At 56.7% G+C, this 57,671-nt stretch carries 51 protein-coding genes and 1 tRNA gene (1 of these 52 running past the window's edge); 14 read left to right on the top strand and 38 right to left on the bottom strand.

Annotation, left to right across the window (positions count from 1 at the left end; all coding sequences use genetic code 11):
- Positions 1-328: the 3' portion of a peptide deformylase gene (def, locus tag B472_RS00265; RefSeq protein ID WP_019427811.1), read on the top strand. The gene continues 212 nt to the left of window position 1, outside the view; only the last 328 of its 540 coding nucleotides appear in the window; the start codon falls outside the window, past its left edge; the stop codon is at positions 326-328.
- A 4-nt stretch (positions 329-332) separates the two neighbouring features.
- On the opposite strand, the gene ligA is transcribed toward def, so the two are convergent.
- Genes ligA through smc form a run of 3 tightly spaced genes read right to left on the bottom strand, consistent with a single transcriptional unit; the run spans position 333 to position 7,090 of the window.
- Positions 333-2,474, bottom strand: a complete 2,142-nt coding sequence (gene ligA / locus B472_RS00260) for an NAD-dependent DNA ligase LigA (protein WP_019427810.1) — start codon at positions 2,472-2,474, stop codon at positions 333-335.
- Between the two features lie 13 nt (positions 2,475-2,487).
- Entirely contained in the window at positions 2,488-3,543 is a 1,056-nt protein-coding gene (locus B472_RS00255) for a cell division protein ZipA C-terminal FtsZ-binding domain-containing protein (protein ID WP_026039705.1), read from the bottom strand.
- A gap of 19 nt (positions 3,544-3,562) precedes the next feature.
- Positions 3,563-7,090 carry a chromosome segregation protein SMC gene (gene smc, locus B472_RS00250; RefSeq protein ID WP_019427808.1) on the bottom strand — a complete coding sequence of 1,176 codons (3,528 nt, stop codon included), beginning with the start codon at positions 7,088-7,090 and terminating at the stop codon, positions 3,563-3,565.
- A 178-nt stretch (positions 7,091-7,268) separates the two neighbouring features.
- Here smc and dapC point away from each other — a divergent pair, with 178 nt between their 5' ends.
- The 4 genes from dapC to B472_RS00230 all read left to right on the top strand — a co-directional run bounded on the left by dapC (position 7,269) and on the right by B472_RS00230 (position 12,738).
- Positions 7,269-8,489: a succinyldiaminopimelate transaminase gene (gene dapC / locus B472_RS00245; RefSeq protein ID WP_019427807.1), complete on the top strand. Its 1,221-nt coding sequence runs from the start codon at positions 7,269-7,271 to the stop codon at positions 8,487-8,489.
- On the top strand, positions 8,486-9,661 hold the full coding sequence (gene dapE, locus B472_RS00240) for a succinyl-diaminopimelate desuccinylase (protein WP_019427806.1): 1,176 nt from the start codon (positions 8,486-8,488) through the stop codon (positions 9,659-9,661). The genes dapC and dapE overlap by 4 nt, the downstream gene beginning before the upstream one ends.
- Positions 9,658-10,536 (top strand): 50S ribosomal protein L3 N(5)-glutamine methyltransferase, encoded by an 879-nt coding sequence (prmB, locus tag B472_RS00235; protein WP_019427805.1) that lies wholly within the window; start codon positions 9,658-9,660, stop codon positions 10,534-10,536. The genes dapE and prmB overlap by 4 nt, the downstream gene beginning before the upstream one ends.
- A gap of 111 nt (positions 10,537-10,647) precedes the next feature.
- Complete coding sequence (locus tag B472_RS00230) at positions 10,648-12,738, top strand: ABC-F family ATP-binding cassette domain-containing protein (protein WP_019427804.1); 2,091 nt, start codon at positions 10,648-10,650, stop codon at positions 12,736-12,738.
- An 83-nt stretch (positions 12,739-12,821) separates the two neighbouring features.
- Here B472_RS00230 and B472_RS00225 read toward each other — a convergent pair.
- The 6 genes from B472_RS00225 to tolB all read right to left on the bottom strand — a co-directional run bounded on the left by B472_RS00225 (position 12,822) and on the right by tolB (position 17,595).
- Positions 12,822-12,897: transfer RNA gene (locus tag B472_RS00225), tRNA-Lys, on the bottom strand.
- Between the two features lie 44 nt (positions 12,898-12,941).
- The gene (locus tag B472_RS00220; RefSeq protein ID WP_019427803.1) at positions 12,942-13,763 is read right to left on the bottom strand and encodes a ThiF family adenylyltransferase; all 822 of its coding nucleotides are present in this window, start codon (positions 13,761-13,763) and stop codon (positions 12,942-12,944) included.
- Positions 13,760-14,875: a YeeE/YedE family protein gene (locus B472_RS00215; RefSeq protein ID WP_019427802.1), complete on the bottom strand. Its 1,116-nt coding sequence runs from the start codon at positions 14,873-14,875 to the stop codon at positions 13,760-13,762. Before B472_RS00215 ends, B472_RS00220 begins: the two co-directional genes overlap by 4 nt.
- 6 nt (positions 14,876-14,881) lie before the next feature.
- Entirely contained in the window at positions 14,882-15,709 is an 828-nt protein-coding gene (gene ybgF / locus B472_RS00210) for a tol-pal system protein YbgF (RefSeq protein WP_019427801.1), read from the bottom strand.
- 8 nt (positions 15,710-15,717) lie between these two features.
- Entirely contained in the window at positions 15,718-16,272 is a 555-nt protein-coding gene (locus tag B472_RS00205) for an OmpA family protein (RefSeq protein ID WP_019427800.1), read from the bottom strand.
- Positions 16,273-16,308: 36 nt separating this feature from the next.
- Positions 16,309-17,595 carry a Tol-Pal system beta propeller repeat protein TolB gene (gene tolB / locus B472_RS00200; RefSeq protein ID WP_019427799.1) on the bottom strand — a complete coding sequence of 429 codons (1,287 nt, stop codon included), beginning with the start codon at positions 17,593-17,595 and terminating at the stop codon, positions 16,309-16,311.
- A gap of 155 nt (positions 17,596-17,750) precedes the next feature.
- Here tolB and msbA point away from each other — a divergent pair, with 155 nt between their 5' ends.
- Entirely contained in the window at positions 17,751-19,544 is a 1,794-nt protein-coding gene (gene msbA / locus B472_RS00195; protein WP_019427798.1) for a lipid A export permease/ATP-binding protein MsbA, read from the top strand.
- A gap of 9 nt (positions 19,545-19,553) precedes the next feature.
- Here the strand turns inward: msbA and rng are convergent, their stop codons facing one another.
- Genes rng through B472_RS00150 form a run of 9 tightly spaced genes read right to left on the bottom strand, consistent with a single transcriptional unit; the run spans position 19,554 to position 27,179 of the window.
- On the bottom strand, positions 19,554-21,026 hold the full coding sequence (gene rng, locus B472_RS00190) for a ribonuclease G (protein WP_019427797.1): 1,473 nt from the start codon (positions 21,024-21,026) through the stop codon (positions 19,554-19,556).
- 23 nt (positions 21,027-21,049) lie between these two features.
- A complete protein-coding gene (locus B472_RS00185; protein ID WP_019427796.1) occupies positions 21,050-21,652 on the bottom strand; it encodes a nucleoside triphosphate pyrophosphatase in 603 nt (200 codons plus the stop codon).
- Complete coding sequence (gene rlmH, locus B472_RS00180) at positions 21,649-22,116, bottom strand: 23S rRNA (pseudouridine(1915)-N(3))-methyltransferase RlmH (protein WP_019427795.1); 468 nt, start codon at positions 22,114-22,116, stop codon at positions 21,649-21,651. The genes B472_RS00185 and rlmH overlap by 4 nt, the downstream gene beginning before the upstream one ends.
- Positions 22,117-22,122: 6 nt before the next feature.
- Positions 22,123-22,872: a ribosome silencing factor gene (gene rsfS / locus B472_RS00175; RefSeq protein WP_019427794.1), complete on the bottom strand. Its 750-nt coding sequence runs from the start codon at positions 22,870-22,872 to the stop codon at positions 22,123-22,125.
- Positions 22,872-23,531: a nicotinate (nicotinamide) nucleotide adenylyltransferase gene (gene nadD, locus B472_RS00170; RefSeq protein WP_019427793.1), complete on the bottom strand. Its 660-nt coding sequence runs from the start codon at positions 23,529-23,531 to the stop codon at positions 22,872-22,874. The genes rsfS and nadD overlap by 1 nt, the downstream gene beginning before the upstream one ends.
- Positions 23,528-24,448, bottom strand: coding sequence for an oxygen-dependent coproporphyrinogen oxidase (hemF, locus tag B472_RS00165; RefSeq protein WP_019427792.1), 921 nt, complete (start codon positions 24,446-24,448; stop codon positions 23,528-23,530). Before hemF ends, nadD begins: the two co-directional genes overlap by 4 nt.
- 26 nt (positions 24,449-24,474) lie before the next feature.
- Positions 24,475-25,149: a 1-acyl-sn-glycerol-3-phosphate acyltransferase gene (locus B472_RS00160; protein WP_019427791.1), complete on the bottom strand. Its 675-nt coding sequence runs from the start codon at positions 25,147-25,149 to the stop codon at positions 24,475-24,477.
- A 14-nt stretch (positions 25,150-25,163) separates the two neighbouring features.
- Positions 25,164-26,444: a phosphoribosylamine--glycine ligase gene (gene purD / locus B472_RS00155; protein ID WP_019427790.1), complete on the bottom strand. Its 1,281-nt coding sequence runs from the start codon at positions 26,442-26,444 to the stop codon at positions 25,164-25,166.
- Positions 26,445-26,453: 9 nt separating this feature from the next.
- A complete protein-coding gene (locus tag B472_RS00150; protein ID WP_019427789.1) occupies positions 26,454-27,179 on the bottom strand; it encodes a YebC/PmpR family DNA-binding transcriptional regulator in 726 nt (241 codons plus the stop codon).
- A 70-nt stretch (positions 27,180-27,249) separates the two neighbouring features.
- Between B472_RS00150 and B472_RS00145 the strand changes: the two genes are divergently transcribed.
- Positions 27,250-28,752 (top strand): helicase HerA-like C-terminal domain-containing protein, encoded by a 1,503-nt coding sequence (locus B472_RS00145; protein ID WP_019427788.1) that lies wholly within the window; start codon positions 27,250-27,252, stop codon positions 28,750-28,752.
- An 88-nt stretch (positions 28,753-28,840) separates the two neighbouring features.
- Here B472_RS00145 and clpA read toward each other — a convergent pair whose 3' ends face one another.
- Both clpA and clpS read right to left on the bottom strand, forming a co-directional pair.
- Entirely contained in the window at positions 28,841-31,174 is a 2,334-nt protein-coding gene (gene clpA / locus B472_RS00140) for an ATP-dependent Clp protease ATP-binding subunit ClpA (RefSeq protein ID WP_019427787.1), read from the bottom strand.
- A 60-nt stretch (positions 31,175-31,234) separates the two neighbouring features.
- Positions 31,235-31,594, bottom strand: coding sequence for an ATP-dependent Clp protease adapter ClpS (clpS, locus tag B472_RS00135; protein ID WP_026039703.1), 360 nt, complete (start codon positions 31,592-31,594; stop codon positions 31,235-31,237).
- Positions 31,595-31,749: 155 nt separating this feature from the next.
- Between clpS and B472_RS00130 the strand changes: the two genes are divergently transcribed.
- Positions 31,750-32,022 (top strand): cold-shock protein, encoded by a 273-nt coding sequence (locus B472_RS00130; protein WP_019427785.1) that lies wholly within the window; start codon positions 31,750-31,752, stop codon positions 32,020-32,022.
- A gap of 86 nt (positions 32,023-32,108) precedes the next feature.
- On the top strand, positions 32,109-32,612 hold the full coding sequence (locus B472_RS00125; protein ID WP_040506050.1) for a DUF192 domain-containing protein: 504 nt from the start codon (positions 32,109-32,111) through the stop codon (positions 32,610-32,612).
- A 2-nt stretch (positions 32,613-32,614) separates the two neighbouring features.
- On the opposite strand, the gene B472_RS00120 is transcribed toward B472_RS00125, so the two are convergent.
- From B472_RS00120 to thrS, 8 genes are all read right to left on the bottom strand, one after another.
- Positions 32,615-32,953 carry a DUF1840 domain-containing protein gene (locus B472_RS00120; RefSeq protein ID WP_019427783.1) on the bottom strand — a complete coding sequence of 113 codons (339 nt, stop codon included), beginning with the start codon at positions 32,951-32,953 and terminating at the stop codon, positions 32,615-32,617.
- Between the two features lie 20 nt (positions 32,954-32,973).
- A complete protein-coding gene (locus tag B472_RS00115; RefSeq protein WP_019427782.1) occupies positions 32,974-33,324 on the bottom strand; it encodes an integration host factor subunit alpha in 351 nt (116 codons plus the stop codon).
- Between the two features lie 9 nt (positions 33,325-33,333).
- A complete protein-coding gene (gene pheT, locus B472_RS00110; RefSeq protein WP_019427781.1) occupies positions 33,334-35,763 on the bottom strand; it encodes a phenylalanine--tRNA ligase subunit beta in 2,430 nt (809 codons plus the stop codon).
- Between the two features lie 72 nt (positions 35,764-35,835).
- The gene (gene pheS, locus B472_RS00105; protein WP_019427780.1) at positions 35,836-36,873 is read right to left on the bottom strand and encodes a phenylalanine--tRNA ligase subunit alpha; all 1,038 of its coding nucleotides are present in this window, start codon (positions 36,871-36,873) and stop codon (positions 35,836-35,838) included.
- A 119-nt stretch (positions 36,874-36,992) separates the two neighbouring features.
- Positions 36,993-37,355, bottom strand: coding sequence for a 50S ribosomal protein L20 (gene rplT / locus B472_RS00100; RefSeq protein WP_026039702.1), 363 nt, complete (start codon positions 37,353-37,355; stop codon positions 36,993-36,995).
- Positions 37,356-37,380: 25 nt separating this feature from the next.
- Entirely contained in the window at positions 37,381-37,584 is a 204-nt protein-coding gene (gene rpmI, locus B472_RS00095) for a 50S ribosomal protein L35 (protein WP_026039701.1), read from the bottom strand.
- Between the two features lie 133 nt (positions 37,585-37,717).
- The gene (gene infC, locus B472_RS00090; protein ID WP_081504986.1) at positions 37,718-38,314 is read right to left on the bottom strand and encodes a translation initiation factor IF-3; all 597 of its coding nucleotides are present in this window, start codon (positions 38,312-38,314) and stop codon (positions 37,718-37,720) included.
- A gap of 86 nt (positions 38,315-38,400) precedes the next feature.
- Positions 38,401-40,320: a threonine--tRNA ligase gene (thrS, locus tag B472_RS00085; protein ID WP_026039700.1), complete on the bottom strand. Its 1,920-nt coding sequence runs from the start codon at positions 40,318-40,320 to the stop codon at positions 38,401-38,403.
- A gap of 226 nt (positions 40,321-40,546) precedes the next feature.
- On the opposite strand from thrS, the gene B472_RS00075 reads away from it, so the two are divergent.
- Entirely contained in the window at positions 40,547-42,784 is a 2,238-nt protein-coding gene (locus tag B472_RS00075; RefSeq protein WP_019427775.1) for an NADP-dependent isocitrate dehydrogenase, read from the top strand.
- Between the two features lie 103 nt (positions 42,785-42,887).
- On the opposite strand, the gene aceA is transcribed toward B472_RS00075, so the two are convergent.
- Together aceA and B472_RS17295 are read right to left on the bottom strand one after the other, a co-directional pair.
- Entirely contained in the window at positions 42,888-44,219 is a 1,332-nt protein-coding gene (gene aceA, locus B472_RS00070) for an isocitrate lyase (protein ID WP_026039698.1), read from the bottom strand.
- Positions 44,220-44,406: 187 nt separating this feature from the next.
- A complete protein-coding gene (locus tag B472_RS17295; RefSeq protein ID WP_157951950.1) occupies positions 44,407-44,550 on the bottom strand; it encodes a hypothetical protein in 144 nt (47 codons plus the stop codon).
- Between the two features lie 200 nt (positions 44,551-44,750).
- Between B472_RS17295 and B472_RS00060 the strand changes: the two genes are divergently transcribed.
- Complete coding sequence (locus B472_RS00060) at positions 44,751-45,155, top strand: SWIB/MDM2 domain-containing protein (protein ID WP_019427771.1); 405 nt, start codon at positions 44,751-44,753, stop codon at positions 45,153-45,155.
- A gap of 102 nt (positions 45,156-45,257) precedes the next feature.
- Here the strand turns inward: B472_RS00060 and B472_RS00055 are convergent, their stop codons facing one another.
- Both B472_RS00055 and clpB read right to left on the bottom strand, forming a co-directional pair.
- Positions 45,258-46,961, bottom strand: coding sequence for a thiamine pyrophosphate-binding protein (locus B472_RS00055; RefSeq protein ID WP_019427770.1), 1,704 nt, complete (start codon positions 46,959-46,961; stop codon positions 45,258-45,260).
- 72 nt (positions 46,962-47,033) lie between these two features.
- Positions 47,034-49,640, bottom strand: coding sequence for an ATP-dependent chaperone ClpB (clpB, locus tag B472_RS00050; RefSeq protein WP_019427769.1), 2,607 nt, complete (start codon positions 49,638-49,640; stop codon positions 47,034-47,036).
- Between the two features lie 85 nt (positions 49,641-49,725).
- On the opposite strand from clpB, the gene B472_RS00045 reads away from it, so the two are divergent.
- Positions 49,726-50,277, top strand: a complete 552-nt coding sequence (locus tag B472_RS00045; protein ID WP_019427768.1) for a hypothetical protein — start codon at positions 49,726-49,728, stop codon at positions 50,275-50,277.
- Positions 50,278-50,330: 53 nt separating this feature from the next.
- Here the strand turns inward: B472_RS00045 and B472_RS00040 are convergent, their stop codons facing one another.
- The 6 genes from B472_RS00040 to B472_RS00015 are packed head-to-tail and all read right to left on the bottom strand — an operon-like array spanning position 50,331 to position 56,397.
- The gene (locus tag B472_RS00040; protein WP_019427767.1) at positions 50,331-50,819 is read right to left on the bottom strand and encodes a molybdenum cofactor biosynthesis protein MoaE; all 489 of its coding nucleotides are present in this window, start codon (positions 50,817-50,819) and stop codon (positions 50,331-50,333) included.
- A gap of 4 nt (positions 50,820-50,823) precedes the next feature.
- Entirely contained in the window at positions 50,824-51,075 is a 252-nt protein-coding gene (locus tag B472_RS00035) for a MoaD/ThiS family protein (protein ID WP_019427766.1), read from the bottom strand.
- Complete coding sequence (gene glp / locus B472_RS00030; protein ID WP_026039696.1) at positions 51,072-52,331, bottom strand: gephyrin-like molybdotransferase Glp; 1,260 nt, start codon at positions 52,329-52,331, stop codon at positions 51,072-51,074. The genes B472_RS00035 and glp overlap by 4 nt, the downstream gene beginning before the upstream one ends.
- Positions 52,332-52,336: 5 nt before the next feature.
- Positions 52,337-53,782: a threonine synthase gene (thrC, locus tag B472_RS00025; protein WP_019427764.1), complete on the bottom strand. Its 1,446-nt coding sequence runs from the start codon at positions 53,780-53,782 to the stop codon at positions 52,337-52,339.
- Positions 53,782-55,104 (bottom strand): homoserine dehydrogenase, encoded by a 1,323-nt coding sequence (locus tag B472_RS00020; RefSeq protein ID WP_019427763.1) that lies wholly within the window; start codon positions 55,102-55,104, stop codon positions 53,782-53,784. Before B472_RS00020 ends, thrC begins: the two co-directional genes overlap by 1 nt.
- A gap of 51 nt (positions 55,105-55,155) precedes the next feature.
- A complete protein-coding gene (locus B472_RS00015) occupies positions 55,156-56,397 on the bottom strand; it encodes a pyridoxal phosphate-dependent aminotransferase (protein WP_019427762.1) in 1,242 nt (413 codons plus the stop codon).
- A gap of 123 nt (positions 56,398-56,520) precedes the next feature.
- Here B472_RS00015 and B472_RS00010 point away from each other — a divergent pair, with 123 nt between their 5' ends.
- Positions 56,521-56,898: an Mth938-like domain-containing protein gene (locus B472_RS00010; protein WP_019427761.1), complete on the top strand. Its 378-nt coding sequence runs from the start codon at positions 56,521-56,523 to the stop codon at positions 56,896-56,898.
- A 159-nt stretch (positions 56,899-57,057) separates the two neighbouring features.
- Positions 57,058-57,543 carry a peroxiredoxin gene (locus B472_RS00005; RefSeq protein ID WP_019427760.1) on the top strand — a complete coding sequence of 162 codons (486 nt, stop codon included), beginning with the start codon at positions 57,058-57,060 and terminating at the stop codon, positions 57,541-57,543.
- Positions 57,544-57,671: the final 128 nt, after the last annotated feature.

Raw genomic sequence — 57,671 nt, 5'->3', positions numbered from 1 at the left:
CCCCGGCAGGCCGCTGGTACCGCGCACCGTGCTGATCAACCCGGTCATCACGCCGCTGGGCCCGCAAGAGGAAGACGATTGGGAAGGCTGCCTCTCTGTGCCTGGATTGCGCGGGGTCGTTCAGCGCTGGGCACACATTCGGTACACCGGATTTGATGACAAGGGCAGTCCCATTGACCGCACAGTCGACGGATTTCATGCCCGCGTCGTGCAGCACGAATGTGACCATTTGATCGGCACGCTTTATCCGATGCGGGTGCGCGATTTCACGCGCTTTGGTTTTACCGACGTCCTGTTCCCGGACATCAGCGCTGCTGAAGACGATTGAGGCCTCAGGGTTTTTGACCTGTGATCAGCAGGGCCAGACCGGTATCGTCCAGCACCGGTACACCCAGTGCTTGGGCCTTATCGAGCTTGCTGCCTGCCTCAGCACCCGCCACCACATAATGGGTTTTCTTGCTGACCGAGCCAGCCACCTTGGCGCCCAAGGCTTCGAGTTTTTCTTTGGCCTCGTCGCGGCCCATGCTCTGCAAAGTGCCTGTCAGCACCACGGTGATGCCCGCCAGTGGCATTTCGGTCGGGGCCAAAGCATCGCCTTCAGGCCAGGTGACCCCTGCTTCGCGCAAGGCTTGCACCACTTCGCGGTTGTGCGGCTGGTCAAAAAAGGTACGGATGCTGTGCGCCACTACCGGGCCCACGTCGGCCACTTGCAAAAGCGCATCTTCGCTGGCCACCATGACGGCGTCGAGTTGCCCGAAATGGCGGGCCAGCTCTTTGGCCGTGGCCTCGCCGACATGGCGAATGCCCAGACTGAACAAAAAACGACTCAGGGTGGTGGTTTTGGATTTTTCCAGCGCTTCGAGCAGGTTGACGGCCGATTTTTCGGCCATGCGGTCCATCTTGGCCAGGGTGTCGAGCTTCAAGTGGTAAAGATCGGCCAGGGTTTTGACTTGATCTGAATCCACCAGTTGGTCCACCAATTTGTCGCCCAAGCCATCCACGTCCATGGCCCGGCGGTGGGCAAAGTGCCAGATGGCTTGTTTGCGCTGGGCGCTGCAAAACAGCCCACCCGTGCAGCGGTGGTCGGCTTCGCCCTCCTCCCGCTCGGCCAAACTGCCGCACACCGGGCAATGCGCCATCATGGTGAATTGCGGCGCTTCGGCTGGGCGGCAATCCAGCACCACCGACACCACCTCCGGGATCACATCGCCTGCACGGCGCACGATCACGGTGTCACCCACCCGCACGTCTTTGCGGCGGGCCTCTAATTCGTTGTGCAAAGTGGCATTGGTCACGGTCACGCCCCCCACAAACACCGGGGCCAGTTTGGCCACAGGCGTGAGTTTGCCGGTGCGCCCAACCTGCACGTCAATGGCCAACAAAGTGGTCATCTCTTCTTGCGCCGGGTATTTGTGGGCCACAGCCCAACGCGGCTCCCGGGTCACAAAACCGAGACGGGCTTGTTGTGCCAAGTCGTTCACTTTGTAGACCACGCCGTCGATGTCGTAGGGCAGCGCATCGCGTGCTGCCGCCATGCGCTGGTGAAAGGCCACCAAGCCAGAGGCGCCGGACACGCAGGACGTTTGCTCAGCCACCGGAAATCCCCAAGCCTTGAGCTGCATCAGCATGTCGTAGTGGCTTGGCCAAAACGGGCCACGGAGACTGGCTGGGGTGATGTCGCCCAAACCATACGCAAAAAAGCTCAAAGGGCGCTCTGCAGCGATTCCGGAATCCAGTTGGCGCACAGCACCCGCGGCGGCGTTTCGTGGGTTGACGAAGGTTTTCTCACCCTTCGCTCCCGCGGCAATCCGCTGACGTTGCCGCTCATTCAGTGCCTCGAAGTGGTCGCGGCGCATGTAGACCTCGCCGCGCACTTCCAGCACTGCAGGCGCATCCGGCGGCAAACGCAGCGGGATCTGCCCGATGGTTCGGATGTTGGCCGTGACCTCTTCGCCGGTTTCGCCGTCACCCCGGGTGGCCGCTTGCACCAGCACACCGTTTTCATAACGCAGGCTCATGGCCAGGCCGTCGAACTTGAGTTCGCCCACATAGGTCACCGCCGGATCGGCTTCAGTCAGTCCCAACTCTTTACGGATGCGCGTGTCGAAGGCCTCAGCACCGCTGGCTTCGGTGTCGGTTTCAGTGCGGATGCTGAGCATGGGCACGCGGTGCTTGACCGGTGCGAAGGCGTCAAGGATGGCCCCGCCCACACGCTGAGTGGGTGAGTCGGGGCTCAGCAGTTCGGGATGTGCCGATTCAAGCGCTTGCAGTTGGCGAAACAAGCGATCGTATTCAGCGTCTGGAATTTCCGGAGCATCCAGCGTGTAGTAAGCATGCGCGTGGCGATGCAGTTGCGTACGCAGTAAGTGGGCCTGCTCTGCAGGGCCCGAGATCTGGCCTTCGCCTGGGGGTGATTTTGGCGTTGAGGGCTCGGCAAACAAATCGCCAAACAGGTCTGGCGTGCTGGGGTTCAAGTTTGAAACCCGCTCAAGAGAACAAACGCCGGGCTTGAGGCGTTCCCGCAGACAATTCACGCGCATCGAGGGCGTCATAAAGTTGCTGCAAATCGCTGCCAATTTGATCCAGCGCATCGGCGTTCAACATCTGGCCTTCACCATCGGTGACCACACCATCCATGGCTTCAGCCAACAAGCGCGCGGCTTCACGAAGTCGGGTGAACGGTTCGTCTTCACGGGCCGTTTGAGGCACATCGAGGCTCAAGGTGAAAGAACGAATCGCCGACAAAGCAGGATCGTCGGCCAGCGCCGCGTGGCTGTCAAACGTCAATGCCAAGACCGGTGGCATGCCTTGTTCTGCGGCAGGTAAGACCATGCGACCGGGCATGACGCCCGGAACAAAACCCAAGCGACCGGCATGCTGCTGGATGTAGCCAGGACTCCAAGCCGCGCTGCTGGCACAAAGGGTGAAGCTCAACTGTGCATCGTGCACGCTCGCAAACTGATCCAGTTCACGGGCACGGGCCACCTCTTCGAGCATGTCGCTGAAACTGGGCGTACCGCCCACGGCATCGGCAAAAGCCTGGGTCTTGACCACAAACTCTGAAAATTCAATGTTGTTCAGGGCACCCATGCGGTTGGCCAACTGCACACCTGCCTGAAAAGCTGTGTACCGTCGAGAAGGAGCCAAGCTGTCCCACAAACCGGTTTCTTGTGACAGCCCCTCGACCGTGAACAATTTGCTGCCCACACGGCGTGTCAGTGGCAACGCCGCCAGTGCCGCATCACCCGACACCGCTTGGTCCACCTCGACCAAAGCGATCACATCAATCAGGGCGTCCAAAGCTGTCTTGCGCTCAGGCAAGGGCAGGCTTGCAAAACCATCGTCCAAAACGGGGTCTTGGCCCGCAGTGGGGTCCATGTTGATCTCGGGATCCAGAACCGGCTCCATGTCGCTGCCCACAGGTTCGCGCAAAGGGTCTGCCTGGCGAGGTTCGTTTTTGCGCGACGTCCAATGGTTGTAGACCACCACGGCACCCACGGTGAGCGCGCCGATCGCCGCCAAACTCATTTGCAAAGAACTCATCGATTCCAACATAAGGTCCTCAGGCCACGTCGGCCAATGAGACCGCAGACTCCATGTCAACGGCCACGATGCGTGAAACGCCCTGCTCCTGCATGGTCACACCGATCAACTGCTCGGCCATTTCCATGGCGATCTTGTTGTGGCTGATGAACAGGAACTGGGTCTCTTTGCCCATGCCCTTGACCAATTTGGCGTAGCGCTCGGTGTTGGCGTCGTCCAGCGGCGCGTCCACCTCATCGAGCAAGCAAAAAGGTGCCGGGTTGAGCTGAAAAATAGCGAACACCAGCGCGATGGCTGTGAGGGCTTTTTCGCCCCCAGAGAGCAAATGGATGGTCTGGTTTTTCTTGCCTGGTGGCTGGGCCAACACCTGAACGCCTGCGTCCAGAATTTCGTCGCCCGTCATGACCAGGCGCGCGTTGCCGCCCCCAAACAACTCTGGGAACATGCGGCTGAAGTGCTCGTTCACAATCTTGAATGTCCCGCCCAGCAGGTCGCGGGTTTCGGCGTCAATCTTCTTGATCGCATCTTCCAGCGTGGTCATGGCGTCGGTCAGGTCGGCACACTGCGAGTCCAAGAAGACCTTACGCTCTCGCGAAGTGTTCAGCTCTTCCAGTGCGGCCAAGTTCACGGGGCCAAGCGCCGTGATTTCGCGGAGGATACGGTCGATTTCGCCTTGCAAGCCCGTCACGCGCACTTGGCCTGCTTCAATCGAAGCGGCCACGGCCTCCAGATCGGCTTGCGCATCGGCCAGCAGTTGGGTGTATTGCTCAAGGCCCAAGCGCGCGGCTTGTTCCTTGAGTTGCAAATCGGTGATGCGCTGACGCAGCGGATCAAGTTCACGCTCGAAACTCACGCGGCGTTCGTCACTGGCGCGCAGTTTGGCGGTCAAGTCGTCGTAGGCGCTGCGGCAAGTACCCAGGGCTTGCTCGCGCTCGAGTTTCAGGGCCAAGACGTTTTGCAAACCGGCTTGGGCCGCAGCATCGGTCAGGCGGCTCAGTTCGTCACGGGCGCGCTGGGTTTCGGCTTCAATGCTGGCCACTTGTTGCAGAGCGGTCTCGATGGTGCGCTGGAGTTCAGCCCGGCGGGCGTCCAGGCTGCGCTGCGAGAATTGCGCTTCTTGAGCGCGGCGCTCCAGGCTGCGCTGTTGCTCGCGGCACTCGGCCAGCTTGCGCTCGGCTTCAATCACACGCTCGTCCAGCTGGGCGTGGCGCTCTTGCGTGTCGGCCAGCTGCATGTCCAGCTCTTCAAAGCGCGCCTCGGCAGTGACGCGACGCTCTTGCAGGTCGCCCAGCAAGGCCTCGACTTCAGCCAGGTCGCTGCTGATTTGTTCGCTGCGGGCGCGTGTTTGCGCCACCAGTTGCGACAGGCGAAGGGTCTCGACCTGAAGCTCGTGCGTGCGCGACTGGCTATCGCTGGCTTCACGGCGCACCGAGATCAAACGCTGTGAAGCGTCGGCATAGGCCGCTTCGGCCCGAACCAATGCGCTGCGGCTTTCTTCAGCGATCAACGTTTGGGCGCGCAGTTGCTTGTCCAGATTCTCGATCTCTTGGGCACGGCCCAACAAGCCAGCTTGCTCGGAGTCTTGCGCATAAAACACCACGCTGTTGAGTTGAACCGCATGACCGGCTTGCACAAACAGGGTTTCACCGGCATGCAGTTGGCTGCGGCAGGCCAGCGCGTCTTCCAGATTGGGGGCGGTGTAACAGCCTTGCAGCCAATCGGAAAGCAGTGCCAACAAACCGACATCTTGCACACGCAACAATTCGGCCAAAGGCTTGCAGTTGGCGGGAACACCACTTCGCGGCACGGCATGGGAGGCCAAGGGCACACTGAAAAAACTCAATTTGGCAGGGGGCGCGTCATTGGCCAAAGCGCGCACCATGTCCAGGCGGGAGACCTCCAGAGCCGACAATCGCTCGCGCAAAGCAGATTCCAGGGCATTTTCCCAGCCTGGCTCGATGTGGATTCGGCTCCACAGGCCTTCGAGCCCATCCATGCCGTGCTTGGACAACCACGGTTTGAGCTTGCCGTCGGTGCGCACTTTTTCTTGCAAGGCCTTGAGCGCCTCCATGCGGGCGCTCAAATCGGACAATTTCGAAGACTCTTGGTTCACGGCGGTTTGACGGCTGCGTCGGTCTTCGTCTAAAGCGGGGACCTGCGCTTGCAAATCTTGCAAGCGGGCTTCGGACTCGGCGGAAAGAGCCTCGGCTTCGGACAGCTGTTCTTGCAAGTTGTGCAGTCGCGCCTCGTCGGGCGCGGCCAGGGCATTGCGGTCGGTCAGCAGACGTTCGCGGCGGTTTTCGAGCTGGCGCGCTTGTTCTTCAACGTTGCGCTGGTCAGCGGCCAACACACCAATTTGCTGCTGCACTTGGACCACGGTGGCGCGTTGGGCGGTGGCGTCGTTTTGGGCCTTGCGCAAGGCCTCTTCCAGATCGGGCAAAGCCATCGCCTGGTCTTCCACCTGGGCGGCCAGCGTCATGCTCTGGTCTTCGGCCATGGCAGCCTGCTCTGAGAGGGTTTCCAACTCGGCCAAGGCGTCTTCGCGGCGGGCGCCCCAGTGGGCTGTTTGCGCCAACAATTGTTGCAAGCGCTGCTCGGCGCGTTGGCGACCTTCCACCACAAAGCGGATTTCGGCTTCCAGACGACCCACTTCGGCGCTGGCTTCGTACAAAGCGCCTTGCGCTTGGTTGACTTGGTCGCCTGCCGCGTAATGCGCCTGACGGATGGTCTCCAAATCAGCCTCAACATGGCGCAGATCGGCCATGCGTGACTCCAGGGCATTCACCGCTTGGTCCACATCCGTCTTCATGCGGCCTTGGTCAGCCTCAGCGTCACGGCGCTTCAAAAACCACAACTGGTGTTGCTTGAGGGTGCTGTCGGCTTGCAGGTCGTTGTAGCGACGGGCGACTTCGGCCTGTTTTTCGAGCTTTTCGAGGTTCGCGTTCAGCTCGCGCAGGATGTCGTCGACCCGGGTAAGGTTCTCGCGGGTGTCGGACAGGCGGTTTTCGGTTTCACGTCGGCGTTCTTTGTATTTGGAAACGCCTGCGGCTTCTTCCAGAAACAGTCGCAGCTCTTCAGGACGCGACTCAATGATGCGGCTGATCGTGCCTTGACCAATGATGGCGTAGGCGCGAGGGCCCAGACCTGTGCCCAAAAACACGTCTTGAACGTCACGCCGACGCACCGGTTGGTTGTTGATGTAATAACTGCTGTTGCCGTCTCGGGTCAGGACGCGCTTGACGGCAATTTCGGCAAACTGGCCCCATTGGCCGCCCGCACGGTGGTCAGCATTGTCAAACACCAACTCCACACTGGCGCGACTGGCCGGTTTGCGGGTGTTGGTGCCGTTGAAAATCACGTCCTGCATGGACTCGCCACGCAACTCAGACGCCTTGGACTCGCCGAGCACCCAGCGCACGGCGTCCATGATGTTGGACTTGCCACAACCGTTGGGGCCGACCACGCCCACCAGCTGCCCGGGCAGTAAGAAGTTGGTGGGTTCGGCAAACGATTTGAAGCCCGAGAGCTTGATGGAATTGAGACGCACGGTGTTTCGGTTCGTTGTCGGATCGTTGAAAGATCAGATAAATGGGTCTGCACAGACAGCCAGGCCCCAAAAGCATCAATATTAACTGACAGGAATGGCCAAGATACCTTGTGACAGTGCTTGGCGCCGCAAAAGCCTCTTACTGAAGTTCAGCCCGGGCATCCCGGATAATCGGGTCATGAACCCCCTTCTCGCCAAGCTGCAACCCTACCCCTTTGAACGGCTCAAGCAACTGTTCGCCAGCGTCATTCCCAACCCGGCCCTGCGGCACATCAGCCTGGGCATTGGTGAGCCCAAGCACGCCACGCCCGCTTTCATCCAAGAAGCGCTCAAAGCATCGGTCGCGACCGGCTTGTCGGCATATCCGGCCACTGCAGGGGAACCTGCGCTGCGCAAAGCCTGTGCCGCTTGGCTGCAAACCCGCTACCGTCTGACTCTGGACCCGGTCGCGCAGGTTCTGCCCGTGAACGGTTCACGCGAGGCCCTTTTTGCGCTGACGCAAACCGTGATCGACCCAAGCCGCCCAGAACCCACGGTGGTGAGCCCCAACCCCTTCTACCAAATTTACGAGGGCGCAGCCTTGTTGTCCGGCGCTCAAGTGCACTACGTACCCAGCGATCCGGCACGCAACTTTGCCAACGACTGGGACAGCGTGTCCGGCGAGGTGTGGGCCCGCACGCAGCTTTTGTTCGTTTGCTCGCCCGGCAATCCAACGGGTGCGGTCATGCCGCTGTCCGAATGGTCAAAGCTGTTTGCGTTGTCGGACCAATACGGCTTTGTGATCGCTTCTGACGAGTGCTACAGCGAGATTTACTTTCGCGAAGTAGCGCCTTTGGGCGGGCTCGAAGCCGCCCACCAACTCGGCCGCACGGACTTCAAACGCTTGATTGCTTTCACCAGCCTCTCCAAACGGAGCAACGTGCCCGGCCTGCGCAGCGGTTTTGTGGCCGGTGATGCCGCCGTGATCAAGCAGTTTTTGCTTTACCGGACTTACCACGGCAGCGCCATGAGTCCGATCGTGCAAGCCGCCAGCGTGGCCGCTTGGGGCGATGAGGCCCATGTGGTGGACAACCGCAACCAATACCGAACCAAGTTCGCGCAAGTCACGCCCGTCCTGGCCGAAGTGCTGGACGTGAAACTGCCCGACGCCAGCTTTTACCTTTGGGCAGGCGTGCCAGCGGGCTGGGAAGGCGACGACGCTGCATTTGCCCGAGGGCTTTATGAGGCTGAACACGTCACTGTGCTGCCCGGCAGCTTCCTGGCACGCGATTTCAAGGGTGGCAACCCTGGAAAAGGACGCATCCGCATGGCCTTGGTGGCCGAAACCGCTGAGTGCTTGGAAGCGGCCGAGCGCATCGCCCGTTTTGCGCGGGCACACCCTCAAAAGGACCCCCAATGAGCGACTCCACTGCTGTTTGCCACGACACCCTGCGCCTGGCGGAGCAACTGATTTCTCGCCCTTCTGTCACCCCCGATGACGCAGGCTGCCTCGACCTCATCACGCAGGCGCTCCAGCCCTTGGGCTTTGTGTGCGAGTTCATGGACTCGGGCCCGGAAACCTTTCGCGTGCGCAATCTTTGGGCCAAACGCGCAGGCTCATCGGGTCAAACGCTGGCTTTTGCGGGTCATACCGATGTCGTCCCCACGGGACCTCTTGCGCAGTGGGACAGCGACCCCTTCACACCCACCCACAAAGACGGGAAACTGTTTGGCCGCGGCGCGAGCGACATGAAAACTTCACTGGCGGCCATGGTGGTGGCCGTGCAGGAGTTTCTGGCCCAAAACCCTGATCCTGCTTTGGGCATCGCCTTTTTGCTGACCAGTGACGAAGAGGGCCCCGCGCTGGATGGCACCGTGGTGGTCTGCCAAGAACTGGTGGCCAGAGGTGAAACACCGCAGTTTTGCATCGTGGGTGAGCCCACCTCGGTGTTGCAAACCGGCGACATGATCAAAAATGGCCGGCGCGGCACGATGAGCGGCAAACTCACCCTCCAAGGTGTACAAGGTCACATCGCCTACCCCCACTTGGCCGACAACCCGATTCACAGCCTCGCCCCGGCGCTGGCCGAGTTGGTGGGTATACGTTGGGACGAGGGCAACGCGTTTTTTCCGCCCACCAGCTGGCAAGTCAGCAACATCCATGCGGGCACGGGCGCGAGCAATGTGATTCCCGGCGAGTGCGTGGTGGATTTCAACTTTCGCTTTTGCACCGAATCCACCACCGAGAGCTTGCAACAGCGGCTGACCGCGGTACTGGACAAGCATGGGCTGAAATACACGCTCCAATGGACCATCGGCGGATTGCCTTTCCTCACCACGCCCGGCACCCTGGTCAAAGCCATTCAACAAGCCATCACCGACGAAACCGGCCTCACGACCGAGCTCTCGACCACAGGGGGCACCAGCGATGGCCGCTTCATCGCGCAAATCTGCCCGCAAGTGATCGAGTTCGGCCCCCCCAATGCGACCATCCACAAGGTGAACGAGCATGTGGCCCTGAGCGATATGGCGCCCCTGAAAGCCATTTACCGGCGTACGCTGGAACAACTCAACGCGGGTCTGTCGGCATGAGCGGCTTGAAGCTGTCGGCACTTGTAGAACAATCTGCTGCCCGCTTAGACCACGCTCAAGTCGCCTATGGGCACGGCACACTCAACGCATTTGATGAAGCCGTTTGGCTCGTCCTATGGCGCTTGGGCCTGCCATTGGATACAGACTTGAACGAGGTCGCCGATCAGGCGGTGGCGGCTGAGCAGCAAGCCGCATGCGCTGCACTGATTGAAGAGCGCATCAGCACCCGGAAACCCGCCGCCTACCTGACCCAGGAGGCCTGGTTGCAAGGGGTGTCTTTTTACATCGACGAACGCGCCATCGTGCCGCGCAGCCTGATCGCAGAGGTGCTGGCCGACGGCACCATCGATGCTTGGCTGAACGCGCAAACCACCCAAGTGTTGGACCTGTGCACGGGCAACGGCAGCTTGGCTGTGTTGGCGGCGCTGGCCTGGCCTGAAGTGCTGGTGACCGGGGCCGATATTTCAGACGAGGCACTGGCCGTGGCGGCCATCAACGTCGAGCGACATGGCTTACAAGAGCGGGTGACGCTCGTGCACAGCGATGGTCTGTCTTCACTGCCTGGCCCGTTTGACCTGATTGTGTGTAACCCGCCTTATGTGTGCCAAGCCAGCATGGACGCCCTGCCCCCCGAGTACCGCGCCGAGCCTGCCTTGGCCCTGGCCGGTGGCACTGACGGCATGGACTTTGTGCGACAACTGTTCAAAGATGCCCCTGCTCGCATGAGCCAACACGCGGTGCTGGTGCTGGAGATCGGCAACGAGATAGAACACTTCTTGGCCGCCTTTCCAGAACTCGAAGTGGCCTGGCTGGACACCAGCGCAGGCGACGATCAGGTCTTGCTCCTCACCCGCGAAGCCCTGCTCACCCTTTGAAGGGCAAGCTTCAACCGAGATCGGCGAAAATAGCGGGTTATCCCGAAGCAGTTTCAGCTTCTGCGCTGACCTGGCCCCTTATCCCGGAACCTTTCCGGTCATTGCTTTTTCATGATCAACCTCAAAAACGTCACCCTGCGCCGAGGCACCAAGGTGCTGTTGGACAAAGCCTCTGTCACCCTTAACCCCGGAGAAAAAGTCGGCTTGGTTGGGCGCAACGGTGCGGGCAAATCCACTTTGTTTGCCTTGTTCAACGGCGGCCTCACCGAAGACGGTGGCGACTTTGACATGCCCCGCCAGTGGCGCATGGGCCAAGTGGCCCAGAACATGCCCGAAACCGACCAGCCGGCGTCGGACTTCGTGCTGGAGGGCGATACCCGCTTGGCCGAGCTGCGCCAACGTTTGTTGGCCGCAGAAGCCAGTGGCGACGGCATGGAAATGGCCCATGTGTACACGGACTTGGCCGACGCGGGCGACCACGATGCCCTGCCCCGCGCCGAGGCCTTGATTTTGGGTCTGGGCTTTCGGGTGGACGAACTCAACAATCCCGTCAACAGTTTTTCGGGCGGATGGCGCATGCGCTTGCAACTGGCCCGCGCGCTGATGTGTCCTTCCGACATTCTGCTGTTGGACGAACCCACCAACCACTTGGATTTGGACGCCCTGGTCTGGCTGGAAGCCTGGTTACAACGCTATGCAGGCACCATGATCGTGATCAGCCACGATCGTGAATTTTTGGATGCCGTGACCAACGTCACCCTGCACATCGATCACGCCAAGCTGACCCGCTATGGCGGCAACTACAGCGCCTTTGAAATTTTGCGCGCCCAACAAATGGAGCTGCAACAAGCCTCATTTGCCAAACAGCAAGACAAAATCGCCCACCTGCAGAAGTTCATCACCCGTTTCAAGGCACAGGCCAGCAAGGCGAAACAGGCACAAAGCCGCGTCAAGGCGCTGGAACGCATGGAAAAAGTGGTCCCGCTGCTGGCCGATGCCGAATTCACCTTTGGCTTCAAAGAGCCCAACAACCTGCCCAACCCGATGCTCGCCATCAGCGAAGCGAGCTTTGGCTATGTCGTGGACGACCAGCCCAAAGCCATTTTGCAAGGCGTGAGCAAATCGGTCCTTGCCGGGCAGCGCATCGGCATTTTGGGTGCCAACGGCCAGGGCAAGTCCACCTTGGTGAAAACCATTGCCCGCACCATGCCGCTGCTGGCGGGCACGCTGACCGAGGGCAAGGGCCTGAACATCGGCTACTTTGCCCAACAAGAACTCGATGTGTTGCACCCGCAGGACAACCCGCTGGAGCACATGATTCGTTTGGCCAAAGAACTGGGCCCGAACAGCGGTGAACCCAGCCGAGAGCAGGACTTGCGCAACTATTTGGGCACCTTCAACTTCACAGGTGACATGGTCAAACAGGCCGTGGGCACCATGAGCGGCGGCGAAAAAGCCCGATTGGTACTGGCCATGATCGTGTGGCAACGGCCTAATTTGCTGCTGCTGGACGAACCGACCAACCACTTGGATCTGGCTACGCGCGAAGCGCTGTCCATGGCGCTCAATGAGTTCGAGGGCACCGTCATGCTGGTCAGCCACGACCGGGCCTTGTTGCGCGCGGTGTGTGACGAGTTCTGGATGGTGGGCCGGGGCAAGGTCGAGCCCTTTGATGGCGATCTGGACGATTACCAAAAATATCTGCTGGACGAGTCCAAGCGCTTGCGCGAACTGGCCAAAAACACGGCCCGTGATGCCTCACCGGCAACCCACACGAATACCTCAGAAATCACGGCAAACGACAGCGCTGCGGCTATGCCTGCGTTGCACACCCACACGGCTGTCGCGGTGACCGGCTCAGCCGATGCTGCGCTGCCCATCAAAACACCAGCGCCTGCAATACCCAAGCTCAACACGCCCAGCCTCAGCAGTGCCGAACAGCGCAAGATCGATGCCCAAAAACGCCAACTTTTGGCCGCTCAGACACGCCCCCTCAAGCGTGAGCTAGAGCAAAACGAACAGCGCATGGCCAGCATCGAGGCCGAAAAAATGACATTGGAAACGCTGCTCACAACCCCTGTTTCACCGGCCGAGATGGCGGAGGCTGGCCGTCGCCTCAAAGCTTTGGCCGAAGAGGTCTCTGCGCTTGAAGAGCGCTGGCTCGAATTGACATCCAAGCTGGAAGAAACCTCGGCGGCTTGATGTCCAGCCGTGCGCCGTCAAAAGCGCAGGGGTTTGGGCAAGAAAAAAGCACTTTGAACATGCGTTCAAAGTGCTTTTAAATCTGGTGGGACCAGCGGGGGTCGAACCCACGACAAACGGATTAAAAGTCCGCTGCTCTACCAACTGAGCTATGGTCCCTCTGCTGAAGGGCAATGCACTGCAGCAAGACTCAAATTATAGCCTTAAATTTTCGGCTTCTTGGCGGAGCTGGCCAAAAAATTCAAAATTTCAGAGGCGGCACACATCCCAAAGGTGGCGGTCACGCTCACCACAGATCCGTACCCGTGACAGTTGAGAGACCCGTCACCGTCGATGGCACAAGACGCGTCCGGCGGGGCTACCGACTCGCGGCTGAAAACACCCTGCACGCCCATGCGGTGCTCCCCGCGCGGGGCTTGGTGGTGTTTGCGCAGTCGGTAACGCAATTGCGCCAACAAGGGGTCATGCGTGATGCGCGACAAATCGTCCACGTCGACCTTGTGGGCCATGCGCTTGCCGCCAGCAGCCCCAACGGTGATGAAGCCCAACCTTTTTTCGATGGCCCAATGGGCCAGAGCCACTTTGGCCTTGACCTGATCGCAGGCATCGATCAACGCGTCTGGCATCTCAGACAACAAGGATGGCCAATTTTCTGGCGTCACAAAATCGTCCACCACTTCCACCTTGCAAGCGGGATTGATTTGGGCAATGCGGGCCTGCATGGCCAACACCTTGGACTGTCCTGTGGTCGCTGTCAGCGCATGGATTTGCCGGTTGATGTTGGACTCGGAAATGTGGTCCATGTCGATCAAAGTCAGGCGCCCTACGCCCGACCGGGCCAAGGCCTCGGCAGACCATGAGCCCACGCCCCCCAAGCCGACTACAGCCACATGGGCTTGGCGAATGTTTTGTGCCCCCGCAACGCCATAAAGACGCGCCAGCCCACCAAAGCGCCGCTCATCATCGGTCTCACGCCAATTTGGCGGAGAAAAATCAGCGCTTTGCGCCGGTTCAATCGTGCTCATTGGCTTTTGCGCATTTGCCAATGCAACACAACATAGGCGCCCAAGAAAATGCCTGCGACGGACATGGCGCTGCCCAAACTCAGCGTGGACAAACCGGTCAGACCTTGCCCAAACGTACACCCCATGGCCAGCACACCTCCGGCCCCCATCAGGACACCCCCCACCAGGTGACGAACCAAATCTGAGCGCTGTGAAAAGCTTTCCCACCGGAAAGAACCCTGCAAGATTGAACTGATGCAAGCCCCTGACAAGACCCCCAGCACCGTGACCATGCCCAGCGTGAGTCTTTTACTGCCATCGCTGTAGTACAACAAGGCATCTAGCCAGTACCCCACGGGGGCTGTGAAGCTCAGGGCCTCCATGCGGCCACTGTGGGTGGTCAAGAAAAAGGGCTCCAAGGTTTCTGGATGCTCGGGGATAAAACCAAACACGCCGGTCAACCACCAGAAGGCCACCACCAACAGGCCTAAACCGGCGCCTGTGACCCAGTTGAACAGCGTATGAAAGCTGCGCTCTCGCATGACCCAAACCAGCAACATCAGCGCCACCAAGCCAGCCGACATGCCCCATGCATCGGACAGGGACAGACCTGTCGTGGCCGATAACCACTGCCCCAGAAAGGGACCATGGGGCAAGTTGACGCCGATGGGATCGATGAAGTTGACCCGCCAAACAGCGGTCAGGCCCTTCATGGTGGCCAAAGCAGCCACGGCCATGGCCAGCAAAACGACCAAGGACTTCAGATTGCCAGCACCCAAACGAACCAAGGACTTGCTGCTGCAGCCAGAGGCGAGCACCATGCCTACACCAAAGAAAGCACCGCCTAAGAGACCGGACAACCAACTCAGGTGCTTGGCGGCATAAATGGTGTTGACAGGATCTATCCAGCCCCAGTAAGCCATCGCGCCAAACCCCATCATCGCCACAGCCAGCGCCAATGCCCATTGGCGCAGACGGGTGGCATCCCGCATGACCACCCAGTCACTGATGGCACCCATGGTGCAAAAGTGGCCCCGGTGAATCAAGATGCCGGCGGCCAAGGACAGCGCAAAACCAATGACCCAGATCTGGACGGTCAAATGGTAGAGGTCAGCTGCCGATGTGGGGAGCATGCAAGATCAGCGCAAACGGCTCAAACGCTCACGGGCCGTGCCCGCTGTTTCGGATGCCGGAAAGGCCTTGACCAACTCCTCCAGAGTTTTGCGTGCGGCTTTGAGGTCTTTGAGTTCGACTTGAACATTCGCGATGGCGAGCATGGCTTCGGGTGCCCGAGGGTGAGTCGGCGACTCGCTCAACAAGCGTTGAAAGTTGGCCATCGCCTCACGGTAGGCCTTGTTGGCATACTGCGCGTTGCCCAGCCAAAAAAGGACCGAGTGTTTGTAAACACTGGTGGCGTAACGCGATAAAAATCCGCTGAAGGCCGCTTGTGCCCCCGGAAAATCGGATTGCCTGAACAAGGCCATAGACCGGTCAAAGTCAGCCTTTTCGGCGGGTTCAACCAAAACTTCGCGACCATCGACCGTGACTTTGATGGGTTCGAACCGGCGCAAGCGGTCGTCCACTGTGGTCAAGGTGTCTTTTTGGCGCAGCTGAACTTCCGTCAAGTCGCGCGCCAAACGCTCTTGTGCGCCCAAGCTTTGTGCCAGTTCAGCACGAAGCTTATCGATCTGGGTCTGCAAATCCAACAAGGCAGATCGCCATTGCGCCGAGGTTTGGTTGTGTTGCTGTGCGATCTGTTGAAGAAGCTGGTTTTGCTGTTGGGCACTTTGCTCGACAAGCGCTTTGTTGGCAACTTGTGCCTGCTCCAAGCGCTGACGCAGGTCCAAGATGGCTCGACGCGCTTCATCATCGCCAAACAAGGCGGCGTTGGCACTTCCGCTGCCCAAAACGACAACGAGCGCCCATGCCAGGCTGGATTTTTTCAACCCCAAAATGGCTTGCGTCATGTCAGACCTCAGTAGCGGATTTCAACGCGACGATTTTTGGCTTGGTCAATGTCAGAGCCCCCTTCTGACAGGAGTTTTTCTTTGCCAAAACTCACCGCCTCCAGTTGAGATTCGGGCACGCCCAAGAGGCTCAAAGCCTGGCGCACGGCATCTGCACGTTTTTGACCCAAGGCCAAGTTGTATTCACGACCACCGCGGTCATCGGTATGGCCTTCTAAACTGGCTTTGCGTTGTTTGTTGGCTTGCAAGAATTGGGCATGCGAGGCGATCACGGGTCGGGCCTCGGCGCGAATCACAAAACTGTCGTAATCGAAAAAGACCACATGGGCAACGCCTACCGGACCTTGGCCCGCCGCTTTGGCATCCACAAGCACCGTGGGCATCCCAGTTTGAGCGCCGCCCTGGCCTGAGCCAATACCCTGAACGGCCACGCCAGAACCCGAACCGGCGCCTTTGGATGTCGCGGCTCTGTCTTCCACCGGTACATCGTCCAACTTGACACCCGAGGCACAACCGCTGAGCACGGCACACACCACAACCACTGACCAAATTTGCTTTTTCATAATCAACCTCAAGGATAAAAAACTGTCTTCAACGCTTCAGGGCCGCACAGGCCCCCAATGGGGTTCGCGCAAATCACCACCCTGACCTGCCAAACGGGCCTTGACGCGACCATCCAGGGTGGTGGTCATCAGGGCTTCGCCGCCTTGTTGGGTGGCATAGACCAGCATACGGCTGTTGGGGGCAAAGCTGGGGCGTTCATCAAAAGCCGTGTCGGTCAAGGCGCTGACTTGTCCCGACACCAAATCCATCAAATGGAGTTTGAAGCCAGGCCCCATGCGCGAAACATAGGCCAACCAACGGCCATCAGGACTGACCGCCGGTGAAATGTTGTAAGTGCCCGAAAAAGTCACACGCTCTGCGGGTCCACCCTGAGCGGGCATTTTGTAAATCTGTGGATTCCCACCCCGGTCACTGACAAAAAACAAGGTCTGACCATCGGGCGAAAAGGCCGGCTCGGTGTTGATGCTGCCCGTGGTCAAACGCTGTGGCTCTCCACCGCTCAAACCGACACGCCACAACTGTGAGCCGCCATCTCGGCTCAAGGTGGCCACGATCGAGCGCCCATCTGGCGCCCAAGCCGGGGCACTGTTGGAGCCTTTGAAATTGGCCAGCTCTCGGCGCTGACCCGAGGCCAATTCATGGATGTACACCACAGGTTTGCGGTTTTCAAAGGAAACGTAGGCCAATTGAGCGCCGCTCGGAGACCAAGAAGGCGAGATGATGGGCTCCGGACTCGTGATGGCGGAACGGGCACCCTCACCATCCGAGTCGGCCACCCACAAGCTGTAACGTCCAGAAGATTTGGTGACGTAGGCAATGCGCGAAGTAAAGACACCGGGTGTGCCGGTCAGCTGCTGGTAAACCCAATCGGACAAACGGTGTGCTGACAAACGCAGATCAGCGGCGCCCACGGTGTCCCTGAAATCAGCCTTTTCTTGTCCTTTGACGGCATCCCACAAGCGCGCGCGCACATCAAACCGACCATCGGCCAATCGGGTGACAGAGCCCGCAAGCAAAGCTTCTGCGGACAAGCTGCGCAGGGCTGACCAATCCGGACGGCTCATCTCATCGAGGGACAAATTGCCGGTCGGCAAAGGTTTGAATTGGCCGGTGCGCGACAAATTGGCCTGGACGATGCTGGCTATTTTTTGCGGAGCCTGAGCCTCCCCTTTGAAGGGTGTCACTAACACGGGCAATTGGGTCATGCCAACACCGGTGACTTCGACCCTGAATTGAGCCCAAGCAGCACTGCTGAAGGCTGCTGCACAGCAAAGGCTCACAAGAAGTCCCAAACAACGTGCTGGAAAAGAGAACAAAGTCATGAACGTCTCAGCGGGGGTATCGATGTGAAAGCCGTAATCCTACACCCTGAACCGATGCCATTTCATGAAATTGCCCCAGATGAAGTGCTGCGACCACCTTGGCTGGACATGGAGAGGTTCAAAGCAGGTGGGGCCTGCTTACAATCATCAGACCCATGTCCTCATCCAAACCTTCTACCGTTTCGGCCACCGCTCAACCCAGCATTCGCCAAAGGTTGCTGCGACTGAAGCCCTATTTTGTCCGTCAAAAGTGGGTTTGGGCCTTGGCCATGGGCGCCACATTGGTGGCGGCGCTCACCGAACCCTTGATCCCAGCCTTGTTTCAGCCCTTGCTGGACAACGGATTTGCCGAGAACAAACTGCCTTTGTGGTCGATTCCTTTGGCGGTCATGGGTCTGTTCACTGTGCGTGGCTTGGCACACTTTGTGGCGCAATATGCCTTGGCCAGGGTCACCAACGATGGCATGGAAAAACTGCGTAGCGACCTCTTTGCCAAGTTGGTGCGTTCAGATCTGTCGCTGTTCAGCCGTCAATCGGCCAGTGCCTTGTCCAATACGGTGGTGTACGAGGTTCAGGTGGGTGCATCCCAATTGGTGTCGGCACTGATTGGCTTGACGCGCGATGGTTTCACCTTGTTGGCTTTGGTGGGCTATTTGATGTGGCTCAATTGGCAGCTGACCTTGGTGGTGTTCACCGTGGCGCCGGGGTTGAGCTGGATCATGAAGGTGCTGTCCCGCCGTCTTTACGGCTTGACCAAAGAAAGCCAGCAAGCGACCGACCACCTTGCTTATGTGGTGGAAGAAAACGTGCTGGCCCACCGCATGGTGCGTCTGCACGGTGCTCAAACACAACAAATCGGGCGCTTCAATGCGCTGGGACAACGCTTGCGTCAATTGGCGCTCAAATCCACGGTGGCCTCAGCGGCCATGACGCCACTGACCCAAATCATGGCCGCCATTGCACTGTCTTTGGTCTTGGTGATCGCTTTGGTGCAAAGCCGGGATGTGGGTTCTGGTGCAACGGTGGGTGGTTTTGTGGCCTTCATCACCGCCATGCTGATGCTGATTGCACCCATCAAACGACTGGCCGATGTGGCCAACCCCATCACCAGAGGCTTGGCAGCCCTTGAAAGAGGCTTGGGACTGATGCACGATGCCCCAGAAGAGTCTCAAGGCCCCCATTCGGCGCCAAGAGTCCAGGGGGCTATCGAGTGGCGCGACGTGTCTGTTCAGTTCACACCCGATGGCGAAGCGGCCTTGTCCCATGTCCAATTGGCCGTAAAACCCGGCGAAACCGTGGCCTTGGTCGGCACATCCGGTGCCGGCAAAACCACCTTGATTCAATTGTTGCCACGGTTTATGAACCCCACCAGTGGAGAGGTGTTGCTGGACGGTGTGCCCTTGCCCCAATGGCAATTGGAGAGCCTGCGCAGCCAATTGGCCATGGTCAGCCAGGATGTCGTGATGCTCAATGACAGTTTGGCGGCCAACGTGAGTTTGGGCCAAGCACCCGACAGGGTCAAAGTTGAGCATTGCCTGCAGGCGGCCAATTTGTGGGCCCATGTCCAAACACTGCCGCAAGGCATAGACACCGAGCTGGGGCACAACGCCAACCAATTCTCTGGTGGGCAGCGTCAGAGGCTGGCCATTGCCCGGGCCTTGTACAAAGATGCGCCTGTTTTGATCTTGGATGAGGCCACATCGGCGCTGGACAACGAATCCGAACGTTTGGTGCAAGATGCCTTGCAAAAGCTCATGCAGGGGCGCACCACTTTGATCGTGGCGCACAGGCTGTCCACCATCGAACACGCCGATCGGGTGATCGTGATGGAGCGCGGCCGCATTGTGGAGCAAGGCGCACCAGACCAATTGCTGGCCCTGGGTGGCGCCTATGCCCGCTTACACCACAGAGGTGAGTGGGCCGGCGAAGCTGAACCGTCCAGGACCTGACAGGGCCTTTTAAAGCAGCACGATGTCGTATTGCTCGGGGCCCATGCTGGCTTCGACTTGCAGCGAAATGGGCTTGGCAATGAAATCCGACAAGCCCGCGAGGTGCTGGCTTTCTTCGTCCAGCAACAAATCGACGACCGCAGAGGCCGCCACGATGCGGAACTCGCGGGGGTTGAACTGACGCGCTTCGCGCAAGATCTCACGCAAGATGTCGTACACAACCGAACGCGGTGTTTTGACGATGCCTTTGCCCTGACAGCTGGGACAGGGTTCGCACAGCATGTGGGCCAAAGACTCGCGGGTGCGTTTGCGGGTCATCTCGAGCAAGCCCAGCGATGAAAACCCTCCCGCCATGGTTTTGACACGGTCCCGCGAAAGCTGCTTGCGGAACTCTGACAACACGGCCTCCTGATGCTCAGGGCGGGCCATGTCGATGAAATCGGCGATCACGATACCGCCCAAATTGCGCAGGCGCAACTGTCGGGCAATGGCCTGGGCTGCTTCCAGGTTGGTTTTGAAGATCGTGTCCTCAAAGTTGCGCGTGCCGACATAACCGCCCGTGTTCACGTCCACCGTGGTCAGGGCCTCGGTCTGGTCAATGATCAGGTAACCACCGGATTTCAGGTCGACACGGCGACCCAGGGCCTTGGCAATTTCCTCGTCGATCGCATAGAGGTCAAAGATCGGGCGCTCGCCTTTGTAATGCTGCAAACGCTCGGCCGCTTTGGGCATGAACTCCTGACCAAAGGCATGGAGCTTGGCAAACTGTTCATGCGAGTCGATGCGAATGCTTTGAGTGGCCTCCCCCACCAAATCGCGCAAGACCCTTTGCAAGAGCGTCAGGTCTTGGTGCAGCAAAGAGCCAGGCGGCAATCGCAACGAAGCTTCTTTGGTGCGGGCCCAGGTCTTGCGCAGGTAATCGATGTCGTCGCTCAACTCTTCGTCGCTGGAGTCTTCGGCATTGGTGCGCAAAATAAAACCGCCACCGGCCGGTCCCACCAAGGCCTGCAGCCTTTGGCGCAAAGCATCGCGTTGATCAGACGGGATTTTTTGAGACACCCCAATGTGGTCGTCTTGGGGCAAGAACACCAAGTGTCGCCCGGCGATGCTGATTTGCGTGGAAAGCCTGGCACCCTTGGTGCCCATAGGGTCCTTGATGACCTGCACCATGATGGCGCGGCCCTCAAAGACTTGTTTTTCTATCGGTACCAGTGGCTGGCCTGTTCGAGCCGCCGATGACTCACCCTCGGCATGCTTTTGCCAAAGATCGGCCACATGCAAGAACGCTGCCTTGTCGAGCCCAATGTCTATAAAGGCCGATTGCATGCCGGGTAAGACCCGTGCCACTTTGCCCAAATAAACATTGCCCACCAGACCGCGCTCCAAGGTGCGCTCGACATGCAACTCTTGGACAGCGCCAAACTCCACCACCGCGACCCGAGTTTCTTGGGGAGACCAGTTGACCAAAATATCTTGTTGCATGGGTGGAACCAAGTTGGAAAAATTCAGCAGCGCACGCCCAAACTGCGCAGCAAAGCGGCAGTTTCAAAAAGCGGCAAACCCATGATGCCCGAATAACTGCCCCTGATCTGCGCAATGTGGGCAGCCGCACGGCCTTGAACCCCATAAGCGCCTGCTTTGCCCATGGGCTCACCTGTGGCCACATAGGTCCTGATCTGTGCTTTGCTCATGGGCGCAAAGCGCACCCAAGACTCGGACAGGGCAGCAACACGTTTGCCCCCTTTTTGCACCGCCACTGCCGTTAAGACCCGGTGCGACTGACCTGCCAAACGCTCAAGCATGCTCAGGGCATCGGCTTCGTCAGATGGTTTGCCAAAAATCTCGCGGCCCAAACACACCGTGGTGTCAGCGCACAACACCGGCGCTGCGGGCAAGCCCTGACGCTTCAAGCGCTGTACGGCAGCGTCGAGTTTGAGACCTGTGACCCGCTCCACATAACGCGCAGGCGCTTCTGCGCCATGCAAGGCCTCCAAAGACTCGGCGTCCTCGTCAGGCGAGGCCAGCAGCAGCTTGTGAGCCACACCCATCTGGTCAAGCAGTTGGCTGCGTCTGGGGCTTTGAGAAGCCAAATAAATGAAATCGCTCATTCGCGGTGATAAGGGTGATTGGCGTTGATGGACCACGCACGGTAAAGCTGTTCGATCAACAGCACCCGGGCCATGGCGTGGGGCAATGTCATGTCGGACAAACGAATGCGCTCGTGCGCAGCTTGACGAAATTCGGGTTCCAGGCCGTCTGGGCCGCCGATCACCAGCGCCACATCGTCACCTCCCAGCTGCCAGCTGGTCAGTCTTGTCGCCAGAGCCTGGGTGGTCAGATGGGTACCCCGTTCGTCGAGCACCACCACGCGGGTGCCGCGGGGAATGGCGGTTTCAATGCGCTGACGTTCGGCCGCGTACAAATTGCTTAAAGTTTTTGAACCCCTGGGCTCGGTTTTGACCGCCTTGAGCTCAACCTTGAGCTCGGGCGGAAAACGTTTGGCGTAGTCATCCCAAGCAGTTTGAGCCCAGTCGGGCACGCGCAGGCCGACCGCAACGATCAGCAACTTCATGCAGGATCAATCGGCTTTGCGGCGGGAGGCCGCTTGGACGGCCTTGCGAGCGGGTGCTTTTTGGGCTGCGGGTTTGACGGCGGTCTTCGTGGCGGTTTTCGCTGCAGGCTTGCCCACGGTTTTGACGGTGGGTTTGCTGGTGGGCTTGGAAGCAGACTTCACCGCGGATTTGACAGCCGTTTTGGCTGCTGTTTTCGCGGGCGCCTTGCTGGCAGTTTTGGCTGCTGGCTTGGCGGCTTTGGCTGGGGCCTTCAATGCCGGTTTGGCTTTGGCCGCTGTTTTGGCGGGGGTCTTGCCAGCAGGCTTGCTGGTGGCAGTTTTGCTCCCCCCTTTTTTGGCCACAGAGTTTTTGATGTGGCCTTTGACGTCGGCAGACGCCACAGGCTTGGGCGCGCCCAGTTTCAGGCGCACAGGGGTTCCGCCCCAAATTTCTTCCAGGTTGTAATAAGTGCGAATGGTGGGTTGCATGATGTGCACCACAGCTGGGCCGCAGTCCACGATGATCCATTCCCCATTGTCCTCACCCTCCATGCGGGGCTTGTCAAAGCCAGCGTTGCGCACTTTGTCGCGCACACTGGCGGCCAAGGCCTTGGTCTGACGGTTGGAGGTGCCCGAGGCAATCATGACCCGCTCAAACAACGAAGACAGGTGCTCGGTGTCAAACACCTGGATCTCTTGGGCCTTGACGTCCTCCAAGGCGTCGACAATGGCCCGCTGGAGTTTTTGAATGTCTTTTTTGGCAGCGGTATCGGTCATTAATGGAGCCTGTAAAGGTGGTGTTCGTGAATATAGCGCTCAACGGCGGGGGGAACCAAGCCGGTCAAAGCTTGCTCTGTGGCCGCCAGCGCACGGATGTCCGTGGCACTGTGAGGCATCAGCGGCATCTCCAGAGAGCACATGCGCGCTTGCAGCGTGTCAGAAATCGGTGGGGAAGATTCAGGCGCATCTGAATGTTGATTCCAAGCACGCACGGCTTGATCACGACCTGCGGCGCAGATTATAGCGATGCGGCCAATTTCGCCGATCTTGTGCCAAGACGGCAGCGATCGCCGCTGGTCATCCCCGATCAGCAAATACAACTGCGCATGGGGGTATTCGCGCTGCAAAGCCTGCAGAGTGTCAATGGTGTAACTGGGCCCTGCTCGAAGGATTTCCCGGTCGTCTACGGCCACTTGCGGCAAGGGCTCAAAAGCCAGACGCGTCATCGCCAAACGGTCAGTTGCAGCCGACAGCTGACGCGGCTTGTGCCAAGCCTGCCCGGTCGGCAACACTTGAACCCGGTCGAGCTGCAGCTGGGCGATGGCCGCTTCGACCAAAGCCACATGGGCCCGGTGCGGCGGGTCGAAAGCGCCACCAAAAACGCCTAAACGCAGCACAGTGGCTGGCGCGTTGAGCACGGCAGCAGGGAGACTCAAACCCAGTCCTTGGGCACCAAAAAGTGGCTGAGCAAACGCGCCTCCGGCGAGCCCGCATCGTCTTTCCTTTGGTAGGACCAACGCACCTCGGGCGGCATGGACAGCAGGATCGACTCGGTGCGGCCACCGGATTGCAAGCCGAAATGTGTACCTCGGTCCCAGACCAAGTTGAACTCGACATATCGGCCGCGGCGGTACAGCTGAAAATCGCGCTCACGCTCACCGTAGGGCGTGTCCTTGCGGCGCATCACGATGGGCATGTAAGCCGTCAGCAGTGAATCGGCCACGCTTTGCAGCATGGCAAAGCTCTGGTCCATGCCCAGCTCAGAAAAGTCATCAAAGAAAATGCCGCCCACACCACGTTGTTCATGGCGGTGTTTGTTGCAAAAGTAATCGTCGCACCAGGTTTTGAAGCGGGGGTGCAAGGCTGCACCAAAAGGGCTCAAGGCATCTTTGCAGGACTGGTGAAAATGCACCGCGTCTTCGTCAAAACCGTAGTAAGGCGTCAGGTCCATACCGCCACCAAACCAGGCCACAGGTGCCCTGCCCTCGGGTTTGGCCGCAATCATGCGGACGTTCATGTGCACCGTGGGCACATAGGGGTTGCGCGGGTGAAACACCAAAGACACCCCCATGGCCTCAAAGGCCGAGCCTGCCAACTCGGGACGGTGTTGTGTGGCAGATGGCGGCAACTGCGGCCCGGTGACATGCGAAAACCCGCAGCCGGCCCTCTCAAAAATGGGACCGCCTTCCAGAATTTGGGTGACGCCATTGCCCTGAAGCTTTTCACCGGGGTCTTTTTGCCAGGCGTCGGTCAAAAATGGGGTGCCGTCGAGTGCGGTCAAGGCGCCAGTGATGCGGGCTTGCAGGCCAAGCAAGTAGCTTTTGACCGTGCTGATTTCAAAGGTTGAACTCATGGAAAACTTTCAAACGGTAAACGGATTCAGGAGCGCGGCGCTTGTTGCGTCGCTGAAGTGGCCAGGCTGTTGACAGAAGCACCACTCGCTTGTCCAGGGCTCCAGGGCTGAATGGGCCCCATTTGGTGAACATGAAAGCCTTTGACGCCTTCAAAAACCTGTGCCATGTGCGCGTAATCGTGCTCAGCTTGTCCGGTCAATTCATAAAAATCCACCACGCTGAAGCAGCGCTGACCCCAATCGAGTTTGACCAAGGCCAAAGGCACTTTCGCCCCTAAAGCCAGTTGGTAAAAACCACTTCGCCAGCCTGGCGTATGGCTGCGCGTGCCTTCAGGGGCCAAACCCAACCAAAGCAATTGGTCATTTTGTTTGTGTTCGTCGAAGGTCTGCACCATCTGCCCGACCACGCCTTTGGACGAGCTTCGGTCGATCGGCATACCGCCAACCCAACGCATCCAAGCCCCCACGACAGGGAATTTGAACAAGGTGTCTTTGCCCCAAAAATGCGCGGGCACACCCATCGCCCATTTGGCCAAAAGACCGATGGGGAAGTCCCAATTGCTGGTGTGAGGGTAAACAATGGCCACACCCTGAAGCGTTGGAAACCCGTCAAACTCCAGTCGCCAGCCCAGGCGCCCGAGCAACCAGAGGGCCAAACGTGAGCCCTTGAACTGGATGGGATGACGGTGCACATCACGCATGATCGGGCACCCTGTCAGTTCTTGATGGCGCGATAGCCGATATCGCGGCGCATTTGCATGCCGTCGAAGGCAATGGGCATGGCGGTTTGATAGGCTTTTTGCTGGGCCTGCTTGACCGAATCGGCCAGCGCAGTGACGCACAAGACGCGACCGCCAGAGCTCAGGATCTGGCCCCCTTTTTCAGCGGTGCCCGCATGGAACACCATGGCATCTTCTTGGTCGGGTGGTAAGCCGCTGATGGCATCCCCCTTGCGCGGATTAAAGGGGTAATCGACCGCAGCCATGACCACACCCAAGGCCACACGGCGGTCCCATTCCATGTCAAAGGCGTCCAGCCCCTCAGAAGTTGCCGCCAACAGAACGTCCAAAAGGTCTGTCTTCAAGCGCATGAGAATCGGCTGGGTCTCGGGGTCGCCCATGCGGCAATTGAATTCCAGGGTTTTGATGCGGCCCGTGGGGTCGATCATGAGACCCGCATACAAAAAGCCGGTGTAGTGGATGCCATCTTTTTCCATGCCGCGAATGGTGGGCAAAATGACCTCGCGCATGGCGCGGGCGTGCACCTCGGCCGTGACCACCGGCGCTGGCGAATAAGCCCCCATACCGCCGGTATTGGGACCATCGTCACCGTCCAGCAGGCGTTTGTGGTCTTGGCTGGTGGCCAAAGCAGCCACGTTTTTGCCGTCACACAACACCATGAAGCTGGCTTCTTCCCCTTGCAAAAACTCCTCAATCACCACCCGAGCACCGCCCGCGTTGTGGGTCACACCCAATGTGTTGTCCAGCAGCATGAAGTCGATGGCTTCGTGAGCCTCAACCAACGTCATGGCCACCACCACGCCTTTGCCAGCGGCCAAGCCGTCGGCCTTGACCACAATGGGTGCTCCTTTGAGGTCCACATAGGCATGGGCCAGGGCAGCGTCGGTGAAGGTTTCAAACTCAGCCGTGGGGATGCCATGACGCTGCATGAAAGCTTTTGAAAAGGCTTTGGAACTCTCCAGTTGCGCCGCCGCTTGCGTGGGCCCAAAGATCCGCAGACCATGGGCGCGAAAATCATCCACGATGCCTGCGGCCAAGGGGGCCTCGGGGCCTACCAAGGTCAATCCAATGCCGTTGTCAAGCGCCCACTGACGCAACTGCACCAAGTCAGTGACGGGCACGTTCACGAGGTTTTTATCTTTGCCCGTGCCGCCGTTGCCCGGCGCCACATAGACCTGTTGGATTTTGGGTGACTGTGCCAATTTCCACGCCATCGCGTGTTCACGGCCACCACTGCCGACAACCAATACTTTCATCCAACTTCCTTAGTCTTCAATTTCAGCGTTGTGAAAGACGTTTTGAACATCGTCCAAGTCTTCCAACACATCCAGTAATTTTTGCATTTTGGCAGCATCTTCTCCCGTCAAAGTCACGCTGTTTTCAGGACGCATGGTCACTTCGGCCAACTCGGCCACCAAACCAGCCATTTCTAAAGCGTTTTTAACGGCTTCAAATTCTGTGTAAGCGGTCAACACTTCGATGGCACCATCGCCGTGGGTGATCACGTCGTCGGCCCCGGCCTCCAGCGCCACGGCCATCAATTGGTCTTCATCCGTGCCCGGTGCAAAAATCAGCTGTCCGCAGTGCTTGAACTGAAAAACCACCGAACCTTCAGTGCCCAGATTACCGCCAAGTTTGCTGAAGGCGTGCCGCATCTCTGCAACCGTCCGTACCCGGTTGTCCGTCATGGTGTCCACCAGGATGGCAGCGCCGCCGATGCCATAACCTTCGTAGCGGATCTCTTCGTAACTCACACCTTCCAGATTGCCAGTGGCTTTGTCCACGTTACGCTTGATGGTGTCGGCAGGCATATTGGCCGCTTTGGCTTTTTCAATGGCCAAACGAAGTCGTGGATTGGCACTGACATCTCCCCCGCCAGTTCGAGCCGCCACCATGATTTCTCGCACCACCCGGGTCCAGATGCGTTGGCGCTTTTCGTCTTGCCGACCCTTGCGGTGCTGAATATTTGCCCATTTACTGTGGCCAGCCATCGGGATTTCCTTGAATGTTGATTTAATCTAGAGCCTGAATTTTACTTTTCACAAGCAGGGGATATCAAAAATGGCCGAACCAATGTTGATGGCTCAAAATGCCAAGGCGCAGTGCCACCTTTTGCCAGGCTTGGCGAACCGCCACGGCCTGATTACTGGCGCCACCGGGACTGGTAAAACCGTCAGTTTGCAGACTTTGGCAGAGAACTTCTCTCGCCTGGGGGTGCCGGTGTTCATGGCCGACGTCAAAGGAGACTTGACGGGCATCAGCCAAACCGGAAAGGTGGGTGAAAAACTGGCCAGCGCACTGAAAGACCGTGGCCTGCAACTGCCCGAACCGATGGCCTGCCCCACCACCCTTTGGGATGTATTTGGTGAACAAGGCCATCCGGTGCGTGCCACCATCTCTGACATGGGGCCCTTGCTGCTGACGCGCATGCTCGGCCTGAACGAGACGCAGGCGGGGGTGCTGAACCTGGTGTTCAAGATCGCCGATGACAACGGTTTACTGCTGCTGGACATGAAGGACTTGCGGGCCATGCTGCAGCATGTGGGTGATAACGCCAAACAATTCACCACCGAGTACGGCAACATCAGCGCTGCCAGTATCGGGGCCATTCAGCGGGGCCTGCTGCAAATCGAGACCCAAGGTGGCGACCAATTCTTTGGTGAGCCCATGCTCAACATTGAAGACTTCATGCAGACCGATGCACAAGGTCTGGGGGTGGTGAACATTCTGGCAGCAGACAAGCTCATGAACTCGCCTCGCCTGTACGCCACCTTTTTGCTTTGGCTGTTGTCGGAATTGTTCGAGGTCTTGCCCGAGATTGGTGACCCTGAAAAACCCAAACTGGTGTTCTTTTTTGACGAAGCGCACTTGCTCTTCAAAGACGCGCCTGCAGCCTTGATCGAACGCATCGAATTGGTGGTTCGATTGGTCAGGTCCAAGGGCGTTGGCGTGTACTTTGTCACGCAAAATCCGCTGGACATTCCCGACAGCGTGCTGGGCCAGTTGGGCAACCGCATCCAGCATGCCTTGCGGGCCTACACGCCGAGGGATCAAAAAGCCGTCAAAGCCACGGCTCAAACCATGCGGCCCAAAGTGGGGCTGGACATTGAGGCAGCGATCACCGAACTGGCTGTGGGCGAGGCGCTGGTGAGCTTTTTGGACGCAAAAGGCCGTCCTTGTGAGACCGAGCGCGTCTTTGTTCTCCCCCCGGGCAGCCAGCTCGGCCCCATCGCACCCGCACAACGCCAAGCCATTATTCAAGGTTCTTTGGTCGCGGGGGTTTACGAACAAGCCTTAGACCGTGAGTCGGCCTACGAAAAGCTGCGAGGCACCGGTGCGGGGCCAGTCGAGGCCACCACCGATGACGCCCCATCTCAAGGCCACGGGTTGATCGGTGGCCTCTCAGATCTGTTGTTCGGTAGCCATGGGCCGCGTGGCGGTCAGCGCGACGGAGTGGCCCAGATGGTGGTCAAAAGCGCCGTTCGAACGGTCGGTTCGGCCATAGGCCGAGAAATCGTTCGGGGTGTTTTGGGTGGGTTGCTGGGAGGCAGTAAACGAAAATAATGGTCGTGCCAACATCCGTTGAGCGAAGCGAATGACCATGAAAAAAGGCCCCGAAGGGCCTTTTTTCATGGCTGTGCAACAGCGGGAATCAGCCCGCAGTTGCCTCTTCAGGTTCAGCGGGTTCGGCGCGCGAAGCCCGGCTGTCTTTCTTGGGTGTCGGCGTGATGTCGAGTTTGACTTCGTTTTTGTCGTCGATGTCCACGGTCAGCCTTCCCCCGTCGGTGAGACGACCAAACAACAACTCATCCGCCAAGGCTTTGCGGATCGTGTCTTGAATCAGTCGCTGCATTGGGCGGGCGCCCATGAGCGGATCGAAGCCCTTCTTGCCCAAGGATTGACGCAAGGCGTCGGTGAAGGTGACTTCCACCTTCTTCTCGGCCAATTGGGTTTCAAGCTGAAGCAAGAATTTGTCCACCACGCGCAAGATGATTTGCTCATCCAGGGGTTTGAAGCTGACCATGGCATCCAGGCGGTTGCGGAACTCGGGGGTGAAGAGACGCTTGATGTCGCCCATCTCATCCCCCGCCGCGCGTGGGTTGGTGAAACCAATGGTGGCCTTGTTCATGGTCTCGGCACCCGCGTTGGTGGTCATGATGATGATCACGTTGCGGAAATCGGCCTTGCGCCCGTTGTTGTCGGTCAAGGTGCCGTGGTCCATGACCTGCAGCAGCACATTGAAGATGTCGGGGTGCGCTTTTTCGATCTCGTCGAGCAAAAGCACGCAATGCGGCTTCTTGGTCACGGCTTCGGTCAAAAGGCCGCCTTGGTCAAAACCCACGTAGCCCGGAGGGGCACCAATGAGGCGGCTGACCGCGTGGCGCTCCATGTATTCGGACATGTCGAAGCGGATCAACTCGATGCCCATGATGTAGGCCAACTGCTTGGCTGCTTCGGTCTTGCCCACACCGGTGGGGCCCGAGAACAAGAAGGCACCAATCGGCTTGTCGGTCTTGCCCAAGCCAGAGCGGGCCATCTTGACCGCAGAGGCCAACACTTCGAGGGCCTTGTCTTGGCCGAACACCACCGACTTGAGGTCGCGCTCGATGGTTTGCAGCTTGCTGCGGTCGTCGTTGGAGACGTTGGCAGGAGGAATACGGGCGATCTTGGCCACAATGTCCTCGATCTCGGCTTTGCCAATGGTCTTTTTGCGTTTGGAGGCGACCTGGATGCGCTGGGCCGCACCGGCTTCGTCAATCACGTCGATGGCCTTGTCTGGCAATTGGCGGTCGTTGATGAATTTGGCCGACAACTCGGCAGCGGCCTGCAAAGCGGCGATGGTGTACTTAACACTGTGGTGGTCTTCAAAACGGCTTTTCAGACCTTTGAGGATGTCCACTGTCTCGGAAACGGTGGGTTCGACCACGTCGACCTTTTGAAAGCGACGGGACAAAGCGGCGTCTTTTTCAAAGATGCCGCGGTACTCGGTAAAGGTGGTGGCACCGATGCACTTGAGCTGGCCACTGGACAAGGCCGGCTTGAGCAAGTTGGAGGCATCCAAGGTGCCGCCAGAGGCCGCACCCGCACCGATCAGGGTGTGGATCTCATCGATGAACAAAATGCCGTTGGGCTTGTCCTTGAGCGACTTCAGCACCCCTTTGAGGCGTTGTTCAAAGTCACCCCGGTACTTGGTGCCCGCGAGCAATGCGCCCATGTCGAGCGAGTAAACCGTTGCTTCAGCCAAGATGTCCGGAACGGTGCCTTGGGTGATGCGCCAGGCCAAGCCCTCGGCAATGGCGGTTTTGCCCACGCCGGCCTCGCCCACCAACAAGGGGTTGTTTTTGCGGCGGCGGCACAAAATCTGGATGGTGCGCTCGACCTCATACTCGCGACCGATCAGTGGATCAATCTTGCCTTCTTTGGCCGCTTGGTTGAGGTTGTTGGTGAACTGCTCAAGTGGAGAAGCTTTTTCGCTGCGCTCGCCCCCGCTGCTCTCTTCGGCCTCAGAGTTGGATGGGGAATCGGACTTGGCCGCCTCAGGCGGGTCCGTCTTGCGGATGCCATGGGCGATGAAGTTGACCACATCCAAACGCGTGATGCCTTGCTGGTGCAGGTAATAAACGGCGTGCGAATCTTTTTCGCCAAAGATGGCCACCAGCACATTGGCGCCAGTGACTTCTTTTTTGCCATTCCCTGTGGACTGAACGTGCATGATGGCGCGTTGAATCACGCGCTGAAAACCCAATGTTGGCTGAGTGTCCACCTCTTCGGTGCCCGCCACTTGAGGTGTGTTGTCCTTGATGAAATTGCCCAAGGCCTTGCGCAGGTCATCGATGTTGGCGGCGCAAGCGCGCAGCACTTCGGCCGCGCTGGGGTTGTCCAACAAGGCCAAAAGCAAATGCTCGACAGTGATGAACTCGTGGCGTTGCTGACGGGCTTCAACAAAGGCCATGTGCAAACTGACTTCCAATTCTTGGGCAATCATGTGATTTCCTTATGCCTTGCTGAGTAATAGAGATGATGGGGAGATGGGGAACATGGCCGCTTATTCAAGGGGCTCACTGACACATTGAAGGGGATGCCCCGCTTGTTTGGCGGCGTCCAGAACTTGGTCCACCTTGGTGGCAGCAACATCACGGGAATAGACACCGCAAACGCCTTTGCCGTCCAAATGGATTTTGAGCATGATTTGCGTAGCCGCTTCGCGGTCTTTGCTGAAAAACTCTTGAATGACCATCACAACAAACTCCATCGGCGTGAAATCGTCATTCAACATCGCCACCTGGTACATCTGAGGTGGTTCAATTTTTTGGGCACGCCGCTCAAGGACCACCGCATCGCCACCATCGGGCGCTCGGGGGGTCTCAGTCGGCAGCGTCGGATTTAGAGGTTTTTTCGTTGCCATCATTTCATTCTATCGATGCTTTGAAGCCCTTCAAGGCTGGGACCTGAAAAGTCTTTATAAGCTGTGGCCAAAATAGCCCCCGGGAAAACCTCACATTGACAAATTCATCAAGAACTACACAAACTGATTTATCAGATCAATAACGGAGACATCGCATGCCCCATGGCACGGTCAAATGGTTCAACGATGCCAAGGGTTTTGGCTTTATCCAGCCCGATGGCGGTGGCGCCGATGCTTTCGCCCATTTTTCGGCGATCGAGATGGAAGGTTTCAAAACGCTCAAAGAAGGCCAAAGGGTCAAGTTTGACCTGATTGAGGGCGAAAAAGGATCTTTGGCGGTGCAAATTCAAGCCGAAGCCTTGTCACAAGCGCCGAGCAATTCAAACGGGGACGCAGAACCACCGCTAAAGGACGCACCCGGCGTTTGATGCCTTTGTTTTCTGCCTTTGACGGCCAGGTACGGGGGCCAATCATTTATGCTTTGATTTTGCAATCCCCCTTTTTGTGCCCTCTTATGAACCGCTGCCCTTTTTTGTACCGCATTTTTTCAGTTCGCCCAAGCCTGCTCTTGGTCGGTGTTTTAGGCTTTGAGGTCTTGTTTTTAGGGGCTCAAGTGAACGCCCAAAATAACCCGCAAATGTCTTTGGAACGAACACAATTGATGGCGGGCATGCACCGTTTGGATGTCCAACTGGCCCTCACGCCCGAGCAACGCCAGATTGGCCTGATGTGGCGAAAAGACATGCCACAGCACGAAGGGATGTTGTTCGTCTTTGACCAGCCCAGCACCCAGTGTTTTTGGATGCGCAACACGCTGATACCCCTGACGGCAGCATTTTTAGAGGATGACGGCACCATCGTCAACCTGGCAGACATGAAACCCATGAACGACGATTCACACTGTTCCACGAAACCCGTGCGTTTTGTGCTTGAAATGAACCAAGGCTGGTTTGCCAAACGACAAATCAAGCCAGGCTTCAAGTTGAACGGTCAAATCTTCGTGAAACGACCCAACTGATCTCAAACACCCCAAACCAGGTCCGTTGGGTTGGCCACACATTGTTTGAGCAATTTGATCATGGGGCTCGCTCGCTGAGCGAGGCGCACAGCATCGGTCTCTGAACCCGGTTGATGGCCGTCGAGAACACCCTCGTTTTTGGCGTTTTGACTTCTCTGAGCCCGAAGGGCTTCGTCTTGGGCCACCGCTGACTCCAATTTGGCCAGCACCATGGGCATGTCTTGGCTGAGAACAATCCCTTTGACCGGGTCATCCCCCAGCATGATTTTGAGCAGCCTTCTGCCGTCTGCTTCCAGCATGATCAGATCACTGGTGATTTTGGATTTGAATTTGAACAACACGACAGGCTCCTTGAAACAATTCAGCGGCCCACCATCTCCACACCATCGTCTTCAACGGTATCGCCCTGAATCAATGCTTTGAGTTTATGGCTGGCATGGAAGGTGGCAACACGACGTGCATCAATAGGAATCAATTCTCCGGTGCGCGGATTGCGACCAGGCCTTGCAGCCTTGGTGCGAATCTGGAAGTTGCCAAAACCTGAAATTTTGACTTCTTCACCAGCGATCAACTGTTCCACCACCAGATCAAAAAACGCATCCACCATGTCTTTGGACTCGCGTTTGTTCAAGCCAATTTGCTCAAACAACAAATCGGCCAAATGCGCTTTGGTCAGCGCCGGCGTTTCAAGGGATTCAAAACTGATTTGCATGGGTCAATCTCAAGAGCGAAGACGAGCAGCCAGCTGGTGCGATAAAGAAGACATCACGCCATCCATGACCGCCTCGATTTGTGCGTCTGTGAGTGTGGCCTCGTCACTGTGCAGCGTCAACCGCACTGCCAAGCTCTTCTCACCCGAGGCCAAGCCGCCGGTGGTTTCAGCTTTTGGCCGGTAAATGTCAAACAAAACCGCATTGCGCAGCAAGCCCTGAGTCGGCGCGGCATGGATAGCCGCCATCAATTGGCCATGTGTGACCTGATCTTGAACAATGACAGCGATGTCACGCTCCACCGGCTGGTGCTTGGCCACAGATTGCGCCACAGGCACGTTTCTGGCAATCACGGCGTTGAGCGACAACTCAAACACCACGGGTGCACTGGTCAGCTCCCAGGCTTGACGCCAACGCGGGTGTAATTCGCCCACATGGCCGATGATTTCACCGTCCAGCATCACACATGCTGAACGGCCAGGATGCATGGCGGGGTGTTCGGCGGCCAAAAATTCGGCCTTTCGAGGCGCCAACAGCCGCTCAACATCGGCCTTGGCGTCGTAAAAGTCAACGTTGCGGGCCTTGCCTTGCCAGCCCAAAGGCTCGATCGGTCCCCAGGCCATGCCGGCCACACGCATTGGCTGGTCAAACCCTTCTACGGTGGTGTCGGTGCTTTGCACCTCAGGTTTGCGCAAAAACACACGGCCAAGCTCGAAGACGCGCACACGGTCAGCCTTACGGTCGGTGTTGAACTTGACCACCTGCAGCAGCGAACCAATCAAGCTTGAGCGCATCACGCTCATCTGGCTGGCGATCGGATTGAGCAGGCGGATCGGATTGACGTTGCCCGCCAGATCGCGCTCCCAGCTGTCTTCGACAAAGCTGTAGTTGATGGTTTCCTGGTATCCCAGGGCGGCAATGGCGCGGCGCACGGAAGACGGGCTGCGTTCAGTCTCCAAACGCACTTTGGCGATTATGGGGGCCAGAGGTGGGTTCGTTGGCAGGTTGTTGTAGCCGACCATGCGGGCGACTTCCTCAATCAGGTCTTCTTCGATCTGCAGGTCAAAGCGGAAGCTCGGGGGCGTCACGGTCACCGTACCTTCGCCTTCGGCCACTTGAAGGCCCAGACCGCGCAGCGCATCGGCGCACTGCTTTTGTGTCAGCGGCATGCCAATCACCTTGTTGGCACGAGCCACACGCAGCGTGACCGGCTGAGACTGGGGAATGTTCAGCGTCTGGTCATCGATGGGGCCGACCTTCGTTTCGGGCGTGCCACAAATGTCCAGCACCAAACGGGTGATGCGTTCAATGTGCTCGACCGTGAGCTGAGGGTCCACACCGCGCTCGAATCGGTGACCGGCATCGGTCGAGAAGTTATAGCGTCGCGAACGGCCCGCAATCGCGGTAGGCCACCAGAACGCAGCTTCGATGTAAATATTTTGGGTGTCATCGGACACGGCGGTGGCGTCGCCGCCCATGATGCCCGCCAGCGACTCAACCTGGCGGTCATCGGCGATCACGCCCACCTTGACGTCCACGGTCACGGTGTTGCCGTTGAGCAACTTGAGGGATTCGCCGGGCTTGCCCCAGCGCACCTGCAAGCCACCGTGGATCTTGTCGAGGTCGAAAATGTGCGAGGGGCGGCCGAGCTCGAACATCACGTAGTTGGAGATGTCCACCAAGGGGCTCACACTGCGCTGACCACAACGGGCCAATCGGTCCACCATCCACTGAGGTGTTTGGGCCTGGGTGTTCACGCCCTTGACCACGCGGCCGCTGAAGCGACCACACAAATCGCTGGCCTGCACATGGACGGCCAGAGTGTCCGTGATGTGCGGCGCCACAGAGGGAAAGGTCGGAGCCTTCAACGGCGCACCGGTCAAGGCCGATACTTCGCGGGCGATGCCATAAACGCTCAAGCAATGCGCCAAGTTGGGCGTGAGCTTGAGCGTCATCAGGGTGTCGTCCAGGTTCAGATACTGGCGAATGTCCTGACCCAATGGGGCGTCGGCAGGCAACTCCAGCAGGCCGCCGTGGTCATCTGCAATCTTCAGTTCCTTGGCCGAGCACAGCATGCCCTGGCTTTCAACGCCGCGCAGCTTACCGACCTTGATCAGGAAAGGTTTGCCGTCTTCACCCGGCGGCAATTCGGCCCCCACCATGGCACAAGGCACGCGAATACCCACACGTGCATTGGGCGCACCACACACAATGTTGAGCAAAGCGCCCTGCCCCACATCGACCTGACACACACGCAAGCGGTCAGCATTGGGGTGCTGCACGGCCTCCTTGATTTCTCCGACCACGATACCGGTGAACGGCGGCGCCACCGGCTCAAGCTCTTCCACTTCTAAACCCGCCATGGTCAAGGTATCGGCCAGTTGCTGGGTCGTCAGGTTTGGGTTGCAGAACTCGCGCAACCAGGATTCAGGAAATTGCATGTGCAGAACTCACTACGTTTCGCTACACGGCACACGCCGCGCGGCAGGCATTCAGGAATATCGGGAACAGGCTTATTGGAATTGACTCAGGAAACGCACATCGCCGTCAAAAAAGAGACGCAAGTCGTTCACGCCATAGCGCAGCATGGTGAAACGGTCCATCCCCATGCCAAAGGCAAAGCCGATGAAGCGTTCAGGGTCCAAACCCATGTTGATCACCACGTTGGGGTGAACTTGGCCAGAGCCACCGACTTCAAGCCAGCGACCAGCGAGCGGCCCGTTTTGGAATTGAATGTCAATCTCGGCACTGGGTTCAGTGAAGGGGAAGAAACTGGGGCGGAATCGCAACACCAAGTCGTCGCTTTCGAAGAAGGTGCGACAAAAATCAGTGACCACCACTTTCAGGTCTTTGAAACTCACGTTCTCACCAATCCAGAGGCCTTCGCATTGGTGAAACATGGGCGAATGGGTCGCATCAGAATCCACACGGTAAGTTCTACCAGGGGCGATCACACGGATCTCCGGCATGGGTTGACCCGCATCAATCTGGTTTCGATAGCGCTTGACATGCTGCACAGCATGTCGAATTTGCATGGGGCTGGTGTGTGTGCGCAGCAGGTGACCGCCTTCGACATAGAAGGTGTCGTGCATGGAACGGGCTGGGTGATCTTCGGGCGTATTGAGCGCGGTGAAGTTGAACCAGTCGGTCTCGATCTCAGGGCCTTGGGCCACCTCAAAGCCCATGGAGCCAAAAATCTGCTCGACACGTTCGAGTGTGAGCGATACCGGATGAAGTCCGCCTTGAATGGCGCCACGGCCGGGCAAGCTGACGTCCAGCGCTTCGGCCTTGAGTTGCGCTTGCAATTCTGCGTCTTGCAAAGCCTGACGACGATCGGTCAAAGCGGCTTCGATCGCTTGCTTGGCCAGGTTGATGGACGCGCCACGGGTTTTCTTGTCTTCCACGCTCAGAGCGCCCATGCCCTTCATCATTTCAGTCAAGCGACCGGCTTTACCCAAAAACTGGGCTTTGGCGTTTTCAAGGTCAGCAGGTGTCAGTGCCTGCGCAAAACTCTGGCGGGCGGTTTCAAGCAGGGTGTCCAGCTCGTTCATGGTGTGGAGGATCGGTGATCTGTTTAAAAAGAACAAAAAAGGGATTGAAGCTTTTGCGAGCCTCAATCCCTTTGATCGAGTGCGTGGCACAGGCCCGAAGGCCGGTGTCACTCATGGACTCAAGCTGCGGCCAATTTGGCTTTGACTTGGTTCACGATGCCAGCAAAAGCGGCCTTGTCGTGCACAGCGATGTCCGCCAGCATCTTACGGTCGATCTCAATGGCAGCCTTCTTCAGGCCGTTGGCGAATTGGCTGTAGGTCAGACCGTATTCACGCGCAGCGGCGTTGATACGGGCAATCCACAACTGACGGAACACACGCTTTTTGGTGCGGCGGTCACGGTAGGCGTATTGGCCAGCCTTCATCACCGCCTGTTTGGCGATACGGAAGACGTTGCCGCGGCGACCGCGGAAACCTTTTGCAAGGGCCAAAACTTTCTTGTGACGGGCGCGTGCCGTTACACCACGTTTAACGCGAGGCATATTTATTCTCCTTGTTCGTCAGTGATTACAGGCCAGCCATCGGCAGCATTTGTGCGATGTGACCCATATTGGTCTCATGCACAGACACGGAACCGCGAAGGTGACGCTTGTTTTTGGTGGTCTTCTTGGTCAGGATGTGACGTTTGAAGGCTTGGCCGCGTTTAACGGTTCCACCTGGACGAACACGGAAGCGCTTTTTGGCACTGCTTTTGGTCTTCATCTTGGGCATATCAATGCTCCTTTCATTGTGCTCGTGAGGCGTCTGCAAAAAAATGCAGCCTTGTTGGCCCCGAGCCACTTTTAACAAAAACAACCCAGGGGCTGTTTTTGACCCAACCCGCCCTAAGACAGGTTAAATTCTTTCAAACCGATTCGGCCGGTGAAGGCGAGTCGCTTGTTTTGCCACTTGCGGGCTTTTTACGGCCTGGGGCAATCATCATGATCATCTGACGGCCTTCCAACTTGGGAAACTGCTCAACGATGATCGTGTCAGCCAATTCATCGCGTATCCGGTTAAGGAGTGCCAAACCCAATTCTTGGTGGGTGATCTCACGACCGCGAAATCGCAATGTGATCTTGCATTTGTCACCATCTGTCAAAAAGCGACGGATGTTGCGCATCTTGATGTTGTAGTCACCATCGTCAGTACCTGGCCGAAATTTGACTTCTTTGATGTCAATGACCGTTTGCTTGGCTTTGGCTTCTGCCGCACGCTTTTGCTCTTGGTACTTGAACTTGCCGTAATCCATCAAGCGGCAGACAGGTGGTACGGCTGTGGCGGCAATTTCAACCAAGTCCACGTCCATCTCACCTGCAAGTCGCAGAGCTTCAGCCAAAGACAAAATGCCCATGGGCTCATTTTCAGGGCCGGAAACACGAACCTCAGGGGCCATGATTTCACGGTTCAAACGGTGTTTACGTTCTTCGCGTTGGCGACGATCACGAAATTCGGTAGCGATGACTCAATCCTTTACGGAACAAAACTGCGAAAAGCAGCCTATCCATCTTTGTGCCCACGGGCCAAAGCTTGTGGCGAAACTCACCTTCATGCTTTAGAAGCAATGTCGGCAGCGATGAGTTCAATGAACGCATCGATCGACATCACACCGAGGTCTTTGTTGCCTCGGGCGCGCACAGCGACGGTACCTGCTGCCTTTTCTTTGTCACCTGCGACAAGGATGTAAGGCAGCTTTTGCAATGAATGCTCGCGTATTTTATACGTGATTTTCTCGTTACGCAGGTCCAAATCGACCCTAAGGCCTTGATTTGACACTGATTTTTGGAGTTTTGCAGCGATTTCACGACAGTAATCGGCCTGCGCATCGGTGATATTGAGCACGGAAATTTGCACAGGAGCCAACCAGGTGGGCAAGGCACCGGCATGTTGCTCCACCAAAATACCGATGAACCGCTCCATGCTGCCCACTATGGCCCTGTGCAGGATGACGGGACGTTGGCGCGAGCCGTCTTCGGCCACATACTCAGCATCCAAGCGCTCAGACAAGTTGAAATCGACCTGAATCGTTCCGCACTGCCACTCACGCCCAATGGCGTCTTTGAGCGTGTATTCGATTTTGGGGCCATAAAAAGCACCGTCGCCCTCGGAAATGACGAAATCACAACCCGAGTGGCGTAGACTGTCCATCAACGCCTTTTCGGCTTTGTCCCACAATTCATCCGAGCCGATCCGCGCAGCAGGTCGTGTGGAGACCTTATAAAGAATGTTGTCGAAACCAAAATCGGCATAGACTTTTTTAAGCACCTTGGTGAAGTCATCGCACTCGGGCAAGATTTGGTTTTCCGTGCAAAAGATGTGACCATCATCCTGCGTGAAACCACGAACACGCATGATGCCGTGCAAACCTCCTGATGGCTCGTTGCGGTGACATTGGCCAAATTCACCGTAGCGCAGTGGCAGGTCACGGTAACTCTTCATGCCTTGCTTGAAGATCAGGATGTGGCCTGGGCAGTTCATCGGCTTCAAAGCGTAATCGCGCTTTTCAGACTCGGTGGTGAACATGTTGTCACGGTATTTGTCCCAATGACCCGTTTTTTCCCAGAGGGTTTTGTCGAGCAACTGCGGGCCCTTGACCTCTTGGTAGCCACTGTCACGGTAGACTTGGCGCATGTACTGCTCAACGGTTTGCCAGACGGTCCAACCCTTGGGATGCCAAAAGACCAAACCGGGCGCATGTTCGTCGATGTGGAACAAATCCAGCTCTCGGCCCAATTTGCGGTGGTCTCGCTTTTCAGCTTCTTCAAGACGCGTCAAATAAAGTTGTAAATCGTCTTTGCTGGCCCAAGCTGTGCCGTAGACGCGCTGCAACATTTCGTTTTTGCTGTCACCGCGCCAATAAGCACCCGCAACCTTCATCAACTTAAAGTGCTTCAGTTTTCCAGTGCTGGGCACATGAGGTCCGCGGCACAAGTCTTCGAATTCACCTTCACGGTAGAGGCTGACCTGTTCTCCCGCGGGGATAGAACCAATGATCTCGGCCTTGTAGTGTTCTCCCAAACTTTTGAAATAAGCCACAGCTTCATCACGTGGCAAAACACGTCGCACCACAGGCTCATCCTTGGCAGCCAAGTCCGTCATTTTCTTTTCAATGGCGACCAAATCTTCCGGGGTGAATGGTCGCGAGTAAGAAAAATCGTAATAAAACCCGTTGTCAATCACAGGACCAATGGTGACTTGTGCCTCAGGAAACAAGCTTTTGACCGCGTAGGCCAACAAATGCGCCGAAGAGTGGCGAATCAGATCCAAGCCTTCCGGATCCTTGGCGGTGATGATGGACAACTTGGCGTCGGCAGTCATGACAAAACTGGCATCCACCAATTGGCCATTGACTTTTCCGCCCAAAGCCGCTTTGGCCAAGCCTGCGCCAATAGAAGCCGCTACCTCTGCGACCGTGACAGGACCTGAAAAGTCTCGCAATGAACCGTCGGGTAACGTAATTTGAACCATGGACATGTGATCGAACGCGCGGCCAATGACAACGCAAAAAAATTTAAGAAAAGAACTTCTGATTTTCACACATTTGATTTCTGGATGAAAAGCCAAGAAATCATCACCAATTCCCTTCCAAAATGCACCAAACGAAGACCTTCATTTGCTGATGCCGTCAGCCCCATGTGGGGATGCTTGGTTTAAGATAGTGGTCTTCTTTTTCATCCTGTAAAAAAGCACGACGATGACAACGCCTACAGCTCGACCCAAAATCATTTACACACTGACCGACGAAGCGCCTTTGTTGGCCACAGCGGCTTTTTTGCCAGTCATTCGCTCATTCACAAAACCTGCTGGTATCGATGTACAAACCAGCGATATTTCAGTTGCTGCACGCATCTTGGGCGAGTTTTCTGATGTGTTGCCTGCCGAGCAACGTGCCCCGAATAATTTGGCTGAGCTGGGCAAACTGACGCTCAAGGCGGATGCCAACATCATCAAATTGCCCAACATCAGCGCTTCTGTTGGCCAATTGACAGCGGCCATCAAAGAATTGCAATCGAAGGGTTATGCGTTGCCTGATTACCCAGATGCGCCTAAAACCGACGAGGAGAAGTCGATCAAGGCTCGCTATTCCAAGTGCATTGGCTCCGCCGTGAATCCCGTTCTACGGGAAGGCAACTCAGACCGACGCGCGCCACGTGCAGTCAAAGAGTTTGCGCGCAAAAACCCCCACAGCATGGCTGAATGGAGTCAGGCTTCGCGCTCGCATGTGTCACACATGCATGCTGGCGATTTTTACCACGGCGAGAAATCCATGACCATGGATCGCCCACGTGAAGTGAAGATGGAACTGATCACAAAAACCGGGAAGACCCTTGTTCTCAAAGAAAAAGTGGCCTTGCTGGATCGCGAAGTGGTCGACAGCATGTTCATGAGCAGGAAGGCTTTGTTGGAGTTTTACGAAAAAGAGATCGAAGACGCACACGCCACGGGTGTCATGTTCTCGCTGCACGTCAAAGCCACCATGATGAAGGTTTCACACCCCATTGTGTTTGGACACTGCGTCAAAATCTTCTACAAAGATGCGTTTGCCAAGCATGGTGCCTTGTTCAAAGAGCTGGGTGTGAACGTGAACAACGGCATGGCCGATCTCTATGCCAAAGTAGCCACTTTGCCCCAATCCAAACAAGACGAGATCAAGCGTGACCTGCACGCGTGCCACGAAGGCCGCCCCGAGCTGGCCATGGTGGATTCTGCCAAAGGCATCACCAATTTCCATTCACCCAACGACGTGATCGTGGACGCCTCTATGCCCGCCATGATCCGCAACGGCGGAAAAATGTGGGGCGCTGACGGGCGCCTCAAAGACGTGAAGGCTGTGATGCCTGAGTCCACTTTTGCGCGCATCTACATGGAGATGATTAATTTTTGCAAATGGCATGGCGCTTTCGACCCCAAGACCATGGGCACAGTGCCCAATGTCGGTTTGATGGCGCAGCAAGCAGAAGAATACGGCTCGCACGACAAGACTTTTGAAATCCAAGAAGATGGCGTGGCCAACATCACCGACATCAACACGGGTGAGGTACTCCTGTCCCAAGACGTGGAAGAAGGCGACATCTGGCGCATGTGCCAGGTCAAAGACGCTGCGATCCGCGACTGGGTCAAATTGGCTGTGACTCGTGCGCGCAACTCCGGGATGCCTGTGGTGTTCTGGCTCGACCAGTACCGTCCACACGAAGCTCAGCTGATCACCAAAGTGAAAATGTATCTGCATGAGCACAACACGGCTGGTCTTGAAATCCAGATCATGAGCCAAGTTCGCGCGATGCGTTACACACTGGAGCGTGTGGTGCGTGGCTTTGACACCATCAGCGCCACCGGCAATATTTTGCGTGATTACCTGACGGATCTTTTCCCGATCATGGAATTGGGTACATCGGCAAAAATGCTCTCCATCGTGCCCTTGATGGCTGGTGGCGGCATGTATGAAACCGGTGCGGGCGGTTCAGCCCCCAAGCACGTGCAGCAGTTGGTTGAAGAAAACCACCTGCGTTGGGACTCGCTGGGTGAGTTTTTGGCGCTGGCCGTGTCGCTGGAAGACCTGGGCCTGAAGACCGGCAACAAAAAGGCTGGGGTTTTGGCAAAGACCTTGGATGCTGCCACTGGCAAGCTCTTGGACAACAACAAGAATCCGTCTCCCAAGACAGGCCAACTCGACAACCGTGGGAGCCAGTTCTATTTGGCTATGTACTGGGCACAAGAATTGGCCGCGCAAACCGACGATGCCGAACTGGCAAAGCAGTTCGAGTCCTTGGCCAAAACACTGACAGCGCAAGAAAAAACAATCGTTGGTGAATTCCAAGCTGTTCAAGGCAAACCGGTGGACATCGGTGGTTATTACTTCCCCTCAGCTGAGAAGTTACAGACCATCATGTGCCCGAGCAAAACATTCAACGATGCACTGAAAGCCATGTGAGACGCCCTGCTCACCGAGAGGTGAACACGCCATCAAAAAAGCCACCGCAAGGTGGCTTTTTTGTACACGCATGAAACCTGCCCACGGCAGGCTCACACAGCCATCAGTGGAACTGTTCTTCTTCGGTCGAGCCGGTCAAGGCTTTCACAGAAGACGAACCGCCTTGGATAACGGTCGTCACGTCGTCGAAGTAACCTGCGCCTACTTCTTGCTGGTGCGACACAAAGGTATAGCCCTTGTCACGGGCAGCGAACTCAGGCTCTTGCACCATGTTGACGTAATGCTTCATGCCTTCGCCATTGGCGTAAGCGTGGGCAAACTGGAAAGTGTTGTACCAGTTGATGTGGATACCCGCCAATGTGATGAACTGGTATTTGTAGCCCAAGTCCGACAAGTCTTCTTGGAAAGAAGCGATCTGGCTGTCGTTGAGGTTTTTCTTCCAGTTGAACGATGGCGAGCAGTTGTAGGAGAGCAACTTGCCTGGACATGCGGCATGAACAGCTTGCGCGAATTCACGGGCAAAACCAATGTCTGGCACGCCAGTTTCGCACCACACCAAATCAGCGTAAGGTGCATAAGCCACACCACGGCTGATGGCTTGCTCCAAACCGTTTTTAACGCGGTAAAAACCTTCTTGGGTGCGCTCGCCCGTCAAGAATGGCTTGTCGTTGGCATCGTGGTCTGATGTGATCAGATTGGCCGCTTCTGCATCGGTGCGGGCCAACACGATGGTCGATGTGCCCATGACGTCTGCCGCGAAACGTGCAGAAATCAACTTTTCGCAGGCTTCATGGGTAGGCACCAAGACCTTGCCGCCCATATGACCGCATTTTTTAACGGCTGCCAATTGGTCTTCAAAGTGCACACCGGCAGCGCCGGAGGCGATCATGTTCTTCATCAATTCAAACGCATTCAACACGCCGCCAAATCCCGCTTCTGCATCGGCCACGATGGGCAGGAAGTAGTCAATGAATTCTTTGTCGCCCGGGTTGATGCCTCGGCCCCACTGAATTTCGTCGGCGCGCTTGAAAGTGTTGTTGATGCGGCGCACCATGGTCGGCACCGAGTCGTAGGCGTAAAGTGATTGGTCGGGGTACATGGTTTCTGACGTGTTGCCGTCCGCGGCCACTTGCCAACCCGACAAATACACGGCTTCCAAACCAGCCTTGGCCTGTTGCATGGCTTGGCCTGCACTGATGGCACCGAAGGAATTGACATAGCCCTTCTTGGCACCACCATTGACTTTTTCCCAAAGTTTTTCTGCGCCACGCTTAGCCAAGGTGTGCTCAATCGGCATGCTGCCCCTGAGGCGAACGACGTCGGCAGCAGAGTAACCGCGCTTGACGCCTTTCCAACGTGGATTCGTTGCCCAATCTTTTTCGAGAGCGGCAATTTGTTGTTCACGGCTTAATGTTTGAGTGCTATTGGATGACATGGGTAGCTCCTGTGGTCAAGTTGAAATCAGACGACTTTTGCAGCACTGTCTGCTGTGTCGTTGATCCAATCTTAACTCTTATATAAGACTGTTAATTGATCTTATGTCTTATATAAGACTTATTTTTATTTGTTTAAAATCAATGACTTGAAAGGCATTTGTCACCATGCAAAAAACAACTTCACATTCAAAAGGCGTTAAAGCAAGCAGCAGAAACAAAAATTCCACATTGCAAAAACCTAAAATGAATTGTGAAAACGCCAATGGCATCTCGTTTAAAAAAACCACCAACACCACCACCAAACCAAAGAACTGAAGCGATGTGCAGCATCCAATTCAAAGAACAAGGGAAACATGCAACAGAAAAGACAATAGGTAGAAAAAAACGATGAAGTGTGGAAATCAGGAACAACACCTAGATAAAAATGATTTTTTCACTTGGAAACTACCCGTTTCTCCATTAGCATCGCTCTAGCTGTAAACACACCGTTTATCAGCGGCGAACCCACTTCCGACCAAAGGAAACTCATCATGGCAACTGCGAAAAAAACCCCGGCCAAAAAAGCTGCAGCACCCGCTAAAAAAGCAGCACCGGCAACCAAAGCTGCTCCAGCTAAAAAAGCAGCAGCACCTGCAAAAAAAGTAGCCGCTAAGGCGCCTGCCAAAAAAGCTGCTCCGGCCGCCAAGCGCACACCTAACCCGGCTTTCATGAAAGCATTGACTCCTAGCGCTGCATTGGCTGCTGTGGTGGGCTCAACCCCACTGCCACGTACCGAAGTGGTCAGCAAAATGTGGATCTACATCAAGAAACACAACCTGCAAGACAGCGTGAACCGCCGCGCCATCAATGCCGACGACAAACTCAAGGCTGTCTTCGGTAAAGCTCAAGTCACCATGTTTGAGATGGCCGGCTTGATCGGCAAGCACTTGAAGTAATTCGAATGCGCTTTCAACAAAAAACCCGCCTAGGCGGGTTTTTTGTTGATTACAAAAAAACAATCGCTGCTGACTGCAGCACAAACAAAGTTCATCTTGGGCTCAACCCGCCGTTTCTTGCTTGGCCAAGGCTGCTTGGGTGATGGCGCTCAGTGTGCCGCGGGTGGTTATGACTTCTGGGTCCAGAATCACCTCGATCAGTGTGCCTTGTGGGCGCGCAAGCGCGTCTAGCAAAGCTGCTTCAAAACCCTCAGTTTTCACGATTCGGACGCCTGCATATCCGTAGGCTTGTGCCAAGGCCGCAAAGTCCGGATTTTGCAGTTTTGATCCGGTCACGTGCTCTGGGTATTCACGCTCTTGGTGCATGCGAATGGTGCCGTACATGCCGTTGTTGAGCAACACGATGATGCTCTTGCCGCCATGCTGAACCGCTGTGGCCAATTCTTGGCCGTTCATGAGAAAGTCACCGTCTCCGGCAATGGTGAAAGCCAGTCGACCCGTCAACAAATTTGCGGCAATACCTGCAGGGACGCCGTAACCCATCGCACCCACGGTCGGCGCCAGCTGTGTTTTATGTCCCTTGACCAAGCCATGGTGTTTGTAAAAGCGATGCATCCAACTGGCGAAGTTGCCTGCACCGTTGGTGAGCACGGCATCCACGGGAAGATGCTTTTGCAGCGTTGCAACAATGGCCGGCATGTCGATAGCGCCGGGCAATGTTTGTGGCTTCAAGTTGGCCAGATAGTCCGCATGGGCCGACTGCGTCCAACCTGACCAAGGGAGTTCATGGGGTGCGGTCAAGACCTCAAGGCTTCGGGCAGCTGCATTCATGGTGGCGTGGATGGCCAAATCGGCTTGATAAACCCGGTTCAGCTCTTCAGCACTGGCATGGATATGCACCAGCTTTTGGCGTGTTTTGGGTGCTTGCAGCAAGGTGTACCCACCTGTTGTCATTTCGCCCAAGCGTGGACCAATGGCCAGGATCAAATCGGCATCGCGAACGCGCTGGGCCAAGGCAGGACCTATGCCGATGCCAACATCACCTGCATACAAGGCATGGTGGTTGTCAAACGTGTCTTGAAAGCGGAAAGCGTTGGTGACAGGCAACTGCCAGTTTTCGGCAAAACGCTGAAGGGCTTGCGCAGACTGCGTGGTCCACCCGCCCCCTCCAGCGATGACCAACGGTTTGCGAGCAGCCAAAAGCATGTCTCGGAGCGTGCGCAAAGCGCCAGGATCGCTCCAGGCTTGAATAGCCTCCAAGCGTGGCAAGGCGACTGCTTTGACGGGTTGGGTCAGCATGTCCTCAGGCAAGACCAAAACCACTGGCCCAGGACGGCCGTTCATGGCCGTGGCAAAGGCACGGGCAACGTACTCGGGCAAGCGCTCAGGGTCGTCCACGCGCTCGACCCGCTTGGCCATGCCTTTGGTAGAGGGCCCAAAAAAATGGGTGTAGTCCATTTCTTGAAAAGCCTCGCGGTCGCGTGTTTCGCTGGCCACGTCCCCCACAAACAACACCATAGGTGTGGAGTCTTGGAATGCGGTATGAACGCCAATGGAGGCATTGGTGGCACCGGGTCCACGGGTCACAAAGCAAATACCAGGTCGCCCTGTGAGTTTGCCTTGCGCCTCGGCCATGAAGGACGCCCCGCCCTCTTGCCTACAGGTGACAAACTGAATGCTGTCGCGGTACAAGTGAAAGCCATCCAGCACCGCCAAATAACTTTCCCCGGGAACGCCAAAAGCATGGGTAACGCCTTGGGCCAAGAGGCATTCAACGAGCAGGTGGCCGGCAATTTTTGAGGTCATGCCTTATTGTGCCCAAGACCGCACCGGTCAACTGTCACAGCCGCGAATGAGGCGCCCACGATGGCATGGCCATCAAACGGGTTGTTCGACCACCTTGAAATCAAAATGTCCTGGATTTCGAACAGGATCGACCGACACCTCGATGCTGCATTTGGGCGGGAAACGCCCTTCCAACAAGAGTTTGGACAAGGGGTTTTCCAGGCGCTGCTGAATCGCCCGCTTCAATGGGCGGGCACCGAACACCGGGTCAAAACCCACCTTTGCCAACTCGGACAGGGCAGCGGCACTCACTTGCAAACTTAAATCCATGCGGGCAAGTCGGGTTTGAAGGACCTGCAACTGTATTTTGGCAATGCTGGCAATGTGTTCAGCATCCAAGCCGTGGAACACCACCGTCTCATCGATGCGGTTCAAAAACTCCGGACGGAAATGGGCCTTGAGCTCATCCCAGACCGCGTCCTTGATGTCTTCAGCGGGCTGCCCCACCATAGACTGAATCAAGTGCGAACCCAAATTGGAGGTCATCACAATCACGGTGTTTTTGAAATCTACGGTGCGCCCTTGACCATCTGTCAAACGGCCATCGTCAAGGACTTGCAGCAAGACGTTGAACACATCCGGGTGGGCCTTTTCGACTTCATCCAGCAGCAGCACGCTGTAGGGCTTGCGGCGCACAACCTCGGTCAAATAACCACCCTCCTCGTAGCCGACATACCCTGGCGGCGCACCGATCAAGCGCGCGACCGAGTGTTTTTCCATGAACTCACTCATGTCCATGCGAATCAGGTGGTCTTCACTGTCAAACAAAAACCCCGCCAAGGCCTTGCAAAGTTCAGTCTTTCCAACACCCGTTGGCCCTAAAAATAAAAAAGAACCTGTGGGTCGGTTCGGATCGGACAGGCCTGATCGAGACCGTCGAATGGCGTTGGCGACCGCGGCAATGGCTTCGTCTTGGCCCACAACCCGTTGATGCAGTTTGTCTTCCATTTGCAGCAATTTTTCGCGCTCACCTTGCATCATTTTCGAGACCGGAATGCCCGTCGCGCGAGACACCACCTCGGCAATTTCTTCGGCACCTACTTGGGTGCGCAGCAAGCGATGCACAGGTTTATCGCCTGGCGCGGACTCTTTGGCTTGAACTTCTTTGAGTGTTTTTTCCAGGGCTGGCAACTTGCCGTATTGGAGCTCTGCGACCTTGTTGAAATCTCCCTTGCGGGTCAGCTCCTCGATCTGCTGGCGCAATTGGTCGATTTCTTCGCGCACTTGTTGACCACCCTGGGCTTGGGCTTTTTCAGCGTGCCAAATTTCCTCCAGGTCAGCGGCTTCTTTTTTGAGTTTTTCAATCTCTTCTTCAATCAGGGCGAACCGTTTTTGCGAGGCTTCGTCGTTTTCCCTGCGAACGGCCTCACGCTCAATTTGCAATTGGATCAAACGGCGATCCAGCTTGTCCATGACCTCAGGCTTTGAATCGATCTCAATTTTGATCTTGGCGGCGGCCTCATCGATCAAATCAATGGCCTTGTCAGGCAAAAAGCGGTCGGTGATATAGCGGTGGCTCAGCTCGGCCGCGGCCACGATGGCCGGGTCGGTGATGTCCACACCATGGTGAATTTCATACTTCTCTTGCAAGCCCCGCAAAATCGCAATGGTGGCTTCAACAGAAGGTTCGTTGACCAGTATTTTTTGGAAACGGCGCTCCAAAGCGGCGTCTTTTTCAATGTACTTACGGTATTCATCCAGAGTGGTGGCGCCCACGCAATGGAGTTCGCCACGGGCCAAAGCAGGTTTGAGCATGTTGCCCGCATCCATCGCCCCCTCGGCCTTGCCCGCACCCACCATGGTGTGCAGCTCGTCAATGAAGACAATGGTCATTCCCTCGTCTTTGGCCAGCTCACTGAGTACGGTTTTGAGGCGCTCTTCAAACTCACCCCGGAACTTGGCTCCGGCCAACAAAGCGGCCATGTCGAGTGACAAGACACGTTTGCCCTTGAGGGAATCGGGCACCTCACCTGCCACGATGCGCTGGGCCAAGCCCTCGACGATGGCCGTTTTGCCAACGCCCGGTTCTCCGATCAAAACAGGGTTGTTTTTTGTGCGGCGTTGCAAAACCTGAATGGCCCGCCGGATTTCATCGTCGCGACCAATCACCGGGTCCAACTTGCCCATGCGAGCGCGTTCCGTCAGATCAATGCAGTATTTTTTCAGGGCTTCGCGTTGCCCTTCGGATTCGGCGCTGCCCACGTTTTGACCGCCGCGCACTGCATCGATGGCCGATTCCAGGCTCTTTCTGCTCAAGCCCTGCTCTTTGACCAAACGCCCGATGTCACCTTTGTTGTCAGCCAAGGCCAACAAAAAGAGCTCACTGGCAATGAAAGCATCGCCCCGTTTGATCGATTCTTTCTCGGCAGCTTGCAGCAATTTGGCCAAATCGGGTCCCACCTGAACTTGGTCTTGCCCCGTCACTTTGGGGAAGCGGTGCACCATCGTTTCGGTGGCCAGCAACAAACCGGGTACTTGCACGCCGGCTCGCATCAGCAAAGATTTGGGGCCGTCGTCCTGTTTGAGCATCGCCAGCAAAACGTGTGCGGGCTCAATGTAAGCATGATCCCCACCCAGCGCCAATGACTGGGCATCGGACAAGGCCTCGTGAAATTTGGTCGTCAATTTGTCTAAGCGCATGAAAATTCTCCAATGTGACCTAGCTTGGGGGTTGATGGCGATTTTCAAGCGGATCTCGTTGTACTTTGTTGCCTAAAATCAAGAAATGCAGATCCACCAGTTGTCCGTCAGCCACGATGAAATTCAAGACCGCCTGTTGGTTCGCCTGAACACACAGGCAGCGCACGAATTTCGTTTTTGGCTCACTCGCCGTATGGTGCTTCGCTTGCTGCCGGCCATGGAGCAAACCTTGACTCGCTTGGAAGCCGCACAACCCGGTGTCGCAGCCTCAGATCTGAGTACCCAACAAATTCTGACCGATCTAAAACGGGATGCTTTTTTGCAAAGCGCCGATTTCGCCACCCCTTATGACGCCCTTGCACAGCATTTTCCATTGGGCCCAGAACCCCTGCTGGTCACGGATGTACAACTGACGCTGAACGATCATGGCAGCCTGGAGGTGGTTTTCCAACAAAAAATGGGGGAAGGCGTTCAGTCCTGCCGCCTCAACCTGCAAGCCCAATTGGTGCACGGCTTGATCCATTTGCTGAAAGAAACCTTTGTCAAAGCTGCCTGGGAAATGAACGCGCCAAATGGGTCCATCAGCGCAGAGCCTCATGGATCATTGCCCATGAACTCGACGGTTTACAAACACTGAGAGTAAGGGTGTCAGCAAAAAATGGCACCGCACCCAGCCCCCCCTTGGAGGTGTCAACGGTTATGGCTCTGAATACCCCAACGGGCCAAGGCGGCATCGTCCGAAATCCGGGCGTCCACCCACTGAGCACCTTGTGGGGTTTGCTCTTTTTTCCAAAAAGGGGCTTGGGTTTTGAGGTAATCCATCAAAAACTCGCAAGCTTTGAAACTCTCGCCCCGGTGAGCGGAGGTTACCGCCACCAACACAATCTGATCCGAGGGCAACAAACGGCCTACACGGTGAACCACGCGGGCAGCATAAAAGTCAAAGCGCTGATGGGCTTGCTCAATCATGGCTTCGATCGATTTTTCGGTCATACCCGGGTAATGCTCCAGTTCCATGGCCTGGACCTCATCGATCGCTTGCCCAGTGAGTGCGCGGGTGTCGCGTACCGTGCCCACAAAACTGCACACTGCGCCCACTCTCAGGTCTTGTGCTCGCAAAACTTCAATTTCTTGTGACACATTGAAGTCTTCGGTCTGGATCGTCACTTGTGGCTGCATGCGTTCAGCCCCCGGTCACAGGTGGGAAAAATGCCACTTCACATTCACCCACCAAAGGCGTGTCATCGCTGGCCATGACTTGGTTGACGGCGACGCGGACAGGCAAACCAACGGCCAAACATTGGGCATGAGCGCCACCGCGTTCGATCAGCGCTTGACGCAGGGCAGCCACATCGGTCGCCGAAGTCTCGAATACTTCGCTGCCCAAACCAATGGTTTCACGCAAAGAAGCGAAATAACGGAGCTGAATTTTCATGACAGCCAATCCGAAAAGGACCAAAAGTCGAGCAGATCCCCGTGGGCTATGGTTTGTTCAGCAGGATTGTCGACCACGCCGTCCCCCCAGACCACAGAAGTCAAAACACCGGAACTTTGGTTCGGGAACAAGTCCAAACCACCTTGGGCATTGCGCCTGACGCGAAGAAATTCACGCCGCTTATCCGCTTTGGGCAGATCAAAGTGCGCAGGCAAACGATAGGGTACGGGTGCCTGTGGCGCAGAACCTTGCAAACCCATAATCAAGGGTTTGACCAAGAGCAAAAAGGTGATGAAGCTGGAAACAGGGTTACCAGGCAAGCCCACAAAATGTGCTGAGCCCGGCAAGGACTGGCGCCGCACATGGCCATAAGCAAAGGGTTTTCCGGGTTTCATGGCAATTTGCCAAAGTGCCAACTCGCCCAAAGATTGCACTGCCGGTTTGACGTGGTCTTCCTCACCCACCGACACGCCGCCGCTGGTGACAATCAAATCGTGGTGCTCAGCTGCGGTTTTGAGAGCCGCCACAGTCAGTTCACGGCGATCAGGAACAATACCCAAATCGCTCACCTCGCAGCCCATGCGCTGCAACAAAGCCCGTAAAAAAAATCGGTTGGAGTTGTAAATGGCCCCGGGCCGCATGTCCCCAGGGACCACATCCCCCGGCATGACCAGCTCATCGCCTGTCGAAAACAAGGCGACTTTTGGCCGCGCTGTGACTTGCAAATGGGCCAGACCCAAGCTGGCGGCCAAACCCAATTCAGCAGGACCGAGTTTTTGGCCACGCTGGAGAACCGTGTCACCGGCTTTGACATCTTCGCCACTGCGGCGGATCCATTGACCCGGCTTAGCTGTGGTCAAGAAGCGTACCCGGGGAGTCTCTTGGTCCGGCACCGATTCGGCTTGTTCTTGCATCACGATGGCGTCGGCCCCAGGCGGCACTGGGGCACCCGTGAAAATGCGAGCCGTCTGACCGGACAACAAAGCTTCGCCAAAGTGACCCGCCGCGATGCGTTGCGTCACGGTCAATTCGGCACCCATCTGCTGCAGATCAGCGCTGCGCACGGCGTAACCGTCCATCGACGAGTTGTCAAAAGCTGGCACTTGCAATGCCGACACCAGGTCTTGCGCCAAGACGCGGCCATCGGCCTCCAGTGTGGCTACAGTTTCGGACTTGGACAAAGGTTGGATGTTGGCCAACAAAGCCTGAAGTGCATCGTCAAGCGACATCAAAGGGGCGCGAGGCGCATGGCTCATGGCATTCAGTCGCAATGCTGGGTGATGAAGGCCTTGATCAAAGCCACATCGGCAGGCATGACCTTGACCCGCTTAGGCAGGGCTTCGATGCCTTCAAATTGCTTTGGGCGCTCAGGTTGTCGCCCCAAAGCTTCCACAATGGTGGCAGCAAACTTGATGGGCAAAGCGGTTTCAAGCACGATCATGGGCACCTGCGGGTCAAGGTGCTCTTTGGCCACCTTCACACCGTCGGCGGTGTGGGTGTCGATCATCACGCCGTATGCAGCGAAAACCTGTTGGATGGTCCTCAAGCGGTCCGTGTGGGTACTGCGACCGCTGTCAAAACCATAAGTTGTACCCGCTTGTGCAAATCGTGCATCGGCCGACAAATCGAAGAAACCTTGACGGCTCAAACCCTCGCCAAATATGGCTTTGGTTTTGGCAGCATCGCGCTCCAGAAGGTCGAACACAAAACGCTCGAAGTTACTGGCTTTGGAGATGTCCATGGATGGACTTGAAGTTTCATGCGTATCGGCTGTTCCGCGCACGCGATAAATACCGGTGCGGAAGAATTCGTCGAGCACATCGTTTTCGTTGGTGGCCACCACCAAACGGTCTATCGGCAAGCCCATCATGCGGGCCACATGGCCCGCACACACATTGCCAAAATTGCCGCTCGGCACGGTGAAGCTGACCTTCTGGTCATTGCTTTGGGTGGCCTGAAAATAACCCGCAAAGTAGTAAACCACTTGGGCCAACAATCGCGCCCAGTTGATGGAGTTGACCGTCCCGATTTTGTATTTGCGCTTGAAGTCCAAATCATTGGAGACCGCCTTGACAATGTCCTGGCAGTCGTCAAAAACGCCTTCGATGGCAAGGTTGTGGATATTCTCGTCGAGCAAACTGAACATCTGCGCTTGCTGGAAAGGGCTCATGCGCCCGTTCGGGCTGGTCATGAAAACACGAACGCCCTTTTTGCCGCGCATGGCATATTCTGCAGCGCTGCCCGTGTCACCGGAAGTCGCGCCAAATATATTCAATTGTTCTCCCCGGCGGCCAAGTTCGTACTCAAACAAGTTGCCCAGCAGCTGCATGGCCATGTCTTTGAAAGCCAAGGTGGGACCGTTGGACAAGGCTTCCAAATACAAATCCGGCCGGGCTTGACCCGCGGCCTGCAAAGGCTTGAGTGGAACGATTTCTTTCGTGCCGAAGACTTCAGAGGTGTAAGTTTTTTTGCACAAAGCCTGCAAATCATCGCGAGGAATGTCATCGATGTACAGCGACAGCACCTCGAAAGCCAAAGCCGCATAGCCTTGGGCTTGCCAAACTCCGCGCAATCGGGTCAGGGCCGTGGCATCGACGTGCGGGTAACGCTCGGGCAGGTACAAACCACCATCTGGCGCCAAGCCTTCAAGCAGGATTTCACAAAATTGCTTGCGGTCAGGATGGCCGCGGGTCGACAGGTATCGCATCAGTTCAACTCTTCCTTGCGAATGCGTACGATGGGCGCCATCACGGTCGGCAGGGCCTGCATCTGGACCAACACCTCGTTCAACGTGCCTTCGCGGGTGTCGTGCGTCAAGATGATCACATCGGTCTGGTTTTCACCCGCCAGGCTGACCTGATCGGCTTCACGCTGCAAGACCGCGTCAATACTGATACCCGCATCGGCCAAGAATCCAGTCAGTTTGGCCAACACCCCGGCCTGATCGGCCACACGCAAACGCAGGTAATAACTGGTCACAACATCGGCCATCGGCAAGACCGCCAAGTTGCTCATGGCACCGGGCTGGAAAGCCAAATGCGGAACGCGGTTGAGCGGATCGGCTGTATGCAGACGGGTGATGTCCACCAAATCGGCGATCACCGCGCTTGCTGTGGGCTCAGAACCTGCGCCCTTACCATAATACAAAGTGGTGCCCACGGCATCCCCCTGAACCATCACGGCATTCATCGCGCCTTCAACGTTGGCGATCAGGCGCTGTGTCGGCACCAGGCTGGGGTGCACGCGCAGCTCAATGCCTTGGGCGGTGCGCTTGGTGATACCGAGCAACTTGATGCGGTAGCCCAATTGCTCTGCATACTTGATGTCAGCGGCACCCAGTTTGGTGATGCCTTCGACATAAGCCTTGTCGAACTGCACCGGAATGCCGAATGCAATTGCGCTCATCAAGGTCACTTTATGCGCGGCGTCCACGCCTTCGATGTCAAAAGTCGGATCGGCTTCGGCGTAACCCAAGCGCTGGGCTTCCTTGAGCACATCGCCAAAGTCGAGCCCCTTGTCGCGCATCTCGGACAGGATAAAGTTGGTTGTCCCGTTGATGATGCCCGCAACCCACTGGATGCTGTTGGCCGTCAGGCCTTCGCGCAGGGACTTGATGATCGGGATGCCCCCAGCCACAGCGGCTTCAAAAGCCACCATCACGCCTTTGGCTTGTGCTGCTGCAAAAATCTCGGTGCCATGCACGGCCAGCAAGGCTTTGTTGGCCGTCACCACATGCTTACCTGCAGCAATCGCTTCCATCACCAGCGATTTGGCAATGCCGTAACCACCGATCAGCTCGATCACGATATCGATCTCGGGGTTGGCAATCACGGTGCGCGCATCACCGACCACTTGTACACCCTCGCCCACCAAGGATTGGGCACGCGCCACATCCAAGTCGGCCACCATGGTGATTTCGATGCCACGGCCCGCACGGCGCTGGATCTCCTCTTGGTTGCGCTTGAGCACATTGAAAGTGCCGCTTCCCACAGTGCCCATGCCCAGGAGACCCACTTTGATCGGTTTCATGTTTATCTTCTTTACTGCAATGCGCCCGAAAGATTCGGGCAATTTTTGAACTCAGGCGACCAAGGCTTCGGTCCCAAAACGTTGGCGTGCGCCCTCCAGAAAACGAGCCACGCGGCCAATGGCCTCGCGCAAGTCATCCTCGTGCGGCAAAAACACGATGCGAAAATGGTCGGCATCGGGCCAGTTAAAGCCCGTACCCTGAACCAACATGACCTTGGTTTCTTCCAGAAGTTGCAGGAAAAAATCTTGGTCGTCCTGCACCGGGTAGATCTTCGGATCGAGTTTGGGAAACATGTACAACGCCGCACGCGGCTTGACGCAGCTGACGCCGGGAATCGCCGTGATCAGTTGATGCGCCAAATCGCGTTGCTTGCGCAACCGACCACCTTCACCCACCAACTCGTTGATGCTTTGGTGTCCGCCCAGAGCCGTTTGAATGGCCCATTGGCCAGGCACGTTGGCACACAGGCGCATGTTGGAAAGCATATTCAGGCCTTCGATGTAATCGCGGGCTCTTTTTTTATCCCCAGAAATCACCATCCAGCCTGCACGGTAGCCGCAAGAGCGATAGCTTTTCGACAAAGAGTTGAAAGTCAGAGTCAAAACATCTTGCGACAAACTGCCCAAGGGGGTGTGTTTGACGCCGTCGTACAAAACCTTGTCATAGACCTCATCGGCAAAAATGACCAAGCCATGCTCACGGGCAATCTTCACAATGCCCTGCAGCAACTCATCCGAGTACAAGGCGCCCGTTGGGTTATTCGGATTGATGACCACGATGCCTTTGGTACGCGGTGTCACTTTGGCACGAATGTCGTTCAAATCAGGCATCCACCCATTGCCCTCTTCGCAACGGTAATGCACGGGCGTACCGCCCGACAAACTGGCTGCAGCCGTCCATAGCGGGTAATCGGGCGATGGCAAGAGCAGCTCGTCGCCATTGTCCAACAGCGCATTGGTGGCCATGACGATCAATTCGCTGGCCCCGTTGCCCAAATAAATGTCATCCAGCAAAACCCCCTGAATGCCCTGCTTTTGGGTCTCATGCATGACCGCTTTACGGGCTGCAAAAATGCCTTTGCTGTCTGAATAACCCGCCGAGTTGGGCAAGTTACGGATCATGTCTTGCTGGATCTCTTCCGGCGCATCAAAACCAAAAACCGCCAGGTTGCCGATATTCAATTTGATGATCTTGTGTCCATCCTCTTCCATTTGTCGTGCCCGGTCCATGATAGGGCCGCGGATGTCGTAACAAACGTTGGCAAGCTTGGCTGATTTTTGAATGGGCTTCAAAGTGCCTCCAGTAGGAGTTTCAAGACGGAGAAAACCTATAATTTGACCACAAAACTGCGCGTCTTAAGGACCGCATCCTTGAGTCAAACCTCTAATTGCCAAACGCCGCAGAACGCGCCCCCCATGAAACTACAACCCGACAAATCCAATGCGCCCATGATCCATGCTTATGACCCTGCGTGGATAGAGGTCAACGGCATTCGATACGAGCGATCTTTGTCTGTCAGCAGCTTGCCCGAAATCCACCCCTCAGCCTGGGCAGGCGCTCAATTCGAGACCCTGACTCAAAACGATTTCAGCCCCTGGGCCCATGTAGGGGTTGAACTGATTCTTTTTGGCAGCGGCAAAAAACTGAGGTTTGCAAAACCACATTGGTTACAAGACCTGATCGGCCGAGGCATCGGGGTAGAAACCATGGACACGGCTGCCGCGTGTCGCACTTACAACATCTTGGCCAGTGAAGGGCGCAAAGTAGCGGCACTACTTTTGATCGAGTCCTAAAGGCTGTATTGCAAACGGATGAACATTGTTTGGGCAGTTGTTGCCTGTCAAAACGCCGTTCAGAGTAAAATACCTGGTTGCCGAGGTTATTGGCCTCCAGCGGCAATGGCACCACATGCAGGTGCTGTACGCACAACCAGACTAGCGAGTTAAAGTTCCATGGCGATCGTTCTGAACAAACCCCTCCCCGAATTTGAAGCCAACGCCACCAGCGGATTGAAAGTTTCGAACATCTCTCACGTCGGCCAAACCGTTGTTTTGTTTTTCTACCCGAAAGACAACACACCGGGTTGCACCACAGAAGCCATGCAGTTCCGCGACAAATACAAAGATTTCGTCAAGGCTGGTGCTCTTGTTTTGGGTGTCTCACGCGATAACATGAAGTCCCACGATGATTTCAAAGCCAAACTTGAGTTGCCCTTTGAACTCATTGCGGACACGGAAGAAAAGATGTGCCACATGTTTGGCGTGGTCAAAAACAAAATCATGTACGGCAAGAAAGTCAAAGGCATTGAGCGCAGTACATTTTTGGTCGGCCCTGATGGCACCCTCAAAAACGAATGGAGAGGCCTCAAAGTCCCAGGCCATGTTGAGGAAGTTCTTCAAGCCGTCAAGGATTTGAAAAAGGCCACTACTTCTGCTTGATACCGCTGTTCGAGGGTGTCACGTTGCTGGTGCATAATGTTTTTATGCCTTTGAACAAAAGTTCTGTCAATTCACCCCAACAAAGCCGCCTGGTTCACCAGGCGGCTTTTTTGTTTTTTGCCTATCCA

The sequence above is a fragment of the Limnohabitans sp. Rim28 genome (assembly GCF_000293865.2).
In the GTDB taxonomy this organism is placed as follows: Bacteria; Pseudomonadota; Gammaproteobacteria; order Burkholderiales; family Burkholderiaceae_C; genus Limnohabitans_A.
The sequence above is the reverse complement of the archived record's forward strand: the minus strand, read 5'-3'. Positions and strand labels throughout refer to the sequence as shown.

Excerpts from the sequence above, each read along its gene's own strand:
- B472_RS00255 (WP_026039705.1), bottom strand. The coding sequence starts at position 3,543 with ATGAGTTCTTTGCAAATGAGTTTGGCGGCGATCGGCGCGCTCACCGTG.
- dapC (WP_019427807.1), top strand. The coding sequence starts at position 7,269 with ATGAACCCCCTTCTCGCCAAGCTGCAACCCTACCCCTTTGAACGGCTC.
- dapE (WP_019427806.1), top strand. The coding sequence starts at position 8,486 with ATGAGCGACTCCACTGCTGTTTGCCACGACACCCTGCGCCTGGCGGAG.
- prmB (WP_019427805.1), top strand. The coding sequence starts at position 9,658 with ATGAGCGGCTTGAAGCTGTCGGCACTTGTAGAACAATCTGCTGCCCGC.
- B472_RS00230 (WP_019427804.1), top strand. The coding sequence starts at position 10,648 with ATGATCAACCTCAAAAACGTCACCCTGCGCCGAGGCACCAAGGTGCTG.
- B472_RS00220 (WP_019427803.1), bottom strand. The coding sequence starts at position 13,763 with ATGAGCACGATTGAACCGGCGCAAAGCGCTGATTTTTCTCCGCCAAAT.
- B472_RS00215 (WP_019427802.1), bottom strand. The coding sequence starts at position 14,875 with ATGCTCCCCACATCGGCAGCTGACCTCTACCATTTGACCGTCCAGATC.
- ybgF (WP_019427801.1), bottom strand. The coding sequence starts at position 15,709 with ATGACGCAAGCCATTTTGGGGTTGAAAAAATCCAGCCTGGCATGGGCG.
- B472_RS00205 (WP_019427800.1), bottom strand. The coding sequence starts at position 16,272 with ATGAAAAAGCAAATTTGGTCAGTGGTTGTGGTGTGTGCCGTGCTCAGC.
- tolB (WP_019427799.1), bottom strand. The coding sequence starts at position 17,595 with ATGACTTTGTTCTCTTTTCCAGCACGTTGTTTGGGACTTCTTGTGAGC.
- msbA (WP_019427798.1), top strand. The coding sequence starts at position 17,751 with ATGTCCTCATCCAAACCTTCTACCGTTTCGGCCACCGCTCAACCCAGC.
- rng (WP_019427797.1), bottom strand. The coding sequence starts at position 21,026 with ATGCAACAAGATATTTTGGTCAACTGGTCTCCCCAAGAAACTCGGGTC.
- B472_RS00185 (WP_019427796.1), bottom strand. The coding sequence starts at position 21,652 with ATGAGCGATTTCATTTATTTGGCTTCTCAAAGCCCCAGACGCAGCCAA.
- rlmH (WP_019427795.1), bottom strand. The coding sequence starts at position 22,116 with ATGAAGTTGCTGATCGTTGCGGTCGGCCTGCGCGTGCCCGACTGGGCT.
- rsfS (WP_019427794.1), bottom strand. The coding sequence starts at position 22,872 with ATGACCGATACCGCTGCCAAAAAAGACATTCAAAAACTCCAGCGGGCC.
- hemF (WP_019427792.1), bottom strand. The coding sequence starts at position 24,448 with ATGAGTTCAACCTTTGAAATCAGCACGGTCAAAAGCTACTTGCTTGGC.
- B472_RS00160 (WP_019427791.1), bottom strand. The coding sequence starts at position 25,149 with ATGCGTGATGTGCACCGTCATCCCATCCAGTTCAAGGGCTCACGTTTG.
- purD (WP_019427790.1), bottom strand. The coding sequence starts at position 26,444 with ATGAAAGTATTGGTTGTCGGCAGTGGTGGCCGTGAACACGCGATGGCG.
- B472_RS00150 (WP_019427789.1), bottom strand. The coding sequence starts at position 27,179 with ATGGCTGGCCACAGTAAATGGGCAAATATTCAGCACCGCAAGGGTCGG.
- B472_RS00145 (WP_019427788.1), top strand. The coding sequence starts at position 27,250 with ATGGCCGAACCAATGTTGATGGCTCAAAATGCCAAGGCGCAGTGCCAC.
- clpA (WP_019427787.1), bottom strand. The coding sequence starts at position 31,174 with ATGATTGCCCAAGAATTGGAAGTCAGTTTGCACATGGCCTTTGTTGAA.
- clpS (WP_026039703.1), bottom strand. The coding sequence starts at position 31,594 with ATGGCAACGAAAAAACCTCTAAATCCGACGCTGCCGACTGAGACCCCC.
- B472_RS00130 (WP_019427785.1), top strand. The coding sequence starts at position 31,750 with ATGCCCCATGGCACGGTCAAATGGTTCAACGATGCCAAGGGTTTTGGC.
- B472_RS00125 (WP_040506050.1), top strand. The coding sequence starts at position 32,109 with ATGAACCGCTGCCCTTTTTTGTACCGCATTTTTTCAGTTCGCCCAAGC.
- B472_RS00115 (WP_019427782.1), bottom strand. The coding sequence starts at position 33,324 with ATGCAAATCAGTTTTGAATCCCTTGAAACGCCGGCGCTGACCAAAGCG.
- pheT (WP_019427781.1), bottom strand. The coding sequence starts at position 35,763 with ATGCAATTTCCTGAATCCTGGTTGCGCGAGTTCTGCAACCCAAACCTG.
- pheS (WP_019427780.1), bottom strand. The coding sequence starts at position 36,873 with ATGAACGAGCTGGACACCCTGCTTGAAACCGCCCGCCAGAGTTTTGCG.
- rplT (WP_026039702.1), bottom strand. The coding sequence starts at position 37,355 with ATGCCTCGCGTTAAACGTGGTGTAACGGCACGCGCCCGTCACAAGAAA.
- rpmI (WP_026039701.1), bottom strand. The coding sequence starts at position 37,584 with ATGCCCAAGATGAAGACCAAAAGCAGTGCCAAAAAGCGCTTCCGTGTT.
- thrS (WP_026039700.1), bottom strand. The coding sequence starts at position 40,320 with ATGGTTCAAATTACGTTACCCGACGGTTCATTGCGAGACTTTTCAGGT.
- B472_RS00075 (WP_019427775.1), top strand. The coding sequence starts at position 40,547 with ATGACAACGCCTACAGCTCGACCCAAAATCATTTACACACTGACCGAC.
- aceA (WP_026039698.1), bottom strand. The coding sequence starts at position 44,219 with ATGTCATCCAATAGCACTCAAACATTAAGCCGTGAACAACAAATTGCC.
- B472_RS17295 (WP_157951950.1), bottom strand. The coding sequence starts at position 44,550 with ATGCTGCACATCGCTTCAGTTCTTTGGTTTGGTGGTGGTGTTGGTGGT.
- B472_RS00060 (WP_019427771.1), top strand. The coding sequence starts at position 44,751 with ATGGCAACTGCGAAAAAAACCCCGGCCAAAAAAGCTGCAGCACCCGCT.
- B472_RS00055 (WP_019427770.1), bottom strand. The coding sequence starts at position 46,961 with ATGACCTCAAAAATTGCCGGCCACCTGCTCGTTGAATGCCTCTTGGCC.
- clpB (WP_019427769.1), bottom strand. The coding sequence starts at position 49,640 with ATGCGCTTAGACAAATTGACGACCAAATTTCACGAGGCCTTGTCCGAT.
- B472_RS00045 (WP_019427768.1), top strand. The coding sequence starts at position 49,726 with ATGCAGATCCACCAGTTGTCCGTCAGCCACGATGAAATTCAAGACCGC.
- B472_RS00040 (WP_019427767.1), bottom strand. The coding sequence starts at position 50,819 with ATGCAGCCACAAGTGACGATCCAGACCGAAGACTTCAATGTGTCACAA.
- B472_RS00035 (WP_019427766.1), bottom strand. The coding sequence starts at position 51,075 with ATGAAAATTCAGCTCCGTTATTTCGCTTCTTTGCGTGAAACCATTGGT.
- glp (WP_026039696.1), bottom strand. The coding sequence starts at position 52,331 with ATGAGCCATGCGCCTCGCGCCCCTTTGATGTCGCTTGACGATGCACTT.
- thrC (WP_019427764.1), bottom strand. The coding sequence starts at position 53,782 with ATGCGATACCTGTCGACCCGCGGCCATCCTGACCGCAAGCAATTTTGT.
- B472_RS00020 (WP_019427763.1), bottom strand. The coding sequence starts at position 55,104 with ATGAAACCGATCAAAGTGGGTCTCCTGGGCATGGGCACTGTGGGAAGC.
- B472_RS00010 (WP_019427761.1), top strand. The coding sequence starts at position 56,521 with ATGAAACTACAACCCGACAAATCCAATGCGCCCATGATCCATGCTTAT.
- B472_RS00005 (WP_019427760.1), top strand. The coding sequence starts at position 57,058 with ATGGCGATCGTTCTGAACAAACCCCTCCCCGAATTTGAAGCCAACGCC.